55 protein-coding genes and 4 tRNA genes are annotated in these 57,171 nt (G+C 60.1%); 30 read left to right on the forward strand and 29 right to left on the reverse strand.

All coding sequences use genetic code 11. The features are described from left to right. Positions 1–11: 11 nt before the first annotated feature. From BOP96_RS17275 to rluD, 6 genes are all read right to left on the reverse strand, one after another. Positions 12–88, reverse strand: a tRNA-Pro gene (locus BOP96_RS17275). Between the two features lie 189 nt (positions 89–277). After that, positions 278–353, reverse strand: a tRNA-Lys gene (locus BOP96_RS17280). Positions 354–373: 20 nt separating this feature from the next. Beyond that, positions 374–431: transfer RNA gene (locus BOP96_RS17285), tRNA-Asn, on the reverse strand. Between the two features lie 303 nt (positions 432–734). Continuing rightward, positions 735–3,299: an ATP-dependent chaperone ClpB gene (clpB, locus tag BOP96_RS17290; protein ID WP_014716867.1), complete on the reverse strand. Its 2,565-nt coding sequence runs from the start codon at positions 3,297–3,299 to the stop codon at positions 735–737. Between the two features lie 135 nt (positions 3,300–3,434). After that, positions 3,435–4,160 carry a peptidoglycan editing factor PgeF gene (gene pgeF, locus BOP96_RS17295; protein WP_019817499.1) on the reverse strand — a complete coding sequence of 242 codons (726 nt, stop codon included), beginning with the start codon at positions 4,158–4,160 and terminating at the stop codon, positions 3,435–3,437. Next, positions 4,157–5,119 carry a 23S rRNA pseudouridine(1911/1915/1917) synthase RluD gene (gene rluD / locus BOP96_RS17300; RefSeq protein WP_003188422.1) on the reverse strand — a complete coding sequence of 321 codons (963 nt, stop codon included), beginning with the start codon at positions 5,117–5,119 and terminating at the stop codon, positions 4,157–4,159. Before rluD ends, pgeF begins: the two co-directional genes overlap by 4 nt. 149 nt (positions 5,120–5,268) lie before the next feature. On the opposite strand from rluD, the gene BOP96_RS17305 reads away from it, so the two are divergent. Next, positions 5,269–6,294: an outer membrane protein assembly factor BamD gene (locus BOP96_RS17305; protein WP_003188421.1), complete on the forward strand. Its 1,026-nt coding sequence runs from the start codon at positions 5,269–5,271 to the stop codon at positions 6,292–6,294. A 127-nt stretch (positions 6,295–6,421) separates the two neighbouring features. Beyond that, positions 6,422–6,655 (forward strand): PP0621 family protein, encoded by a 234-nt coding sequence (locus BOP96_RS17310; protein WP_073453448.1) that lies wholly within the window; start codon positions 6,422–6,424, stop codon positions 6,653–6,655. Here the strand turns inward: BOP96_RS17310 and thiO are convergent. From thiO to pilV, 5 genes are read right to left on the reverse strand one after another with little or no spacing between them, the layout of a single operon-like run. Next, positions 6,642–7,751, reverse strand: a complete 1,110-nt coding sequence (gene thiO, locus BOP96_RS17315) for a glycine oxidase ThiO (RefSeq protein WP_073453450.1) — start codon at positions 7,749–7,751, stop codon at positions 6,642–6,644. The two genes, BOP96_RS17310 and thiO, sit on opposite strands and share 14 nt — an antisense overlap. A gap of 59 nt (positions 7,752–7,810) precedes the next feature. After that, positions 7,811–8,215: a type IV pilin protein gene (locus tag BOP96_RS17320; protein ID WP_073453452.1), complete on the reverse strand. Its 405-nt coding sequence runs from the start codon at positions 8,213–8,215 to the stop codon at positions 7,811–7,813. A gap of 11 nt (positions 8,216–8,226) precedes the next feature. After that, positions 8,227–8,757, reverse strand: coding sequence for a pilus assembly PilX family protein (locus BOP96_RS17325; RefSeq protein ID WP_060766625.1), 531 nt, complete (start codon positions 8,755–8,757; stop codon positions 8,227–8,229). 5 nt (positions 8,758–8,762) lie between these two features. Then, the gene (locus BOP96_RS17330) at positions 8,763–9,470 is read right to left on the reverse strand and encodes a PilW family protein (RefSeq protein ID WP_014716862.1); all 708 of its coding nucleotides are present in this window, start codon (positions 9,468–9,470) and stop codon (positions 8,763–8,765) included. Beyond that, positions 9,467–9,949 (reverse strand): type IV pilus modification protein PilV, encoded by a 483-nt coding sequence (pilV, locus tag BOP96_RS17335; RefSeq protein WP_058410765.1) that lies wholly within the window; start codon positions 9,947–9,949, stop codon positions 9,467–9,469. Before pilV ends, BOP96_RS17330 begins: the two co-directional genes overlap by 4 nt. A 196-nt stretch (positions 9,950–10,145) precedes the next feature. On the opposite strand from pilV, the gene BOP96_RS17340 reads away from it, so the two are divergent. Next, entirely contained in the window at positions 10,146–10,727 is a 582-nt protein-coding gene (locus tag BOP96_RS17340; protein ID WP_019817501.1) for a GspH/FimT family pseudopilin, read from the forward strand. On the opposite strand, the gene ispH is transcribed toward BOP96_RS17340, so the two are convergent. The 6 genes from ispH to murJ all read right to left on the reverse strand — a co-directional run bounded on the left by ispH (position 10,681) and on the right by murJ (position 18,202). Beyond that, positions 10,681–11,628 carry a 4-hydroxy-3-methylbut-2-enyl diphosphate reductase gene (ispH, locus tag BOP96_RS17345; protein ID WP_003188409.1) on the reverse strand — a complete coding sequence of 316 codons (948 nt, stop codon included), beginning with the start codon at positions 11,626–11,628 and terminating at the stop codon, positions 10,681–10,683. The two genes, BOP96_RS17340 and ispH, sit on opposite strands and share 47 nt — an antisense overlap. Positions 11,629–11,809: 181 nt before the next feature. Next, a complete protein-coding gene (locus tag BOP96_RS17350) occupies positions 11,810–12,247 on the reverse strand; it encodes an FKBP-type peptidyl-prolyl cis-trans isomerase (RefSeq protein WP_169855857.1) in 438 nt (145 codons plus the stop codon). 7 nt (positions 12,248–12,254) lie between these two features. Next, complete coding sequence (gene lspA / locus BOP96_RS17355; protein ID WP_014716859.1) at positions 12,255–12,767, reverse strand: signal peptidase II; 513 nt, start codon at positions 12,765–12,767, stop codon at positions 12,255–12,257. Next, positions 12,760–15,591 carry an isoleucine--tRNA ligase gene (gene ileS / locus BOP96_RS17360; protein WP_073453454.1) on the reverse strand — a complete coding sequence of 944 codons (2,832 nt, stop codon included), beginning with the start codon at positions 15,589–15,591 and terminating at the stop codon, positions 12,760–12,762. Before ileS ends, lspA begins: the two co-directional genes overlap by 8 nt. A 14-nt stretch (positions 15,592–15,605) precedes the next feature. Further along, positions 15,606–16,544: a bifunctional riboflavin kinase/FAD synthetase gene (gene ribF / locus BOP96_RS17365; protein WP_003188404.1), complete on the reverse strand. Its 939-nt coding sequence runs from the start codon at positions 16,542–16,544 to the stop codon at positions 15,606–15,608. Positions 16,545–16,663: 119 nt separating this feature from the next. Continuing rightward, the gene (murJ, locus tag BOP96_RS17370; RefSeq protein WP_014716857.1) at positions 16,664–18,202 is read right to left on the reverse strand and encodes a murein biosynthesis integral membrane protein MurJ; all 1,539 of its coding nucleotides are present in this window, start codon (positions 18,200–18,202) and stop codon (positions 16,664–16,666) included. Between the two features lie 253 nt (positions 18,203–18,455). On the opposite strand from murJ, the gene rpsT reads away from it, so the two are divergent. Beyond that, positions 18,456–18,734, forward strand: coding sequence for a 30S ribosomal protein S20 (gene rpsT, locus BOP96_RS17380; protein WP_003188401.1), 279 nt, complete (start codon positions 18,456–18,458; stop codon positions 18,732–18,734). Between the two features lie 276 nt (positions 18,735–19,010). Here the strand turns inward: rpsT and BOP96_RS17385 are convergent, their stop codons facing one another. Continuing rightward, positions 19,011–19,496, reverse strand: a complete 486-nt coding sequence (locus BOP96_RS17385; protein ID WP_003188398.1) for an FKBP-type peptidyl-prolyl cis-trans isomerase — start codon at positions 19,494–19,496, stop codon at positions 19,011–19,013. Here BOP96_RS17385 and BOP96_RS17390 point away from each other — a divergent pair. The 3 genes from BOP96_RS17390 to BOP96_RS17400 all read left to right on the forward strand — a co-directional run bounded on the left by BOP96_RS17390 (position 19,495) and on the right by BOP96_RS17400 (position 22,860). Then, entirely contained in the window at positions 19,495–19,782 is a 288-nt protein-coding gene (locus tag BOP96_RS17390; protein ID WP_102666761.1) for a DUF3565 domain-containing protein, read from the forward strand. The genes BOP96_RS17385 and BOP96_RS17390 overlap by 2 nt on opposite strands. A 78-nt stretch (positions 19,783–19,860) precedes the next feature. After that, positions 19,861–21,960: a phosphate acetyltransferase gene (gene pta / locus BOP96_RS17395; protein ID WP_003188396.1), complete on the forward strand. Its 2,100-nt coding sequence runs from the start codon at positions 19,861–19,863 to the stop codon at positions 21,958–21,960. Beyond that, complete coding sequence (locus BOP96_RS17400) at positions 21,961–22,860, forward strand: acyltransferase (protein WP_073453456.1); 900 nt, start codon at positions 21,961–21,963, stop codon at positions 22,858–22,860. Positions 22,861–23,053: 193 nt separating this feature from the next. Here BOP96_RS17400 and cysN read toward each other — a convergent pair whose 3' ends face one another. From cysN to BOP96_RS17415, 3 genes are all read right to left on the reverse strand, one after another. Next, positions 23,054–24,952 carry a sulfate adenylyltransferase subunit CysN gene (cysN, locus tag BOP96_RS17405; RefSeq protein WP_003188392.1) on the reverse strand — a complete coding sequence of 633 codons (1,899 nt, stop codon included), beginning with the start codon at positions 24,950–24,952 and terminating at the stop codon, positions 23,054–23,056. A 9-nt stretch (positions 24,953–24,961) separates the two neighbouring features. Further along, the gene (cysD, locus tag BOP96_RS17410; protein WP_016971196.1) at positions 24,962–25,879 is read right to left on the reverse strand and encodes a sulfate adenylyltransferase subunit CysD; all 918 of its coding nucleotides are present in this window, start codon (positions 25,877–25,879) and stop codon (positions 24,962–24,964) included. Between the two features lie 253 nt (positions 25,880–26,132). After that, on the reverse strand, positions 26,133–26,891 hold the full coding sequence (locus BOP96_RS17415) for a Nif3-like dinuclear metal center hexameric protein (protein ID WP_020302961.1): 759 nt from the start codon (positions 26,889–26,891) through the stop codon (positions 26,133–26,135). A 101-nt stretch (positions 26,892–26,992) separates the two neighbouring features. On the opposite strand from BOP96_RS17415, the gene algW reads away from it, so the two are divergent. Together algW and BOP96_RS17425 are read left to right on the forward strand one after the other, a co-directional pair. Beyond that, positions 26,993–28,153, forward strand: a complete 1,161-nt coding sequence (algW, locus tag BOP96_RS17420; RefSeq protein ID WP_003188388.1) for a Do family serine endopeptidase AlgW — start codon at positions 26,993–26,995, stop codon at positions 28,151–28,153. A gap of 112 nt (positions 28,154–28,265) precedes the next feature. Then, positions 28,266–30,359, forward strand: coding sequence for a TonB-dependent siderophore receptor (locus BOP96_RS17425; protein WP_020302960.1), 2,094 nt, complete (start codon positions 28,266–28,268; stop codon positions 30,357–30,359). A gap of 523 nt (positions 30,360–30,882) precedes the next feature. Here the strand turns inward: BOP96_RS17425 and hemH are convergent. Beyond that, positions 30,883–31,908 carry a ferrochelatase gene (gene hemH / locus BOP96_RS17435; RefSeq protein ID WP_014716851.1) on the reverse strand — a complete coding sequence of 342 codons (1,026 nt, stop codon included), beginning with the start codon at positions 31,906–31,908 and terminating at the stop codon, positions 30,883–30,885. A 14-nt stretch (positions 31,909–31,922) separates the two neighbouring features. Continuing rightward, complete coding sequence (locus BOP96_RS17440) at positions 31,923–32,822, reverse strand: TIGR01777 family oxidoreductase (protein WP_020302487.1); 900 nt, start codon at positions 32,820–32,822, stop codon at positions 31,923–31,925. Positions 32,823–33,034: 212 nt separating this feature from the next. Here BOP96_RS17440 and BOP96_RS17445 point away from each other — a divergent pair, with 212 nt between their 5' ends. The 12 genes from BOP96_RS17445 (at position 33,035) to BOP96_RS17500 (ending at position 43,024) form a co-directional block, all read left to right on the forward strand. Continuing rightward, entirely contained in the window at positions 33,035–34,021 is a 987-nt protein-coding gene (locus BOP96_RS17445) for an NAD(P)/FAD-dependent oxidoreductase (RefSeq protein ID WP_072434153.1), read from the forward strand. Next, complete coding sequence (locus BOP96_RS17450) at positions 34,018–34,233, forward strand: TIGR02450 family Trp-rich protein (RefSeq protein WP_014716848.1); 216 nt, start codon at positions 34,018–34,020, stop codon at positions 34,231–34,233. The genes BOP96_RS17445 and BOP96_RS17450 overlap by 4 nt, the downstream gene beginning before the upstream one ends. 112 nt (positions 34,234–34,345) lie before the next feature. Then, positions 34,346–35,305 carry a YbgA family protein gene (locus tag BOP96_RS17455; RefSeq protein WP_014716847.1) on the forward strand — a complete coding sequence of 320 codons (960 nt, stop codon included), beginning with the start codon at positions 34,346–34,348 and terminating at the stop codon, positions 35,303–35,305. A 3-nt stretch (positions 35,306–35,308) separates the two neighbouring features. Further along, positions 35,309–36,238 (forward strand): MerR family transcriptional regulator, encoded by a 930-nt coding sequence (locus BOP96_RS17460; RefSeq protein ID WP_032903986.1) that lies wholly within the window; start codon positions 35,309–35,311, stop codon positions 36,236–36,238. Beyond that, entirely contained in the window at positions 36,239–37,681 is a 1,443-nt protein-coding gene (gene phrB / locus BOP96_RS17465; RefSeq protein WP_073453458.1) for a deoxyribodipyrimidine photo-lyase, read from the forward strand. Further along, positions 37,674–38,096: a nuclear transport factor 2 family protein gene (locus BOP96_RS17470; RefSeq protein WP_073453460.1), complete on the forward strand. Its 423-nt coding sequence runs from the start codon at positions 37,674–37,676 to the stop codon at positions 38,094–38,096. Before phrB ends, BOP96_RS17470 begins: the two co-directional genes overlap by 8 nt. Continuing rightward, on the forward strand, positions 38,093–38,875 hold the full coding sequence (locus BOP96_RS17475) for an SDR family NAD(P)-dependent oxidoreductase (RefSeq protein ID WP_014716843.1): 783 nt from the start codon (positions 38,093–38,095) through the stop codon (positions 38,873–38,875). The genes BOP96_RS17470 and BOP96_RS17475 overlap by 4 nt, the downstream gene beginning before the upstream one ends. Next, a complete protein-coding gene (locus BOP96_RS17480; RefSeq protein WP_073453462.1) occupies positions 38,872–40,119 on the forward strand; it encodes an NAD(P)/FAD-dependent oxidoreductase in 1,248 nt (415 codons plus the stop codon). Before BOP96_RS17475 ends, BOP96_RS17480 begins: the two co-directional genes overlap by 4 nt. Continuing rightward, positions 40,116–40,925 carry a DUF1365 domain-containing protein gene (locus tag BOP96_RS17485; RefSeq protein WP_014716841.1) on the forward strand — a complete coding sequence of 270 codons (810 nt, stop codon included), beginning with the start codon at positions 40,116–40,118 and terminating at the stop codon, positions 40,923–40,925. Before BOP96_RS17480 ends, BOP96_RS17485 begins: the two co-directional genes overlap by 4 nt. After that, a complete protein-coding gene (locus BOP96_RS17490; protein WP_060766634.1) occupies positions 40,912–42,183 on the forward strand; it encodes an SAM-dependent methyltransferase in 1,272 nt (423 codons plus the stop codon). The genes BOP96_RS17485 and BOP96_RS17490 overlap by 14 nt, the downstream gene beginning before the upstream one ends. Further along, positions 42,176–42,667 carry a DUF2878 domain-containing protein gene (locus BOP96_RS17495; protein WP_073453464.1) on the forward strand — a complete coding sequence of 164 codons (492 nt, stop codon included), beginning with the start codon at positions 42,176–42,178 and terminating at the stop codon, positions 42,665–42,667. The genes BOP96_RS17490 and BOP96_RS17495 overlap by 8 nt, the downstream gene beginning before the upstream one ends. 54 nt (positions 42,668–42,721) lie before the next feature. Beyond that, positions 42,722–43,024 (forward strand): YkgJ family cysteine cluster protein, encoded by a 303-nt coding sequence (locus BOP96_RS17500; protein ID WP_003188364.1) that lies wholly within the window; start codon positions 42,722–42,724, stop codon positions 43,022–43,024. A 141-nt stretch (positions 43,025–43,165) separates the two neighbouring features. Here the strand turns inward: BOP96_RS17500 and BOP96_RS17505 are convergent, their stop codons facing one another. From BOP96_RS17505 to hemA, 6 genes are all read right to left on the reverse strand, one after another. Further along, positions 43,166–43,684 carry an acyloxyacyl hydrolase gene (locus BOP96_RS17505; protein ID WP_073453465.1) on the reverse strand — a complete coding sequence of 173 codons (519 nt, stop codon included), beginning with the start codon at positions 43,682–43,684 and terminating at the stop codon, positions 43,166–43,168. Positions 43,685–43,795: 111 nt separating this feature from the next. Next, a complete protein-coding gene (murI, locus tag BOP96_RS17510) occupies positions 43,796–44,590 on the reverse strand; it encodes a glutamate racemase (RefSeq protein ID WP_014716837.1) in 795 nt (264 codons plus the stop codon). After that, the gene (locus tag BOP96_RS17515) at positions 44,583–45,338 is read right to left on the reverse strand and encodes a molybdopterin-synthase adenylyltransferase MoeB (RefSeq protein ID WP_069868930.1); all 756 of its coding nucleotides are present in this window, start codon (positions 45,336–45,338) and stop codon (positions 44,583–44,585) included. The genes murI and BOP96_RS17515 overlap by 8 nt, the downstream gene beginning before the upstream one ends. Beyond that, positions 45,332–46,162, reverse strand: coding sequence for a peptide chain release factor N(5)-glutamine methyltransferase (gene prmC / locus BOP96_RS17520; protein WP_073453467.1), 831 nt, complete (start codon positions 46,160–46,162; stop codon positions 45,332–45,334). The genes BOP96_RS17515 and prmC overlap by 7 nt, the downstream gene beginning before the upstream one ends. Continuing rightward, entirely contained in the window at positions 46,163–47,245 is a 1,083-nt protein-coding gene (gene prfA, locus BOP96_RS17525; protein ID WP_014716834.1) for a peptide chain release factor 1, read from the reverse strand. After that, positions 47,242–48,531 carry a glutamyl-tRNA reductase gene (gene hemA, locus BOP96_RS17530; protein ID WP_003188356.1) on the reverse strand — a complete coding sequence of 430 codons (1,290 nt, stop codon included), beginning with the start codon at positions 48,529–48,531 and terminating at the stop codon, positions 47,242–47,244. The genes prfA and hemA overlap by 4 nt, the downstream gene beginning before the upstream one ends. A gap of 244 nt (positions 48,532–48,775) precedes the next feature. Between hemA and BOP96_RS17535 the strand changes: the two genes are divergently transcribed. The 9 genes from BOP96_RS17535 (at position 48,776) to BOP96_RS17575 (ending at position 56,932) form a co-directional block, all read left to right on the forward strand. Beyond that, positions 48,776–50,500 (forward strand): tetratricopeptide repeat protein, encoded by a 1,725-nt coding sequence (locus BOP96_RS17535; RefSeq protein ID WP_014716833.1) that lies wholly within the window; start codon positions 48,776–48,778, stop codon positions 50,498–50,500. A 4-nt stretch (positions 50,501–50,504) separates the two neighbouring features. Then, a complete protein-coding gene (gene lolB, locus BOP96_RS17540; protein WP_073453469.1) occupies positions 50,505–51,122 on the forward strand; it encodes a lipoprotein insertase outer membrane protein LolB in 618 nt (205 codons plus the stop codon). A 49-nt stretch (positions 51,123–51,171) separates the two neighbouring features. Beyond that, complete coding sequence (gene ispE, locus BOP96_RS17545) at positions 51,172–51,975, forward strand: 4-(cytidine 5'-diphospho)-2-C-methyl-D-erythritol kinase (protein WP_178114207.1); 804 nt, start codon at positions 51,172–51,174, stop codon at positions 51,973–51,975. A 37-nt stretch (positions 51,976–52,012) separates the two neighbouring features. After that, positions 52,013–52,087: transfer RNA gene (locus tag BOP96_RS17550), tRNA-Gln, on the forward strand. Positions 52,088–52,133: 46 nt separating this feature from the next. Beyond that, positions 52,134–53,075, forward strand: a complete 942-nt coding sequence (locus BOP96_RS17555) for a ribose-phosphate pyrophosphokinase (RefSeq protein WP_003171603.1) — start codon at positions 52,134–52,136, stop codon at positions 53,073–53,075. A 137-nt stretch (positions 53,076–53,212) separates the two neighbouring features. Beyond that, the gene (locus tag BOP96_RS17560) at positions 53,213–53,812 is read left to right on the forward strand and encodes a 50S ribosomal protein L25/general stress protein Ctc (protein WP_003188351.1); all 600 of its coding nucleotides are present in this window, start codon (positions 53,213–53,215) and stop codon (positions 53,810–53,812) included. A 167-nt stretch (positions 53,813–53,979) separates the two neighbouring features. Further along, positions 53,980–54,564, forward strand: coding sequence for an aminoacyl-tRNA hydrolase (pth, locus tag BOP96_RS17565; protein ID WP_073453471.1), 585 nt, complete (start codon positions 53,980–53,982; stop codon positions 54,562–54,564). 22 nt (positions 54,565–54,586) lie between these two features. Then, positions 54,587–55,687 (forward strand): redox-regulated ATPase YchF, encoded by a 1,101-nt coding sequence (ychF, locus tag BOP96_RS17570; protein ID WP_014716830.1) that lies wholly within the window; start codon positions 54,587–54,589, stop codon positions 55,685–55,687. Between the two features lie 321 nt (positions 55,688–56,008). Next, entirely contained in the window at positions 56,009–56,932 is a 924-nt protein-coding gene (locus BOP96_RS17575; protein ID WP_014716829.1) for a sigma 54-interacting transcriptional regulator, read from the forward strand. The last annotated feature ends 239 nt before the right edge of the window (positions 56,933–57,171 follow it).

Here is a 57,171-nt window from a genome sequence, read left to right on the forward strand (position 1 = left end):
TTCATTAAATATGGTCGGGGTAGGGGGATTCGAACTCCCGACATCCTGCTCCCAAAGCAGGCGCGCTACCGGACTGCGCTATACCCCGGAATGCGCATCGCAAAACCGATGCACATTGACATCATGACGAACCGAAACTACTGTTCGCCTCAGACGGCTGCATGTCTACGGCAATTTCTAAGTGCGCCAACACTTTCCAAAACCGTAAAACCGCCTCTAATCAGAGCTAGAACCTCTGATTCTAAGATTTGATTCCAGCGTCAACTGGTCTCAAAAATGGTGGGTCGTGTGGGATTCGAACCTACGACCAATTGGTTAAAAGCCAACTGCTCTACCAACTGAGCTAACGACCCAAATATGGTCGGGGTAGGGGGCCAGGACTCGAACCTGGGACCCAATGATTAACAGTCATTTGCTCTACCGACTGAGCTATCACGGAACTACATATTTCAAAGTTACTGCTGTGTTGCTTCCTCTTCGACCCTGTCCGTATCGCTACGTTAGCGTCTCTGAGGCGCGCTATTCTACAATCTTAAAAACCCCTGTCAACCCTTTAAATTGCTTTTAAGACAATGATTTGCGCTTCTTTCTGATTTCTTCTTGGGGAGAAGAAACCCGTGGGCTGACGTTGCTGCGGGGCGCACTTTACAAGCCTTTGCCTTACAGTTCAACGCCCTATCGAAAAAAAAGGCCCCGCAATGCGGGGCCTTCTCTGGTTGCGCCAAGCGCAGGCCTTAATGGAAGACGATTTCGTCGTCTTTCACCGTCGCCGTGACGCGGGTGCCAGGCATAAAGCTGCCCGACAGGATCAGCTGCGCCAGTGGGTTCTCGATCCAGCGCTGGATCGCACGTTTGAGTGGCCGTGCGCCATACACTGGGTCGTAACCGACCGCGATCAGCTTGTCCAACGCTTCGCTGCTCAACTCCAGGTCCAACTCGCGCTCAGCCAGACGGCTACGCAGGCGGCCCAACTGAATTTCGGTAATGCCCGCGATCTGATCCCGCGCCAGAGGCTCGAAGATCACCACTTCGTCGACCCGGTTGATGAATTCCGGACGGAAGTGCGTGGTCAACGCATCCATCACCGCCGCACGCTGGGCTTCACGATCACCCACCAATTCCTGGATCTGAGCCGAGCCCAGGTTGGAGGTCATCACGATCACCGTATTGCGGAAGTCCACCGTGCGCCCGTGGCTGTCCGTCAAGCGACCATCTTCCAGCACCTGCAGCAAGATGTTGAACACATCCGGGTGCGCCTTCTCGACCTCATCCAGCAGGATCACCGAGTAAGGCTTGCGCCGTACGGCTTCGGTCAGATAACCGCCCTCTTCGTAACCCACATAGCCTGGTGGCGCACCGATCAGACGAGCCACCGAGTGTTTCTCCATGAATTCGGACATATCGATCCGCACCATGGCCTCTTCAGTATCAAAGAGGAACTCGGCCAGGGCCTTGCACAACTCGGTCTTACCCACACCGGTTGGGCCGAGGAACATGAACGAGCCGCTTGGACGGTTCGGGTCGGACAAACCTGCCCGGGAACGCCGTACCGCGTTGGACACCGCCACCACTGCCTCTTCCTGGCCGATGACGCGCTGATGCAACAGGCTTTCCATCTTCAGCAACTTGTCGCGCTCGCCTTCGAGCATCTTCGACACGGGAATACCGGTCCACTTGGAGACCACTTCGGCAATTTCTTCCTCGGTCACCTTGCTGCGCAGCAACTGGTTCTCAGGCTTGCCGTGCTGGTCAACCATCTGCAGGCTGCGCTCCAGGTCCGGGATCACCCCGTACTGCAACTCGGCCATGCGGTTCAGGTCGCCTTTACGGCGCGCCGCTTCCAGTTCCTGACGGGACTGCTCGATCTTTTGCTGGATCTGCGCCGAACCCTGTACTTCGGCTTTTTCCGAGGTCCAGATTTCTTCGAGGTCCGAATACTCGCGTTCCAGGCGAACAATTTCTTCCTGGAGTTTTTCCAGACGCTTCTTGGCCGCTTCGTCTTCTTCTTTCTTCAGCGCCTGGGATTCGACTTTCAGTTGAATCAGACGCCGATCCAGGCGATCAAGCACTTCCGGCTTGGAATCGATCTCCATACGGATGCGGCTTGCCGCTTCGTCGATCAGGTCGATAGCCTTGTCCGGCAACTGACGATCAGTGATATAGCGATGGCTCAACTTGGCCGCCGCGATGATCGCACCGTCGGTAATAGCCACCTTATGGTGGACCTCATAGCGCTCTTTCAGGCCCCGCAGGATCGCGATGGTGTCTTCTTCGCTGGGTTCTTCCACCAGAACTTTCTGGAAGCGACGCTCAAGGGCTGCGTCCTTTTCGATGTACTGACGGTATTCGTTAAGCGTAGTTGCACCGACGCAGTGCAACTCACCCCGCGCCAAGGCGGGCTTGAGCATATTGCCGGCGTCCATGGAGCCTTCGCCCTTACCGGCGCCGACCATGGTGTGCAATTCGTCGATAAACAGAATGATCTGCCCTTCCTGCTTCGACAATTCGTTAAGCAAGGATTTCAAGCGCTCTTCGAACTCACCCCGGAACTTGGCTCCGGCAATCAGCGAGCCCATATCCAGAGACAGCAGGCGCTTGCCTTTGAGGCCGTCCGGCACTTCACCATTAATGATGCGCTGAGCCAGGCCCTCGGCAATCGCGGTTTTACCCACGCCAGGTTCACCGATCAACACCGGGTTGTTCTTGGTGCGACGTTGCAATACCTGAATGGTGCGACGGATTTCGTCGTCACGGCCAATCACCGGGTCCAGCTTGCCTTCTTCGGCACGCTTGGTCAGGTCGACGGTGTATTTGTCCAGGGCCTGGCGCGACTCCTCGTGGTTGGGGTCGTTCACCGCTTCGCCGCCACGCAGGTTGTTGATGGCGTTTTCCAGGGCCTTTTTGCTCACGCCCTGGCCCAGCAACAACTTGCCGAGCTTGCTGTTGTCGTCCATGGCGGCGAGCAACACCAATTCACTGGAGATGAACTGGTCACCTTTCTGCTGGGCCAGGCGGTCGGCCTGGTTGAGCAGGCGCGCCAGATCCTGGGACATATTCACGTCCCCGGTGGGATTCTGGATTTTCGGCAGTTGGTCGAGCTCTTTGCTCAACTCCTTGCGCAGGCTGTTGACGTCAAAGCCCACCTGCATCAGCAAGGGTTTGATAGAACCACCCTGCTGTTCCAGGAGTGCCTGCATCAAGTGTGCAGGTTCGATGGCCGGGTGGTCGAGGCCCACTGCCAAAGATTGAGAGTCGGACAACGCCAACTGTAATTTGCTGGTTAAACGATCAATACGCATTAGTCACCTTCCTTTTGAGCAGGCCGGAGCTATGAACAAACACATCCTGAATGAAGAAACCTGCCAGATACCCTTATAGATGGGGTGGATTCTGGGCGTTTCAAGCGGCAGACGGTTGATACAGGTCAGGACAGTCTAGCGTTCAAGCCAGATAAGGGAGGCGAATCGGCCCGTACGTGGGCTTCGGCGATAAGAAAAGAAACGCGGGTCGGTCACAGTGCACAAACCGCCACCATACACAGCGCTAACACCGCGCGCGGCCAGACGCAGGCGCGCCAGCTGGTAAATGTCGGCCAGGTACTTGCCAGGGTTGTGGCTGGGAACAAAGGCCTCAGCGGTGGCACGCAGTTGCTGCATGAACACTTCACGCACTTCCGGGCCGACCTCAAAGGCTTGTGGGCCAATGGCAGGGCCGAGCCAGACCAGAACGTCTTCGGGTGCGCTATCCAGGCTTTCGAAAGCGGCCTCCAGCACGCCGGCCGCCAAACCACGCCAACCGGCATGGGCTGCGGCAACCCGGGTGCCCGCTCGATCACAGAACAGCGCAGGCAGGCAATCAGCGGTCATGGCTGTGCAGGCGATGCCAGCGGTGCTGGTCCAACTACCGTCAGCCTCGACAGTACGGCCCGGATCGGCCTCAACCACGCGAGTACCATGGACTTGACGCAACCAGGCAGGCTGGATATCGAAGGCCTCACTCAGGCGACGGCGATTCTCAAGGACGGCCTCGAGGCTGTCCTCGACATGATCACCCAGGTTGAGGCTGTCGAACGGCGCCAGGCTGACGCCGCCCGCACGGGTGGTGACGCAGGCTTTTACCCGAGCCGGCGCGGGCCAGTCAGGTATCAGCCAGTCACTCATCCGACAAACGCCTCGCGATCCTGCTTGAGCAGCGACAGCAGCCAGACCAGATCGTCTGGCAGTGGCGATTCCCAGCTCATGCGCTTACCGCTCGTCGGATGATCCAGTTCCAGGAAGCGTGCATGCAGTGCCTGGCGCGGGAACGTCTTGAGCGACTCAACCATGGTCTGGCTGGCCGCCGGCGGAATACGGAAGCGGCCACCGTAGGCCGGGTCGCCGACCAACGGGAAGTTGATGTGCGCCATGTGCACGCGAATCTGGTGGGTACGCCCGGTTTCCAGCTTGACCCGCACATGGGTGTGGGAACGGAAACGCTCCAGCACACGGTAGTGGCTGACGGCCTGCTTGCCACCTTCCATCACCGCCATACGCTGGCGCTGCTGGCCGTGACGACCAATGGGTGCGTTGATTTTGCCACCGGCCACAACGACGCCGATCACAATGCACTCATAGATGCGGCTGACGCTCCGGCTCTGCAATTGCGTAACCAGTTGCGTCTGCGCCTGAATGGTCTTGGCCACCACCATAAGGCCGGTGGTGTCCTTGTCCAGACGGTGAACAATGCCGCAGCGCGGCACATTGATGATGTCCGGCACGTGGTGCAACAGGGCATTGAGCAAGGTGCCATCAGCGTGCCCGGCGGCCGGGTGAACCACCAGGCCTGCGGGTTTGTTGATGACCAGGATGTCGTCGTCTTCATAGACGATATCCAGCTCGATGTCCTGAGCAACCCATTCTCCCTGGGCTTCCTGCTCGGCAGTCAGCTCAAGAATCGCACCGCCATGGACTATGTCTCGCGGGCGGATAACCGCTCCATCCACAGTCAGGCGGCCGTCTTTGATCCAGGCGGAAAGGCGCGAGCGCGAGTGCTCAGCGAATAATTGTGCGGCGACTTGATCGAGGCGTTGGCCGCCCAATTCGGACGGCACCTCTGCGCGAAGTTCAATTTTATCGGACATGCTCAGACTAGGCGTGGCGTAGCCTTTGGTTTCGGCTGCGCGCTTGTGGTTAAATACGGCGTCTTTTGCCCCGAGGCTTTCAACGGGGCGCTCATCATAACAGGACGGCCCCGCCCAAGACAGCGGCCGTCATAGGGACGCAAGCCGCCATGCAAGTGAAACACCTGCTGCTGATCGCCATCCTCGCCATGACTGCTGCTTGCTCGTCAACAAAGGACGTCGTCGACGAAAACCTGAGCGAAGTCGAGCTGTACCAGCAAGCTCAGACAGACTTGGACAATAATAGCTTCACCAGCGCCACAGCGAAGCTGAAGGCATTGGAGTCGCGTTACCCGTTCGGCCGCTATGCCGACCAGGCCCAGCTTGAGCTGATCTACGCCAACTACAAGAACGCCGAGCCGGAAGCTGCCAAGTCCGCTGCCGAGCGTTTCATCCGCCTGCACCCGCAGCACCCGAACGTGGATTACGCCTACTACATGAAGGGCCTGACCTCGTTCGACCAGGATGTTGGCCTGCTGGCGCGCTTCCTGCCGCTGGACATGACCAAGCGCGACCCGGGTGCTGCCCGTGACTCCTATAACGAGTTCGCCCAGCTGACCAGCCGCTACCCCAACAGCCGCTACGCGCCGGACGCCAAGCAGCGCATGATCTACTTGCGCAACCTGCTGGCTTCGTACGAGATCCACGTGGCCCACTACTACCTGACCCGTCAGGCTTATGTGGCCGCCGCCAACCGTGGCCGCTACGTGGTGGAAAACTTCCAGGAAACCCCGTCCGTGGGTGACGGCCTGGCCGTGATGACCGAGGCTTACCAGCGTCTGCACCTGGACACACTGGCGACGACCAGCCTGGAAACCCTGAAGCTCAACTACCCCGACCACCCTAGCCTGAAAGACGGCCAGTTCGTGCCTCAGGTTGCCGAAGCGGACAACCGTTCGTGGCTGAGCAAGTACACCCTGGGCCTGATCGAGTCCCGTCCACCACTGCCGCCGGGTGAAACTCGCGCCAACCAGGACGTGATCAAGATGTACCAGGACGCCAAGGACGCTATTCCTTCGGATCTCAAGCCGCACGACGAGAACGGTGACGTGATCGAAGAAGAAGAGCCGCAAGCCCTGGGCAACAACCAGGACCGCTCGTGGTTCAGCTACATGACCTTCGGTGTGTTCGACTGATTGTTCGACGCAACGCAAAAGGGAGCTCTGAAGGAGCTCCCTTTTTTATGAGCGAGTATTTATTGCCCTGTGCGCCCGTGACCACCTTGGCTAAACTGGCGCATTCCTTGTCGAGAAACTGCCCATCATGCTTCGTCTACTGTTCTGGATTGCCGTCATTGCTGCCGCGGTATGGTTCTGGCGCAAATTCAAAAAAAATGCCTCCCATCAGCAACGGCCTGCCGAACCGGATGCGGCCCTGATGGTGCGTTGCGCCCACTGTGGCGTGCACCTGCCGCAGGACCGCGCACTGAGTTCACGCCAGGAATGGTACTGCACCCAGGCGCATCTGGAAAAAGGGCCAAAGTCTATTCAGCGTTGAGGCGACCTGCGGGGGCGTAAGGCGCTGGATCGATGATCGGAGCCCGCGCCAGCAGCAAGTCGGTGAACAACTGGCAAGATGCCGGTGCGAGTACCAGACCATTGCGGTAATGCCCGCAATTGAGCCACAACCCCTTGAAGCCAGGGACCTCACCGATAAACGGTATACCTTCGGGGGAGCCAGGCCGTAAACCGGCCCAATGCCCGACCACCTCGGCGTCCGCCAAGGCGGGAATCAGTTCCAGCGCAGACGCCTTGAGGCTTTCCAGCGCGGTGTCGGTTGGCGTCTTGTCGAATCCTTCATGCTCCAACGTGCTGCCGATCAGGATGTGCCCATCCCGCCGGGGAATCGCATAACGCCCCTTGGCCAGGACCATGCTGGATAAAAAGTCGGACGCGCATTTGTACAGGATCATTTGGCCTTTGACCGGCTCCACGGGTAGCCCCAAGCCCAGCGTACCCAACAATTGTCCGCTCCAGGCGCCGGCCGCGAGCACCACCTGATCCCCCAAAACCTGGCCCGTAGCGGTATTCACACCCACCACCCTGCCGTCGCCGAGCACAAAACCCGACACATCGCATTGCTCGCAAATCGTCACGTTCGGCAACGCCAGCAGGGCCGCCTTCAGTGATTTGACCAGGCGCGGGTTGCGTACGTTGGCCACATCGGCCATGTAGATCGCCTGAGTATAGCCACCCCCCAACACCGGCACCGCGTCATGGGCCGCAGATACGTCCACCTTGCTCAACGGTCTCCCTTCACGGGCAGCCCAGGCCAGTGCTTGCGCTTCGTCATCCAGGTCGAGCCAATACAACCCCGTGGTATGTACCTCTGGATCGACGCCGGTCGCTGCAAACAGCCGTTGCGCCAGTTGCGGGTAAAAATCCTGGGACCAATGGGCCAAGGCAGTGACCGCCTGGCTATAGCGCCACGGGTACAACGGCGAGACAATCCCACCGCCCGCCCAGGAAGACTCTTGCCCAAGCCCACCGCGCTCCAGCAGCGTGACCGCCTGGCCCTCACTGGCGAGGTTGTACGCCGTCAACAGCCCGATTACTCCGCCGCCGACAATCACCACTTGCTGTTGCTTAGCCATCATTTGATCCAGCCGATAAACAGGGAAAGGCGCGCCCGGCGCCCACGCTTCAAGTACGCTCATCCTTGCCCCCAGCAGACCTTGGGCGACATTTCAGGCCCTGCTCCCGGGTTGCCGCGCATACCGGTGCTGGTCAAGCTGAATGCTGCGCATGCGTCGTTCGCCATGACCGAGTCCGCAGCGGGAGTGGCGAGCAGGTCAAAATCCTGAGGGTTGAGGACGGCACTGATTCTATAATGATCATTGCCCGCGCTGACGTCGCCTGCATCAATAAAAGTGCCATTCCTCGTATAAGAACGCTCCAGGTGCTGGGCCTGTTCGCTCAACAACGCGACGATCTGCGCCCGATACACCTTCTTCACCTGGCAGAGGTACCCGGGATACGCAATCCCGGCCAGCAACGCGATGATCGCCACGACGATCAGTAACTCAATCAGGGTAAAACCCTGGCTCTCCTTGCCCATCCGATTGCTCCTTATTGAAGTTGCCGCCATAAGACCCGTCGAAACTTGACGCGGCCGCCCTCCTCCACCCGTGCATAGACCGTCTCCAGCACTGTGCGCGTTTGCCCCGCAAGCCCGACCGAGGTGACACGAAAAAGTGTGCCTAAGGTTTGGGGGGGTAAATGAGCAAGCCCTGCACCTTTCCCAAGAGATTGAATGCCATAAAACCCATCCTTCAAGGCGAGCCAGGTGACCGCCGAGACCGGGTTCGTCCCGGCCGCCGTCAAGGAAGACGCTTCAGCAGGCGGCGCACAACGGATGATCGAGTGGCAGACAGGCATCGCCTGGCCAACCTTTTGCACGGTCGACTCCCCCAATCTCAGGCCGCTTTCGGCAGATTGAAACGATTGATTGCGATGCCACAGGCTGCTCGCGACTTTTTGCTGGGAGACCGCAGCCTGTATTGATGACAGTCCCACTTGCGACAGCACCAACAGGAACACCAGACTGATCAGCAGCACCATCCCGGTCTGCCGTACATGAATGCCGCCATGCATGATCATTGCCCCTACCCCAGCCGATTTCGCAGTGCCGCCACGACACTATAGGTCTGGTCCTTCACCCGCCCAGCGGGGTCTTGAAGGGTCATGAGGATGCGCACGCTACGTATCAGCGACTCATCGGCGGGATGGCTGTCATAGCGCTCCACAACTGTTGATGCCGAGGTGGCTGCCATGCCGAAGCTGACGTCGAATGCCCTTACGTTATCCATCAATACCGCCCTGGCCGGCGCCGCCGGGGTACTGATCTTCAACTGGCCCGATTCGTAGGTGTAGGTAAGTTGGCGTATGCCAAAGCGAAGTTGGCCGGGCTCGGCGCCGGGTGGCGTGCCTGCATAAGCCCTGGCCGCCTCCTTGCAGTCGGACAACACTGTCCAGTCAGGCCTGCCGACGCCATCGCCGACATTCGCGGTCACCAGCGTCAGTGACTTCGCACTCCCTGCCGCTTCCCAGCTTATCGGCCGATCAAAGGCAACCGGAGCATTGTCGATAGCCGCCACGGCCAAACACCCCAGCATGCCCGCCTGGCGAATATCCTGGGTGATCTTGCTCAGCACAAAGCGCGCATCATCCTGCAGCACCATGGCGGCCTGCTGGCTGGCATGGGTCAATCGCGAGCTGATCAGTATCTGGCTTGCCCCCAGTATCATGACCAACCCGATGGCGAGCGCCAGCAACACTTCCACCAGGCTGAAACCTCGCCCAAGACGCTTCATTGCGACACTCCCTGTTCATTGCTGATGCGACTGGTCAGGGTGAAGGTTTCCCGCGCCCCAGGGCGATTTGCTGCCCGAGCATCCGCCCAACTGATGCTGATGGTGACCTCGTGCCCGTTCACCACCACTGATCCTTTGGCATCCTCGCCGGCAAAACCCATGATATTGGCTTCGAAATCGTGCAGGTCCAGGTCACGTACGCTGGCGGTGGCAATGCTGGGTGGCGCCAGCTCCGCCCGGCCCCATGTGTAATCGGCGCCAGCATTGCTGCGAATGCGGTCGAGCATGTCGTAGGCAATAAAACTGGCTTGGCTGGTCATCCTGGCGCTGTTGGTGTACTTGAGCGCGTTGAGTTGCAGCACCGCAGCGCCCATCAGGCCGATCGCCAAAATCAACAGCGCGACCAGCACCTCGACCAGTGTCATGCCGGATTGGCGCAAGTGCGCAACGCGCAGGAATCGGTTCTGGCAGGCAGGCATTTCCGTCGTCATCCATGTCGAAGGCCGGAGAAAAAAGCAGGCAAGGCCTGCTGTGCGACCCAAGACTAGCGTCGGTTTTCGAGCGGCGCTGCTCCCGGAACAAAGGGAAATACTTTGGACATAATGGCCATCATCCAGCGCCAAGGACCAAGCGCTATACCTAGAAAACCCACTCGTGCCCATGGAGGGAACGCACATGAAACAAAAAGGATTCACCCTGATTGAAATGCTGCTGGGGCTGATCGTCACCAGTTTTCTCGCGCAACTGGCCGTACCCGGTTTCAAGGGCTTGCTTGAATCGCAACAACGACAAAACGCGGCCCAAGCACTCGCCTCCGGGCTGCGCTACGCACGCACCGAGGCCATCGCGCGCAACCGGGCGGTGGTCATTCATGCAAAGGACGAGGACTGGAGCCTGGGATGGCGCGTGATACTGGATGTGAGTGGGCGCGGCCACCTGGATGACGACAATCCAGTATTGCTGGAGCGCGAGGGCAATGGGCGCGTGTCGGTGGCCGGGAATGGCCCGGTTACGAGCCAGGTGCGCTTCAGCGGCCTGGGGGAGCCGGTGTTTGCCGGCGGGGGATTTCGTGCCGGCACCGTACATGTGTGTGACAAGGACCAGGCACAGAGCCTGTATCAGATCGTGCTGGCCCCCAGCGGGCGCATCAGCCTGCGCAGTGACAAGACCGAACAGGCATTATGCCGAGGCTATTCCAGCACCCTGGCCGTCAGAGCAGCGAGCGGACCCGCAGTTCCTTGGGCATGGAGAACGTGATGTTTTCTTCACGGCCCGCCAGCTCGTCGGCGCCGGTGGCACCCCAGGCTTGCAACTGTTGGATCACACCGCGCACCAGTACTTCCGGAGCGGAGGCGCCCGCCGTGATGCCGATACGCTCGACACCGTCGAACCAGCTGCGCTGCATATCTTCGGCGCCGTCGATCAGGTACGCCGGTGTGGCCATGCGCTCGGCCAGCTCGCGCAGGCGGTTGGAGTTGGAACTGTTAGGGCTGCCGACCACCAGCACTACATCGCATTCGTCCGCCAGTTGCTTGACCGCATCCTGGCGGTTTTGCGTGGCGTAGCAGATGTCATCCTTGCGGGGGCCGCCAATAGCAGGAAACCGCGTGCGCAGGGCGTCGATGACGCGGCTGGTATCGTCCATGGACAAGGTGGTCTGGGTGACGAAAGCCAGACGATCAGGGTTGTGTACCTGCAAGTTGGCAACGTCTTTTTCGTCTTCCACCAGGTAGATGGCGCCGCCGTTGCTGGCGTCGTACTGGCCCATGGTGCCTTCGACCTCCGGGTGACCGGCATGGCCGATCAGGATGCATTCGCGACCGTCGCGGCTATAACGGGCCACCTCGATGTGCACCTTGGTCACCAGCGGGCAGGTGGCATCGAACACTTTAAGGCCACGGCCAGCCGCTTCGGTACGCACGGCCTGGGACACGCCATGGGCACTGAAGATGACGATAACGTCGTCGGGTACCTGATCGAGTTCTTCGACAAAGATCGCACCGCGTGCGCGCAGGTCTTCGACCACGAACTTGTTATGCACGACTTCGTGGCGCACATAAATCGGCGGCCCGAAGACCTCCAGGGCGCGGTTGACGATTTCGATCGCCCGGTCCACGCCAGCGCAGAAGCCACGGGGGTTGGCGAGTTTGATTTGCATGCTGTGCCTCGTGCCTTGCAGGCCAAGAAATTGGATCAACTCAGCTCTATAGAATAAGCATCTGTGGGAGCGGGCTTGCCCGCGATGCAAACGACTCGATGTATCAGATACACCTAGGTGATGCTATCGCAGGCAAGCCAGCTCCCACACAAGCCAGCCCCACAGGAACCGGTTTCGTCAGTTAGAGCGCTTTAACGTCGATGATTTCAACATCAAACGTCAAGGTTTTACCGGCCAACGGATGGTTGAAATCGATGGTCACTTGCGCATCATCGAAGGCTTTAACCACACCGGGCAATTCGGTATTGGCCGCATCATTGAAGATCACCAGCAAACCTTCCGACAGGTCCATACCTTCGAACTGCGAACGCGGGATGATCTGCACGTTTTGCGGGTTGGGTTGGCCGAAAGCGTTTTCCGGCAGGATCTGCAGGTTGCGCTTGTCGCCCGCCTTGAACCCGAACAATGCCGCTTCAAAACCAGGCAGCAGGTTACCGTCGCCAACCTTGAAGGTCGCCGGGGCTTTGTCGAAGGTGCTGTCGACCGTGTCGCCATTTTCCAGGCGCAATGCGAAATGCAAAGTGACTTCCGTGTTCTGGCCGATGCGTTGCTCAGCCAATACCTGATCAGTCATTGACGGTTTCTCCGGTTTTCTTGCTCTTGAACATATCCAGCGCCAGCATGATTGCACCAACGGTGATGGCGCTGTCGGCAAAGTTGAACGCCGGGAAGTAGTGGCGGTTCTGCCAATGCACCAGGATGAAGTCGATCACATGGCCCAGGGCGATGCGGTCATACAGGTTACCCAGCGCGCCGCCCAACACCAGGGCCAGCGCGATAGCCAGCCAGGTGTCGTCGCGGCCCAGGCGCTTGAGCCACACCACCAGCACGGCACTGACCACCACGGCGATCAGCGCGAACAGCCAGCGCTGCCAGCCACCGCCATCAGCGAGGAAGCTGAAGGCGGCACCCGTGTTATAGGCCAGGGTCCAGCTGAAGTAATCCGGGATCACCACGATTTGCTGGAACATTTCCAGGGAGCCCTCGAAGTGAGCCTTGCTGACCTGGTCAATGACCAGTACCAGCAGGCTCAGTACGAGCCAGCCCAGACGTCCGAAACGACTGGCTGTATTAGGCATAGTGACGAACCTCGCCTTCACCGCTGATGTTGTCGACACAACGACCACAGATTTCCGGGTGCTCAGGGTTCACGCCGACATCTTCACGGCAGTGCCAGCAACGGGCGCATTTAGGGAAGGCCGACTTCACCACCTTGAGCTTCAGGCCCGGCACCTCGGTGACCACGGCATCTGCCGGGGCCTGGGCGAAAGGTGCCAGGCTCGCGGTGGAGGTGATCAGTACGAAGCGCAGTTCGTTGCTCAGCTTGGCCAGGTCGGCAGTCAGGCCGTCCTCGGCAAACAAGGTGACTTCGGCTTGCAGGTTGCCGCCCACGGCCTTGGCCGCACGCTGAACTTCCAGCTCCTTGTTCACCGCAACCTTGACAGCCATGACGCCTTCCCAGTACTCGCGGCCCAGTTCGAAGTCGGCCGGCAGTTCGGTCAGGCCTTCGTACCAGGTGTTGAGCATGACCGACTCGTTACGCTCGCCCGGCAGGTATTCCCACAGCTCGTCGGCGGTGAACGCCAGGATCGGCGCGATCCAGCGCACCAGCGCTTCGATGATGTGGTACAGCGCGGTCTGCGCCGAACGGCGAGCCTTGCTGTTGGCGCCGGTGGTGTACTGGCGGTCCTTGATGATATCGAGGTAGAAACCGCCCAACTCCTGCACGCAGAAGTTGTGGATCTTGGAGTAGACGTTCCAGAAGCGGTATTCGCCGTAGTGTTCCTGCAACTCGCGCTGCAACAACAGGGTACGGTCCACGGCCCAACGGTCCAGCGCGAGCATGTCTTCGGCCGGCAGCAGGTCGGTGGCCGGGTTGAAACCGGTCAGGTTCGACAGCATGAAGCGCGCGGTATTGCGGATACGACGGTAGGCGTCGGCGCTGCGGGCCAGGATCTGGTCCGACACGGCGATTTCACCCGAATAATCGGTGGAAGCCACCCACAGACGCATGATGTCGGCGCCCAACGTATCGTTGATCTTTTTCGGCTCGATCACGTTCTTCAGCGATTTGGACATCTTGCGGCCCGTCTCGTCGACGGTGAAGCCGTGGGTCAGCAGCTCGCGGTACGGCGCGTGGTTGTCGATGGCGCAACCGGTCAGCAGCGACGAGTGGAACCAGCCACGGTGCTGGTCCGAACCTTCCAGGTACAGGTCGGCACGCGGGCCGGTCTCGTGGCCCATAGGGTGCGAACCGCGCAGCACGTGCCAGTGAGTGGTGCCCGAATCGAACCACACGTCGAGGGTGTCGCTGATCTTGTCGTACAGCGGCGCTTCATCGCCCAACAGCTCGGCGGCGTCCAGCTTGAACCAGGCTTCGATGCCTTCCTGTTCAACGCGCTGGGCCACGACTTCCATCAGCTCGACGGTGCGCGGGTGCAGCTCACCGCTTTCCTTGTTCAGGAAAAACGGGATCGGCACGCCCCAGTTACGCTGGCGGGAGATGCACCAGTCAGGACGGTTGGCGATCATCGAGTGCAGGCGCGCCTGGCCCCAGGCCGGGACGAACTTGGTGTCTTCGATGGCTTTGAGCGAGCGTACACGCAGGGTGTCGCCGCTGGTCGGCTCTTTGTCCATGCCGATAAACCACTGCGCCGTAGCGCGGTAGATCAGCGGGGTCTTGTGACGCCAGCAATGCATGTAGCTGTGCTGGATGGTGGCGGTTTGCATCAACGCACCGACTTCACGCAGCTTTTCGATGATCGGCTGGTCAGCCTTGAAGATGAACTGGCCACCGAAGAACTCGAGCGAAGGCACGTAGACGCCATTGCTCTGCACCGGGTTGATGATGTCATCGTTGACCATGCCGTACTTCTTGCAGATCACGAAGTCGTCCACCCCATAGGCAGGCGAGCAGTGGACAATGCCGGTACCCGAACCCAACTCGACGTAGTCAGCCAGGTACACCGGCGACAGACGGTCATAGAACGGGTGACGGAAGTTGATCAGCTCCAGCGCAGAACCAGTGGTGGTGGCGATCACCGAACCTTTTAGTTCGTAACGCGCCAGGCACGACTCGACCATTTCTTCGGCCAGCACCAGCAGGCGATCACCGACGTCCACCAGGGCGTAGGTGAATTCCGGGTGCACGTTCAGCGCCTGGTTGGCCGGGATGGTCCACGGGGTAGTGGTCCAGATCACGATGGCCGCTGGCTTGCTCAGGCTTGCCAGGCCAAAGGCCTCGGCCAGCTTGGCGTCGTCGGCGATCGGGAAGGCCACGTCGATGGTCGAGGACTTCTTGTCTTCGTACTCCACTTCCGCTTCGGCCAGGGCCGAACCGCAGTCGAAGCACCAGTTCACGGGCTTGAGGCCCTTGAACACGAAACCGCCCTTGACGATTTCAGCCAAGGCGCGGATTTCACCGGCCTCGTTCTTGAAGTTCATGGTCTTGTAGGGGTTGTCCCACTCGCCCAGCACGCCCAGGCGGATGAATTCGGACTTCTGGCCTTCGATCTGCTCAGTGGCGTAGGCACGGCACAGTTCGCGGGTCTTGTCCGCGCCCAGGTTCTTGCCGTAGGTCACTTCAACTTTATGCTCGATCGGCAGGCCATGGCAGTCCCAGCCCGGAACGTACGGCGCGTCAAAGCCCGACAGGGTTTTGGAGCGCAGGATCATGTCCTTGAGAATCTTGTTCAGCGCATGACCGATATGAATCGTGCCGTTGGCATAAGGAGGGCCGTCGTGCAGGACGAATTTCGGACGATCCTTGCCAATTTCGCGCAACTTTCCGTACAGGCCAATACTGTCCCAGCGCTGCAGGATCTGCGGTTCGCGCTGTGGCAGGCCGGCCTTCATTGGGAAGGCGGTGTCCGGAAGGTTTAGCGTGGCTTTATAGTCGGTCATTTAAGGCTCTTCGGTTAGCGATGGGCGCTAGGTGCGGCTAGTGCACGGGCGGCGGCGACATCCGCATTGATCGCCGTTTTCAACGCCTCCAGGGAGGCGAAACGCTGCTCTTCACGCAGCTTCTGGTGGAAAACCACCGTCAAACGCCGGTCGTATAAATCACCGGCAAAATCCAAAAGGTGAACTTCCAGGTGGGCCTTGCCATCACCTGCAACCGTGGGCCTGACGCCTATATTGGCGACTCCTGGCCACGATTGGCCGTCGATGTCGACGCTTACCAGGTAAACCCCGGTCAGCGGCACACGACGGCGCTTGAGTTGCACGTTGGCGGTTGGCGTGCCCAATTGGCGCGCCAGCTTCTGGCCGTGCAGTACCCGTCCGGCAATGCGGAACGGGCGACCGAGCAAACGCTCGGCCAGGTCGAAGTCGGCGGCGGCCAGGGCGTTACGCACCTGGGTGCTGCTCACGCGCAGGCCGTCCAGTTCGACGGTTTGCGCGGCTTCGACAGTGAAACCCTGATTGACGCCGGCATGTTGCAGGAAATCGAAATCCCCGACCCGGTCACAACCGAAATGGAAGTCGTCGCCGACCTCCAGGTGCTGTACACCCAAGCCGTCCACCAGGATGCGGTCGACGAACTCGGCGGCGCTGAGGCTGCGCAAACGCTGGTTGAATGCCAGGCAGAGGACACGGTCCACGCCCTCCTCCGCCAACAGTTGCAGCTTGTCCCGCAAGCGCGCCAAGCGGGCCGGCGCGGTTTCGGGGGTAAAGAACTCCCGCGGTTGTGGCTCAAAAATCACCACGCAGCTGGGCACGCCCAACTCGACCGCACGCTCGCGCAGCCGAGCCAGGATAGCCTGGTGGCCACGGTGAACACCGTCAAAATTGCCAATAGTGGCGACGCAGCCCCGATGCTCGGGGCGCAGGTTGTGGAGACCTCGAACCAGCTGCATAACGCGCTTCTTGCTCATAAAGTGGTCGATTATAACCACACCCAGCCCCGGACGACAGGCAACTGCGCAGGCCAAATGGGTCGAATCGATAAAACAACCGTTTTATCGCGGCAAAGTCTCTATCCCAACGACTTGCGATTGAAATCACGCAGGCGGAAACCCTGCAACAGCAACATCCCGAAGTACACCGCCACGCCCGCGACCACCAATACACCCAGGCGCATGAAGCGCTCCAGCATATTACCTTGGTCCCAGGCCGGCATGAGGTGCATCAGGGCAAAGAGCACAACCGACATCGCGGCGACCGCCACCAGCAGCTTGAGCGCAAACACGCCCCAGCCGGGCTGTGGTTGGTACATCTGCTGTTTACGCAATTGGTAAAACAGCAGGCCTGCGTTTATACATGCCCCCGCGCTGATCGCCAAAGCCAGGCCGGCGTGGGCCAGCGGGCCGATAAACACCAGGTTGAGCAGTTGAGTAACCACCAGGGTGAAAATCGCGATTTTCACCGGGGTACGGATGTTTTGCTGAGCGTAGAAGCCGGGCGCCAGCACTTTGATCACGATAATGCCGAGCAGACCGACGGAGTAGGCGACCAGCGCATGCTGGGTCATCAAGGCGTCATGGGCGTCGAACTGCCCGTATTGAAACAGCGAGACCGTCAACGGTTCGGCGAGGATGCCCAGGGCCAGGGCGCACGGCAACACCAGCAGAAAGCATAGGCGCAGGCCCCAATCGAGTATGCGTGAGTATTCCTGGCGATCCTTGCTGGCGTAGGTACGCGCCAGGGTCGGCAGCAGGATGGTGCCCAACGCCACGCCCAGCACACCGGATGGCAATTCCATCAGGCGGTCGGCGTAGTACATCCACGACACCGAGCCGGATACCAGCAACGAGGCGAACGCGGTGTTGATGATCAGGGAAATCTGACTGACCGACACCCCGAGGATCGCCGGCAGCATGTTGCGCATCACGCGCCAGACGCCGGAATCCTTGAGGTTCAAGCGCGGCAGTACAAGCATGCCGATTTTTTTCAGGTGCGGCAGCTGGTACAGCAACTGTGCCAGGCCGCCGGCCAGGACCGCCCAGCCCAGGGCCATGACGGGCGGATCGAAATACGGCGTAAGGAACAACGCAAAAATAATCATGCTGACGTTCAGCAAGGTCGGCACAAAGGCCGGTACCGAGAAACGATTCCAGGTATTGAGGATCGCCCCGGCGAGCGAAGACAGGGAAATCAGCAATATATAAGGAAAGGTCACCCGCAGCAGATCAGTGGTCAGCGCGAACTTTTCCGGCGTATTGGCAAAACCGGGCGCCGTGGCCCAGATCACCCAGGGCGCGGCGAGCATCCCGACGATGGTTACCAGCATCAGCACCAGCGTCAGCAAACCTGAGACGTAGGCGATGAACGTACGGGTCGCCTCCTCGCCATGCTGGGTCTTGTACTCGGCCAGAATCGGCACGAACGCCTGGGAAAACGCGCCTTCGGCAAAGATCCGCCGCAACAGGTTGGGCAGTTTAAAGGCAATAAAGAACGCATCCGTGGCCATGCTGGCGCCAAAGATGCGGGCCAGCAGGGTGTCACGCACGAACCCCAACACCCTGGAAATCATCGTGATAGAGCTGACGGCAGCCAACGATTTGAGCAGATTCATTGAAAGAGTTTGCGCCTATAGATAAAGAGCAGGCGAACTACGCGCCCACTTATGCGATACTGCGCGCCTGCAACAGCACAGAGCCAAAGCTCGCGAGTTTACAGGTCAAGCGCCGGAAATAAATCACCCGCCTCTTCAGATCGACCACTCAGCAGTTCGCATCAGCCGCCCTTGACAACCCGTCAAGTCATCGGCATGATTCGCGGCCTATTTTGTTTGCTATTTCCTAAAAAGTCTTTCGAGGAGCTCGACGGTGGCCAACACACCTTCCGCCAAAAAACGTGCAAAACAGGCTGAGAAGCGTCGCAGCCACAACGCCAGCCTGCGTTCCATGGTTCGCACCTACATCAAGAATGTAGTCAAAGCCATCGACACCAAAGACGCTGAAAAAGCTCAAGCAGCTTACGTTCTGGCTGTGCCTGTTATCGACCGTATGGCCGATAAAGGCATCATCCACAAGAACAAGGCCGCTCGCCATAAGAGCCGCCTGAATGGCCACATCAAGGCTCTGAGCGTTCCTGCTGCAGCCTAATTGGTAACAACTGCCACGTAGCCCAGGTTGCGTAACAGTTAAGAAATGCCCCGTACCGAAAGGTCCGGGGCATTTTTGTTTGCCCCCTGAAAACTGTAGGAGCGAGCTTGCTCGCGAAGATCGTTAACGATGACGCGGGAAGCCTGGCGCCCGAGGGGTTCTCAGGTTTTTCGCGAGCACGCTCGCGCCTACAGAAAGTTGACCGGGATATTCTCAAGGCAAAAAAACGCCCCGAACCAGTCGGGGCGTTTTTGATACCGATTGATCAAACCACAATCAATGGTGATGACCGCCTTCACCGTGGACGTGGCCGTGAGCCACTTCTTCCTGGGAAGCGTCGCGGATGGCCACGATCTTCACTTGGAAGTTCAGGCGCTGGCCAGCCAGAGGGTGGTTGCCGTCAACGGTAACGTCGTCGCCGTCCAGGTCGCGGATGGTGACGATCTGCATTTGGCCGTCCGGCGCGGAAGCGTGGAACTGCATGCCCACTTCCAGCTCATCAACACCTTCGAACATGCTGCGGCTCAAGGTGCTGACCAGTTCGGCGGAGTATTCGCCGTAGGCATCTTCAGGTTCTACGGCGACGGTCAGTTCGTCACCGACGTTCTTGCCTTCCAGAGCCTTTTCCAGGCCCGGGATGATGTTACCTGCGCCTTGCAGGTAAACCAGCGGCGCGCCGCCGGCGGAGCTGTCGATGACCTCACCAGCGTCGTTGGTCAGGGTATAGTCGATGGAGACAGCCTTGTTAGCGGCGATCGTCATGGGGCGAGACCTTTTGCATAAGAATGAAGAACGGACAAGTCTAAACAAGGATTTGCCCGAAAGCGAACGGAACCCGGACGGACGGGGCCGATCAACGGTCACGATCACAGGTTTTCATCAGGACGACGATGGCCACTGGGTGGCCGAGCTGTCCTGCGGCCACACCCAGCACCTGCGCCACCAGCCGCCCTGGCAGTCGCGCGCCTGGGTGCTCGACCCCGCGCAACGCCTTGAAAAAATAGGCCAGGCCTTTGCGTGCGGCTGGTGTGCGCAAGGGCACGAATAACGATAACCTTGGCGCCTGATTCGCGGTAGGCACTCACCCATAGAGCGCCACCAAGCCATGCACCTCCAGAGAATTCGCATGCAGACTTTTTTTATCGCGCCCACCGATTTTGGTGTGGGTCTGACCTCCATCAGCCTTGGGCTGGTGCGCACCCTGGAACGGGCCGGCCTGAAAGTCGGTTTTTTCAAACCCATCGCCCAGCCACACCCTGGCGATACCGGGCCGGAACGCTCCACCGAGCTGGTGGCGCGCACCCACGGCCTGAAACCGCCGCAGCCCCTGGGCCTGGCTCACGTGGAGCGCATGCTCGGCGACGGCCAGCTCGATGAGCTGCTCGAAGAGATCATCACCCTTTACCAACAGGCAGCCGTAGGCAAAGACGTGCTGATCGTCGAAGGCATGGTGCCGACCCGCAGCGCCAGCTACGCGGCACGGGTCAACCTGCACTTGGCCAAGAGCCTGGACGCCGAAGTGATCCTGGTCTCGGCGCCGGAAAATGAAGTGCTCACCGAGCTTTCCGGCCGTGTGGAATTGCAGGCCCAACTGTTTGGCGGTCCCAAAGACCCGAAAGTGCTGGGCGTAATCCTCAACAAGGTACGCACCGACGAAAGCATGGAAGCCTTCTCGGCGCGCCTCAAAGAGCATTCGCCGCTGTTGCGCAGCGGCGATTTCCGGCTGCTCGGCTGCATCCCCTACCAACCCGAGCTGAATGCCCCGCGCACCCGCGACGTGGCCGACCTGATGGGCGCGCAGATCCTCAATGCCGGCGACTACGAAAGCCGGCGCATGACCAAGATCATCATTTGCGCACGCACCATGCGTAACACCGTCGAGCTGCTCAAACCCGGCGTGTTGGTGGTGACCCCGGGAGATCGCGATGACATCATCCTCGCCGTCAGCCTGGCCGCCATCAATGGCGTGCCGCTGGCCGGGCTGCTGCTGACCAGCGACACCCTGCCCGACCCACGCATCATGGATCTGTGCCGGGGCGCCTTCCAGGCCGGGTTGCCGGTGTTGTCGGTGAGCACCGGCTCCTATGACACCGCCAACCAGCTCAATAGCCTCAACAAGGAAATCCCTATCGATGACCGCGAGCGTGCGGAAATCATCACCGACTTCGTCGCCAGCCACCTCGATGCGCGCTGGCTGCACCAGCGTTGCGGCACGCCGCGGGAGATGCGCCTGTCGCCGGCGGTGTTCCGTTACCAGTTGATCCAACGCGCCCAGGCCGCCAACAAACGCATCGTGTTGCCCGAAGGCAGCGAGCCGCTGACCGTACAGGCCGCCGCAATCTGCCAGGCCCGCGGCATTGCCCGTTGCGTGCTGCTGGCCAAGCCTGCGGATGTGGAGGCAGTCGCCCGCGCCCAGGGTATCGACCTGCCCGAAGGCCTGGAGATTCTCGACCCCGACCTGATTCGCCAACGCTACGTGGAGCCAATGGTCGCCTTGCGCAAAAGCAAAAGCCTCAACGCGCCCATGGCCGAGCAACAACTGGAAGACACCGTGGTGATCGCCACCATGATGCTCGCTCTCGACGAAGTGGATGGCCTGGTCTCCGGCGTTATTCACTCCACCGCCAATACCATTCGCCCTGCCCTGCAACTGATCAAGACCGCGCCGGGCTGCACCTTGGTGTCGTCGGTGTTCTTTATGCTGTTCCCCGAGCAGGTACTGGTGTACGGCGACTGCGTGATGAACCCGCACCCAAGCGCTGCGGAACTGGCGGAAATCGCCCTGCAAAGCGCCGACTCGGCGGCCGCGTTCGGCATCACGCCACGGGTGGCGATGATCAGCTATTCCAGCGGTGACTCGGCCAGCGGCGAGGAGGTGGAAAAAGTCCGCGAAGCCACCCTGCTCGCCCACGAACAACAAAGCTCGCTGCTGATCGACGGCCCGTTGCAATACGACGCTGCCGCCAACGAAAACGTCGCCCGACAACTGGCGCCCAACAGCCAGGTGGCAGGCAAGGCCACCGTCTTTGTATTCCCGGACCTGAACACCGGCAACACTACCCACAAAGCCGTACAACGCAGCGCCGATTGCGTGAGCCTGGGGCCGATGCTCCAGGGCCTGCGCAAACCGGTCAATGACCTGCCACGAGGCGCCCAGGTGGACGACATCGTGTACACCATCGCCCTGACGGCGATCCAAGCCGCCAACCGACCCATGGATATCTAAATGCTGGATTTTCTACCTGCCGCCGTGCGCGGGGTGATCGCTTCGCTGTTGCTGGCGCTGAACACGATCCTGCTGTGTTCGTTCCTGTTTATCGTGGCGCTGTTCAAGGCGCTGCCGTTCGCCAAGCGCCTGAGCGAATGGCTGATGAACCACACCCATGAAGCCTGGGTCACCAACAACAAGGGTTGGATGAACCTGGTGCGCCGTACGCGCTGGCACCTGACTGGCCTTGAGGGCCTGGACTACCAGCACTCGTACCTGGTGACCAGCAACCATCAGAGCTGGGTCGACATCATGGTGTTGCAGTACGTGCTCAATCGGCGCATTCGCCCCCTGAAGTTCTTCCTCAAGCAAGAGCTGATCTGGGTACCGGTGATTGGTCTGGCGTGGTGGGCGCTGGGCTTTCCCTTCATGAAGCGCTACAGCAAGGCTTATTTGGAGAAGCACCCGGAGAAGAAAGGCAAAGACCTGGAAACCACGCGCAAGACCTGTGCGAAGTTTCGCGACAACCCCGTGGGGATTTTCAACTTTGCCGAAGGCACACGCTTTACGCCGGGCAAGCATGCGCAGCAGCAGTCACCGTTTCGCTACCTGCTTAAACCCAAGGCGGGCGGCATTGCGTTTGTGTTGGATGCCATGGGCGAGCAGCTCAAGTCACTGATCAATGTGACCATCCACTACCCCGCCGGGCGCCCAGGTTATTGGGATTTGCTGTGCGGTAACGTGAAGGACGTGGTGGTGCACTTTGAAGAGGTGCAGATACCGGCCGAATTCATCGGCAAGAATTATGAGCAGGATGGGGAATATCGACTGGCGTTCCAGGACTGGATCAACCAGTTGTGGCAAGACAAGGATGCATTGTTGGAACAGCTGCACAAAGACTTTCCGGCCAGCCGCTGATCAACATGTGGATGCAATTTAATGTGGGGGCTGGCTTGCCTGCGATAGCGGTGGATCAGCTAAGGATCAATAAACTGACAGTCCGCCATCGCAGGCAAGCCAGCTCCCACATTGACCGAGTCCACATTTGAGAATATGTAAAAAGCCCGCCACCGGGTAACCGGTGGCGGGCTTTTTTGTGCGGCAATAAAGCTTAGATCGCGCCGCGCTGACGCAACAGTTCCAGCACTTGCTTGACGCTGTCTTCCAGCGACAACGCCTGGGTGTCGATCACAAGGTCGGCATTCAGCGGCACGTCATACGGGAAGGATTCGCCAGGGATGTTATCCCCACCGGCCGCGTACAAACCTTGCGGGTCACGCTCGGCGCACACCAACGGCGATGCCTGCACGTAGACGGTCAGCAGTCGGTCCGCACCAATCAGCGCCTTGGCCTGTTCACGGCCTTCGGCATCCGGCGCAACGAAGGCTGCCAGGGTCAACAGGCCGGCTTCATTGAACTGACGCGCCACATGAGCGGCACGACGCCAGTTCTCGGTACGCCCGGCACGGTCCTGCGGCAACCCTTTGTTCAGGTCGTGACGCAGGTTCTGGCCGTCCAGTACGAACACCGCACGGCCCATGTCGAACAGCTTGCGCTCGACCGCATAGGCCAGAGTGCTCTTGCCTGCGCCCGACAAGCCGCTGAACAACACCGTGGCCGGCTGCTGGCCGAAACGCAGGGCGCGCTCTTCGGTGGCGACATGCGCCAGGCTGCCGTGCTGCGCAGCGCCGCCATGACCCACCGGTGGCGCGATGATCATGCCCGCGGCGACCGTGCCGTTGGTCAAACGATCGATCACGATGAACGCGCCGGTGGTGCGGTTGCTGTCGTAACCGTCCAGGGCGATGGCGGCGTCCAGGCTGACCTTGACCCGACCAATTTCGTTGAGCTGCAGCGAACTCGCCGGGCCTTCGGCCAGGGTGTTTACGTCCACGCGGTGCACGATGCTGGTGATGGAACCCGGCACGTAGCTGGTGGCGCGTTTGATGTCGTATTTCTTGCCCGGCAGCATCGGTTCTTCAGCCATCCACACCAGCATGGCGTCGAAGGCGTCGGTCACTTGCGGCACGTTGTCGGCATGCACCAACAGGTCGCCACGGGAGATGTCGATCTCATCTTCCATGGTCAAGGTCACGGCCTGGCCTGGGCCTGCGTGTTCCAGCTCACCTTCAAAGGTGACGATGGATTTGACGCGGCTGCTCTTGCCCGACGGCAATACCACCACTTCGTCACCCTTGTGCACGATGCCGCTCGCCAGGGTGCCGGCAAACCCACGGAAGTTCAGGTTCGGGCGGTTGACGTATTGCACCGGGAAACGCAGGTCGGTGTAGTTGCGGTCGTTGGCGATCTCGACAGTCTCCAAGATCTCCATCAGCGACTGGCCGGTGTACCAGGGCGAACGCTCGCTCTTGTTCACCACGTTGTCGCCCTTGAGCGCCGACATCGGCACGAAGGCCAGGGTGCTCGGCTTGAATGCGATACCTTCGGCGAACTTCAGGTAATCGGCCTTGATCGACTCGAATACGCTTTGGTCAAAGCCGTTGATGTCCATCTTGTTGATGGCCACCACGATGTGTTTGATGCCCAGCAACGAGGCGATGTAGCTGTGACGACGGGTCTGGGTCTGCACGCCGTAGCGGGCGTCGATCAGGATGATCGCCAGGTCACAGGTAGACGCACCGGTGGCCATGTTGCGGGTGTACTGCTCATGGCCGGGGGTATCGGCGATGATGAATTTGCGCTTGGCGGTGGAGAAATAGCGGTAGGCAACATCGATGGTGATGCCCTGCTCACGCTCGGCCTGCAGGCCATCGACCAGCAACGCCAGGTCTATATCGTCACCGGTGGTGCCGGACTTCTTCGAGTCGCGGGTAATGGCTTCCAGGTGATCTTCGTAGATCATCTTGGAGTCGTGCAGCAGGCGCCCGATCAGGGTGCTCTTGCCGTCATCGACGTTGCCGCAGGTCAGGAAGCGCAACATCTCTTTGCGCTCGTGCTGGCCCAGGTAGGCGAGGATGTCCTCGCTGATCAAATCAGATTGATGCGACATGACAGCCCCTTAGAAATAGCCTTGACGTTTTTTATCTTCCATCGAGCCTGCACCATCGTGGTCGATGACACGGCCCTGGCGCTCGGAAGTTCGCGTCAGGAGCATTTCCTGAATGATGTCCGTCAGCGTCTCGGCTTCGGACTCCACCGCACCCGTCAACGGGTAGCAGCCAAGGGTGCGGAAACGTACTTTCTTTTTGACGATACGGGCTTTGTCTTCGTCGGACAGGTGCTCGAGGATGCGGTCGTCGTCGATCATGATCAACGTGCCGTTCTTCTCGATCACCTCGCGCTCGGCGGCGAAGTACAGCGGCACGATCGGAATGCCTTCCAGGTAGATGTACTGCCAGATGTCAAGCTCGGTCCAGTTGGACAGCGGGAACACGCGGATCGACTCGCCCTTGTTGACGTTGCCGTTGTAGACGTTCCACAGCTCCGGGCGTTGGTTCTTCGGGTCCCAACGGTGCTTGCTGTCGCGGAACGAATACACGCGCTCTTTGGCACGGGATTTCTCTTCATCGCGACGGGCACCGCCGAATGCTGCGTCGAAACCATGCTTGTCCAGCGCCTGCTTGAGGCCCTCGGTCTTCATGATATCGGTGTGCTTGGCACTGCCGTGGGTGAACGGGTTGATGTTCTGCGCCACGCCATCGGGGTTGATGTGGGTGATGAGGTCCAGCCCCAATTCCTCGACCATCTTGTCGCGGAACTTGTACATCTCCTGGAATTTCCAGCGAGTGTCGACGTGCATCACCGGAAATGGCAGTTTGCCCGGGAAGAAGGCCTTGCGTGCCAGGTGCAGCATCACGGCGGAGTCTTTACCGATCGAGTAGAGCATCACCGGGTTATCGAACTCGGCGGCGACCTCGCGGATGATGTGGATGCTTTCCGCCTCCAGCTGTTTCAGATGCGTCAGTTTGTCGACCATGGTTACTCACGGAAAAACGATCTTATGGACGGCCAGCGGGCCGTGTTCGAGCGAGGCATGCTAGCACAGCAACTTCTTCTATTTAGGGAGCCAGCTAGACCGAAACGGTATATGAATATGCCGCCGAGTTTGGCGCCCAACTCGCTCAATGTGGGATCTGGCTTGCCTGCGATACAGGCGCCCCGCTCATTCAGGCTGACCGAGGTGATGCCATCGCAGGCAAGCCAGCTCCCACAGTGTTCAATGCAGTGCTTTAGATCGGATTGGGGCAGTCGATGAACAGATGCTCCAGGGCAAAGCGCCGCGCCAGGTAGTCGCCCAAGGCCTGCACGCCGTAGCGTTCGGTGGCGTGATGGCCGGCGGCGATGAAGCTGATGTCGTTTTCCCGGGCGCTGTGGAAGGTCTGTTCGGACGCTTCACCGCTCAGGTACAAATCGACACCCGCGGCAATCGCCTGGTCGATGTAGCCCTGGCCGCCACCGGTACACCAGCCGACGCGGCGAATCATCTCGCTGCCTTCGATCAGCAGCGGTTCGCGGCCCATCACGTCCTGCACGCGACGGGCGAAGTCGCGGGGTGACAAGGGCTCGGCCAGGGAGCCGACCAGGCCGACGATTTTTGGGTTGCCGGGGTCCAGCGGGCCTTCGACGGTGATGTCCAGGTGGCGAGCCAGTTGCACGTTGTTGCCGACATCGGCGTGCAGGTCCAGGGGCAAGTGGTAGGCCAGCAGGCTGATGTCATGCTTGAGCAGGGTTTTGAGGCGGCGCTGCTTCATGCCGGTGATGCATGGGTTTTCGCCCTTCCAGAAGTAACCGTGGTGCACCAGCACCAGGTCGGCCTTGGCTTCGACAGCGGCGTCCAGCAGGGCTTGGCTGGCGGTCACGCCGCTGACGATGCGCATCACTTGGGGCCGGCCCTCGACCTGCAGGCCATTGGGGCAGTAATCGGCAATTTTGGCGCTGCCGAGGTAGCGGTCGGCTTCCTCGACGAGGGTAGTAAGGGGCACGGCCATAAAAGACTCCTAAATATCCCGTTCGCAGGCGTCACAGCCTCGTATAATGCGCGACATTATGGGCGCTCTCCCGCCCCCTGCAACCTGTCAGGACTTACTTGATGCTCAAGGCACTGCGTTTTTTTGGATGGCCATTGTTGGCTGGCGTGCTGATCGCGATGCTGATTATCCAGCGTTATCCCCAGTGGGTGGGCCTGCCCACACTGGATGTGAACCTGCAACAGGCGCCGCAGACCAACACAGTGGTGCAGGGTCCAGTGACCTATGCCGATGCCGTGGTCATCGCCGCTCCGGCGGTGGTCAACCTGTACACCACCAAGGTCATCAACAAGCCCGCGCATCCGTTGTTTGAAGACCCGCAATTTCGCCGCTACTTCGGTGACAACGGCCCCAAGCAGCGCCGCATGGAATCCAGCCTCGGCTCCGGCGTGATCATGAGCCCCGAAGGCTACATCCTCACCAACAACCACGTGACCACGGGCGCCGACCAGATCGTGGTGGCCCTGCGTGACGGCCGCGAAACCCTGGCCCGTGTGGTGGGCAGCGACCCGGAAACGGATCTGGCGGTACTCAAGATTGATCTGAAGAACCTGCCGGCCATCACCCTCGGCCGCTCCGACGGTTTGCGCGTGGGCGATGTGGCGCTGGCCATCGGCAACCCGTTCGGAGTGGGGCAAACGGTGACCATGGGCATCATCAGCGCCACCGGGCGTAACCAGTTGGGCCTTAACAGCTACGAAGATTTCATCCAGACCGACGCGGCGATCAACCCCGGCAACTCGGGCGGTGCGCTGGTGGACGCCAATGGCAACCTGACTGGCATCAACACCGCGATTTTTTCCAAGTCTGGCGGTTCACAGGGCATTGGTTTCGCCATCCCGGTAAAGCTGGCGATGGAAGTGATGAAGTCGATCATCGAGCACGGCCAGGTGATTCGCGGCTGGCTGGGCATTGAAGTACAGCCCTTGACCAAGGAACTGGCCGAGTCATTTGGCCTGACCGGGCGTCCAGGCATCGTGGTAGCGGGGATCTTCCGCGACGGCCCGGCGCAGAAAGCCGGCCTGCAACTGGGCGATGTGATCCTCAGCATCGACGGCGCGCCGGCGGGTGATGGCCGCAAGTCGATGAACCAGGTGGCGCGGATCAAGCCGACCGACAAGGTGGCGATCCTGGTGATGCGCAACGGCAAGGAGATCAAACTGTCGGCGGAAATCGGCCTGCGCCCACCACCGGCGACCGCACCAGTCAAAGAAGAGCAATAACCGTCGCGACCCACGCGCCCGTTCGCGGGCGCTTGTAAGGCTATATTTCTTAGCGATTCATTCTCATTAGGCATGTTATATTGTTTCAATATCGCTATTGGAACGCTCTATCATGTCGTCTCGAAAGTTTGTGCCCTTGGCCGGCCTGGCCCTGGGTTTGCTGCTCGACCCTGCCTACGCCGAAGAAAACACCCTGGAACTGGACACCATCAGCGTCACTTCCGACGCCTATGAATCCGCTACCGGTCCGGTCGACGGCTACCGTGCCACCCGCTCTGCCAGTGCGACCAAGACCGACACGGCCTTGCGCGACATCCCGCAGTCGATCAGCGTGATTCCGGCCACGGTACTCAAAGACCTGGGCAGTACCAGCGTTGAACGCGCCCTGGAATTCGCCGGCGGTGTGTCCAAGCAAAACAACTTCGGCGGCCTGACCCTCTACGAATACAGCGTGCGCGGCTTCACCACATCCGAGTTCTACCAGGATGGTTTCAGCGCCAACCGTGGTTACCCCAGCACCCCGGACGCGGCGAATATCGAGCGCATTGAAGTGCTCAAAGGCCCCGCCGCCAGCCTTTATGGGCGTGGCGATCCCGGCGGCACGGTGAATATCGTCACCAAGAAACCCCAGCCCGAGGCCTTCACCACGCTGCAAACCAGCGCCGGCAGTTGGGACCGTTACCGCACCGCGCTGGATGTGAATACGCCGCTGGACAGCGAGGGGCGCGTGCTGACGCGAGTGAACCTGGCCGTTGAAGACAACCACAGCTTTCGCGATCACGTCGACGCCAAGCGTGTGTTTGTTGCGCCCTCCTTCAGCTGGCAACTGGACCCGGACACCACCCTGCTGGTGGAAAGTGAGTTCGTGCGCCACAGCTCCACCTTCGACCGGGGCATCGTCGCCAACACCGGCATGTCCCATTCCACCTTCCTCGGCGAGCCCAACGACGGCAATATCCGCAACCACAACAACCGCATTCAGGCGGCGTTGGAACACCACCTCAACGACGCCTGGAAACTGCGCCTGGCCAGCCATTACAAGCAAGGCAGCCTGTGGGGCGATGCTTCGGAAAGCCGAGCGTTGAACGCAGACGGCCACAGCGTCAATCGCCGCTACCGTGAACGCTCCACCGGTTGGCATGACAGCATCACCCAGCTGGAACTACGCGGGGTGTTCGATATCGGCAGTTGGCAACATGAGCTGTTGATCGGCACCGAATACGAGGATTACCGCAAGAAAGAGCGTGTGACGACGATCGCTGGCGACTATCCCATCGACATCTACAAACCGGTGTACGGCCAGCCCAAACCCAACGGCATACGCTCCGGCACTGACTTCTTCGAACAAACCAAAAGCCACGCACTGAACCTGCAAGACCAGATCATCTTCACCGACCGCCTGCGCGGCATGATCGGTGCGCGCTTCGAACACTTCGAACAAAGCACCGACGACTTCACCCGCAACCACGCCAAGAGCCGCCAAACCCACGACGCCTTCACTCAACGCGCCGGCCTGCTCTACCAGCTCACGCCAGAAGTCGGCGTGTTTGCCAACGCCTCCACCTCGTTCAAGCCCAATGGCGGTCTGGATGCCGGTGGCAAGTCCTTCAAGCCCGAAGAAGGCGTGGGTTATGAGGTGGGAATCAAGAGCGAGCTGTTTGACGACCGCCTCAGCGCCACTCTGGCGGCCTTTCATATCGAAAAGGAAAACGTGCTGACCCTGGACCCGGCGACCAACCTCAACCGCGCCATGGGCAAGGCCCGCAGCCAGGGCTTCGACCTGCAAGTAACCGGGCAAGTGACCGACGCAGTCCGCGTGATCGGCGCCTTGGCCTACATCGACGCTGAAGTGACCAAGGGCGACAAAATCATCCCCACGGGCAGCCGCATTCTCGGCGTGGCCAAGCGCAGCGGCAGTGTGTTGGGTGTGTATGAATTCCAGGACGGCGCATTGCGTGGCTCAGACCTGGGCGCAGCGTTCACCTATGTAGGTGACCGCTCAGGCGAAGCCGGCACAGGCTTCGAACTGCCCGCCTACCACACCGTGGATTTGCTGGCCCATTACAAGGCCACGCAGAACGTGACGGTGGGGCTGAACCTCAACAACCTGTTCAATGAAAAGTACTACGAGCGGTCCTACAGCAACTATTGGGTCAACCCCGGCGAGCCGCGCAACTTCACGGTTAGCCTGACCCTTAATCTGTAGATACAGTCAAAATGTGTGGCTTGCCTGCGATGACCATAGGTAATCACGATGCGAAGCGAGCCGCTCTTGATCTTGATCTGCTTGTGATCTTGATCTCAGGCGCCCCGTTAAACCACGCTGGCCGAACGCAGGCTTGAATTCGTGGGTAACCCGGCAGGCCGCCGGGTTAGCCGCCCCGCGCCATGGATGGCGCGTGGCGGCGGCCCACGGATTCAAGCCTGTGTTCGGGCACACCGAGCCTAGGCGAGGTGCCGAGTGGTGGGGCAAGAGCCCTTTGGTTACTTTGGGCTGGGCCGGCATTCCGGCTCTTTTCCAAAGTGACCCGCTGTAAAAGCGGAACCCTAAGCAGCCGTTACCGCAGGAATGGATATGTACACAATCCAACTGTGTTGACTGCCATGCCGCCTTCGCGAGCAAGCCCGCTCCCACAATTGGTCCGCGGGGGGTCAAGTAGGGAAGCGTCGCGGTTAGGCCGCCATCGCAGGCAAGCCAGCTCCCACAATTGGATCACCGCAGGGCTCGATTACAAGGCAACCGGCGCCCGTTCGCACAGGGTATTAAGCGCCGCCGCCCACTGCGGCTCGTCATTCAGGCAAGGCACCAACACCAACTCCTCGCCCCCCGCTTCACGAAATTGCTCGCGACCGCGATCGCCAATTTCCTCCAACGTCTCAATACAGTCGGCGACGAACGCCGGGCACATCACCAGCAGCTTCTTCACCCCTTGCTGGGCCAATGCCTCAAGGCGCGCCTCGGTGTAGGGTTCGATCCACTTGGCCCGGCCCAGGCGGGACTGGAACGCCACCGACCATTTGCCCTCCGGCAAACCCAGCCGCTCGGCCACATCCCGCGCCACGCTGAAGCACTGCGCGCGGTAACAGGTGGCAAGCACTTCAGGGGATGCGTTCTTGCAGCAGTCGGCGTCCTTGAAGCAGTGCTGGCCGGTAGGGTCGAGCTTGGTCAGGTGACGCTCAGGCAAACCATGGAAACTGAGCAGCAAGTGATCGTAATCCTGCTCCACATAAGCGCGCACACTCGCCGCCAGCGCATCGAGGTACTCAGGCTGATCGTAGAACGGTTGCAGGATCGAAAACTGCACATTCAGTTGCTTGTCGCGCACCACTCGCTTGGCTTCCTCTATCACCGTGGTGACGGTGCTGTCGGCAAATTGAGGGTACAACGGCGCCAGTGTGATTTTTTGAATACCCTGGGCGGCCAGGCGCGTCAGGACCGTTTCCAGGGACGGTTCGCCGTAACGCATCGCCAGTTCCACCGGGCCCTGGGTCCACTGCGCGGTCATCTGCTGTTGCAGGCGGCGGCTCAGCACCACCAGCGGCGAACCTTCGTCCCACCAGATCGACGCATAGGCATGGGCCGATTGCTCGGGGCGCTTGATCAGGATCAGCGACACCAGCAAGCGCCGCACCGGCCACGGCAAGTCGATCACATAAGGGTCCATCAGGAACTGATTGAGGTAGCTGCGCACATCGGCCACTGAAGTGGACTTTGGCGAACCCAGGTTGACCAGTAACAACGCGTGATCGGTCATGCAACATCCTATCTTTAGAGGCGGCTGGACAAGTCGTCCAGAGCCGCACGCAACTCAGTGAACTGGAAAGTGAAACCTTCGGCCTGCAGCCGTTCAGGCAAAGCCTTTTGCCCGCCCAGCAACAAGCCGGACAACTCACCCAGGCCAACCTTCAACGCAAATGCCGGCATCGGCATGAACGCCGGGCGGTGCAGCACCTGGCCCAAGGTCTTGGCAAATTCGCGGTTGCGCACCGGGTGTGGCGCGCAGGCATTATAAGGACCGTTGGCGTCTTGCTTGTGCAGAAGAAAATCAATCAGGGCGATTTGATCCTTGATATGCACCCAGGGCATCCACTGCCGTCCATTGCCAATCGGCCCGCCCAGCGCCAGTTTGAACGGCAGCAGCAGGCGCGACAAAAAGCCGCCCTCGGCAGACAGCACCAACCCCGTACGCACCAGCACCACGCGAATGCCCAAGGCTTCGGCACGCTGGGCGGTTTCCTCCCAGGCGATACACAACTGGCTGGGAAAATCGTCCAGCACCGGGCCGCTGGCTTCGGTCAGTTCGCGCTCGCCGCCGTCGCCGTACCAACCCACCGCAGAACCGGAGATCAGCACCGCCGGTTTTTGCTCCAGGCTTTCCATCCAGGCCAGCAAGGTTTCGGTGAGGTGAATGCGACTGTTCCACAGCAATGCCTTGCGCTTGTGGGTCCAAGGCCGGTCGGCGATAGGCGCGCCTGCCAGGTTGACCACCGCGTCCACCGCGCCAATCACCTCTTGTAGACGAGCCACCCCGAGCACCTGCGCACCACACACCTGGGCGACCGTTTCCGGTTGCCGGCTCCACACCGTCAGGCGATGGCCTTGCGCGAGCCAGTGCTTGCAGAGTTGGCGACCGATCAAGCCGGTACCGCCGGTCAGCAAAATATGCATGGGACTCTCCTCATGTAACGTTCGCCGCCGCTCACTGGTCTATTTTATAAGCAGGGATCAATTTGATAATTGAGCGTGACGGGGGTTCAAGCCTTAGCTTAACCATAGGTCACGCCACACAATCAGGCACGCCAAAACTTATACCAAAAAACAATATTGTACAGCTATTGGTGTCGGCGTAGTCTGTACCCAACGGTAAAACGAGGCCTCCCATGACTGTTCCCATCGCGATCATTGGTACCGGCATCGCCGGTCTCTCCGCCGCCCGAGCGTTACAAGACGCCGGGCACGCAGTACAACTCTTCGATAAAAGCCGCGGCAGCGGTGGCCGCATGTCCAGTAAGCGCAGCGACGCCGGCGCGCTGGACATGGGCGCGCAATATTTCACCGCCCGCGACCGGCGCTTCGTCAACGAAGTGCAGCGCTGGCAAACCAACGGCTGGGCCGAGCAGTGGAAGCCCCAGCTGTATAACTTCAAGTCCGGGCAATTGACGCCCTCCCCCGATGAGCAGATCCGCTGGGTGGGCACACCGCGCATGAGCGCCATCACCCGCGCCCTGCTCGACGACTTGCCGGTGGAGTTCGGTTGCCGCATCACCGAAGTCTTCCAGGGCACGCAGCACTGGAACCTGCTCGACGCGGACGGCGGCAATCACGGCCCTTTCAGTCACGTGATCATTGCCACGCCGGCGCCCCAAGCCACCGCCCTGCTGGCCGCCGCGCCCAAGCTGGCGAGCGCCGCCGCCGGGGTGAAAATGGACCCGACCTGGGCCATCGCCCTGGCGTTCGACAAGCCCCTGGATACGCCGATGGAGGGCTGCTTCGTGCAAGACAGCCCCCTCGACTGGCTGGCGCGCAACCGCAGCAAGCCTGGGCGCGACACCACCCTCGACACCTGGGTGCTGCACGCCACCAGCGCCTGGAGCAAGGCCCACCTGGACCTGCCCAAGGAAGCGGTGATCGAACACCTGCACGGCGCCTTTGCCGAATTGCTGCACAGCGCCATGCCCGCGCCGTCGTTCAGCCTGGCGCATCGCTGGCTCTACGCACGCCCCTCCAGCAGCCATGAGTTCGGTGTGCTGGCCGACGCCGACCTGGGCTTGTTCGTTTGCGGCGACTGGTGCCTGTCCGGTCGGGTGGAAGGTGCCTGGTTGAGTGGCCAGGAAGCGGCGCGACGCTTGATCGAGCACCTGCAATGAACCGCATCAACCCCGCCAAACTGCTGCTGTCAAAATGGACGGCAGCTCATCCTCGCCACAAGGAAAAACACTTCCTGGTCACCGAGTTGTTCCGTGACGACGAGGGCACGGTGCTGGACATCGAACTGCAGGCCATCCTTACTCGGCGCGCCGAACGCCTGCCCTGGCAGACCCTGAAAAACGCTGAAGACTGGAAAATCGGCTGGAAATAAAGCGGCGGCACAAACCTGTACAAATTATTTGACTTGTACAACATCGAGCCTATGATGAGATTTAGTTGTACAAGATTTTTAGCTTGTACAGGATTCTTGCAGAGGTTTGCTTATGTCCAGCCATGTGAAACCGAAGATCGCCATCAGCGCCTGCCTTCTGGGTGAGAACGTGCGCTTCAATGGCGGTCATAAACAGTCCCTGCTATGCAGCCAGACCCTGAGTGACTACTTCGATTTTGTCCCGTTGTGCCCTGAAGTTGCCATCGGCCTGGGCATTCCTCGGCAAGCGATCCGCCTGGTCGGCGATCCCAACCAACCGCAGGCTGTGGGCAGCGTAAACCCTGCGCTCAATGTCACTCAGCCACTGGACGATTACGGCCAGCAAATGGCCCGGGAACATACCGACCTGTGCGGCTACATTTTCATGCAAAAGTCACCGTCTTGCGGGCTGGAGCGGGTCAAGGTGTACCGCGACAACGGCACGCCCGTCGACGGTGGCGGGCGCGGTATTTACGCCCAGGCGTTTTGTGCCCGCCACCCCAACCTGCCGGTGGAGGAAGACGGTCGCCTGAACGACCCGGTGCTGCGGGAAAACTTCCTCACCCGCGTATTCGTGTACGCCAGTTGGCAGCAACTGTTGGCCGACGGTCTTACCCGTCACCGCTTGCTGACGTTTCACTCGCGCTATAAGTACCTGCTGATGGCCCACAGCCCGGCGCATTACAAAAGCCTGGGCCACTTGCTCGGCAGCATGGGCAAGGGCATTGACCTGCAAGCTTTGGCCGACGGCTATTTCAGCGAACTGATGGCGGGCCTGAAAAAATGCGCGACTCGCGGTACCCATACCAATGTGCTGCAACACATCAGTGGCTACCTCAAGCAGGCCATCAGCGCCGATGACAAACAGGAAATGCAGACCGTCATCGGCCAATACCGCCACGGCATCGTGCCACTGGTGGTGCCGCTGACCCTGCTCAAGCACCACTTTCGCCAACATCCGGACCGCTACATCGCGCAGCAGGCCTACCTGCAACCGCACCCGGAAAACCTCAGCCTGCGTAATGCGATCTAACCCATGAAACCTGCCCTGCTCGACGAACCCGGCGAAGACATCGCCCTGGCCCTGGAAAACGGCTGGCTGCCGATCCGCGAGGTGGCGCGCCAGACCGGCGTGAATGCGGTGACGCTGCGCGCGTGGGAGCGCCGCTACGGCCTCATCGTGCCCCAGCGCACGCCCAAAGGGCATCGGTTGTTCAGCGCCGAACACGTACAACGCATCCAGGCCATCCTCACCTGGCTCAATCGCGGCGTGCCGGTCAGCCAGGTCAAAGGGCTGATCGACTCCGCCCAAGGTAGCCCGGAGCCGATGGAAAACGAGTGGCAGAGCCTGCGCCAGCATTTGGTGAGTGCCATCAGTGAACTGGCCGAGCGCCGGGTCGATGACGCCTTCAACCAGGCCATGGCGCTCTACCCGCCACGTACCTTGTGCGAGCAACTGATGCTGCCGCTGCTCAACGAGCTGGAACAACGCTGGCAGGGCCAGTTCGGCGCGCAGATGGAGCGGGTGTTCTTCTTGTCCTGGTTGCGCAGCAAGTTCGGCGCACGGATCTATCACAACAATCGTCAACTCCACGGCGCGCCCCTGTTGCTGGTCAATCATTCCGACCTGCCCCTGGAACCGCACCTGTGGCTCAGCGCCTGGCTGGCCAGCAGTGCCGATTGCCCGGTGGAAGTGTTCGATTGGCCGCTGCCGGTGGGCGAACTCGCCCTGGCGGTGGAACACCTGCAACCGCGTGCGGTGCTGCTGTATTCGAGCAAGGCGTTGCAGGTGCCGGCCCTCAGCAAACTGCTGGGCGGCATCCGTTGCCCAACCGTGATTGCCGGACCAACGGTGTGCATCCACCACGCCGAGTTGGGCGTATTAACCCAGGACATCCCTGAGTTGTCCGTGGCCGAGGACCTGTTGTCGGCCCATCAATTATTGATCCAGCGTGGAATTGTCTGAATGCATCTGATCTGGTTGCGCACCGACTTGCGCCTGCACGACAACACTGCCCTGGCGGCCGCGAGCCAGCGCGGCCCCGTCGCGGCTGTTTACCTGATCACACCCGAGCAATGGCAGGCGCATGATGACGCGCCGTGCAAAGTCGATTTCTGGCTGCGCAACTTGCAGCATCTGAGCCAGGCACTGGACAACCTCAACATCCCCCTGTTAATCCGCCACGCCGCGACCTGGGACCAGGCGCCGACGGTACTGAGCCAACTGTGCCGCGAGCTGTCGGTGGAGTCGGTACACGTCAACGAGGAATACGGCATTCACGAGAGCCGCCGCGACAGCGCCGTGGCCCAGGCCCTGGAAGCTGACGGCGTGACCTTCCACAGCTACCTGGACCAACTGTTTTTCCAGCCGGGTAGTGTGCTGACCAAGACCGGCACCTACTTCCAGGTGTTCAGCCAGTTCCGCAAGGTCTGCTACAGCCGCCTGCACAGCGCCCTGCCCCGCAGGGTGCCGACGCCAAAGGCCCAGGCCGAGCCTGGCGTGAAGAGCGACCCTGTGCCAACGGCAGTCGAAGGGTTCCCGACACCCAGCGAAACCTTGCGTGCCCTCTGGCCCGCTGGCGAAGACGAGGCGCGCCGTCGCCTCGATGCCTTCGCTGATCAGCAGATCAGCTATTACAAGGACGAACGCGACTTCCCGGCCAAGCCCGGCACCAGTCAGCTTTCTGCCTACCTGGCCGCCGGAGTGGTTTCGCCGCGCCAGTGCTTGCACGCCGCGCTGCAAACCAACCAGGGCGAGTTCGAAAGCGGCGACATCGGCGCCATCACCTGGATCAACGAGCTGCTGTGGCGCGAGTTCTACAAGCACATCCTGGTCGGCTACCCACGGGTTTCCCGCCACCGCGCGTTTCGCCCGGAAACCGAAGCGCTGGTCTGGCGCAAGGCGCCCGAAGACCTGGCCGCCTGGCAACAGGCGCGCACCGGCTTGCCGATCATCGACGCGGCCATGCGCCAACTGCTGGAAACCGGCTGGATGCACAACCGCCTGCGCATGGTGGTGGCGATGTTCCTGACCAAAAACCTGCTGATAGACTGGCGCGAAGGCGAGCGCTTCTTCATGCGCCACCTGATCGACGGTGATCTGGCGGCCAACAACGGCGGCTGGCAGTGGAGTTCGTCCACCGGCACCGACTCGGCGCCGTATTTCCGGATATTCAGCCCGCTGAGCCAATCGGAAAAATTCGACGGCGACGGCGTATTCATCAAACGCTGGCTCCCGGAACTGGCCGCGCTGAATAAAAAACAAGTGCACAACCCCGAAGCGGCTGGCGGCCTGTTCGGCGTGGCGGATTACCCGCGTGCCATCGTCGATTTGAAACAGTCTCGCGAGCGCGCCTTGGCCGCATTTCGCCGGCTGCCTTCGCGTCAGGAGATGGCCGAACATGAGTGACTTCCTGCGCCAGTTCGCCCCCACCTTCGCCACGCTGGACAAGCACAACCTGCACCTGCTCGGCCGCCTGTACAGCGAGGACGTCGCCTTCGCCGACCCCCTGCATGAAGTTCAGGGCCTGCCAGCGTTGCAGCGTTACTTTGCCGACTTGTACAGCAACGTCAGCGAGCTGAATTTTGACTTCCACGGCTTCGATACCGTGGCCGAAGGCGAGGGCGACCTGCGCTGGACTATGCGTTTTCGTCACCCACGCCTGGCCGGCGGCCAGGTGATCGAGGTGCCAGGCTGTTCCCATTTGATGTGGCACGACAAGGTTTACCGCCATCGCGACTACTTCGATGCCGGCGCCCTGCTCTATGAACATGTCCCCCTACTGGGTCGCGTTATTCGTTGGCTGAAAAGGAGAATGGGATGAGCCTTACACCGCCCCGTCGTTATTGGCTGACCGGCGCCAGCAGTGGTATCGGTGCGGCGCTGGCCGTGGAGTTGCTCGAGAGCGGCGCCCAAGTGGCCCTGAGTTCCCGCACCCAAGGCCCGCTGGATGCCCTCGCCGTTCGATATCCAGGCCAGGTGCTGGTGGTGGCCGGCGACCTGACCAACAGCCAGACCGTGCGCGAGATCGGTGAGCGTATCAGCGAGGTCTGGGGTTCGCTGGACACGGTGATCCTCAACGCCGGCACTTGTGAATACGTCGACGCCCGGCAATTTGACGCCTCGATCATCGAGCACGTGGTGCGTACCAACCTGCTGGCGAGCAGTTATTGCATCGAGGCCGCGCTGCCGCTGTTGCGCGCCGGGCGTACCCCGCATCTGGTGGGCGTGGCCAGTGCCGTGACCTACCTGCCCATGCCTCGCGCCGAAGCCTACGGCGCGTCCAAGGCCGGCCTGCGTTACTTGTTCGAATCCCTGCGTATCGGCCTGTCGCCAGAAAACATCGATGTCACGGTGATCAGCCCAGGCTTCGTCGACACGCCGCTGACCGAGCGCAATGATTTCCCGATGCCCCTGAGCTGGCCGGCCGACAAAGCCGCGAAACACATCTTCGCCAAGCTGGAAAAACGCCCGCTGGAAATCGCCTTTCCGGCCCTGTTCATTGCCACCTTGTGGCCGCTGTCGAAGCTGCCCAACCGCGCGCAACTGATCATCGGCAAACGCATGCTGCGCAGCCCTCCACCGAAGAAGGACGACCTGTGAAGATCGCCATTATCGGCAGCGGCATCGCCGGGCTGACCGGCGCCTACCTGCTCAGCCGTCGCCACGACATTACGCTGTTCGAGGCCAGTGACTGCATTGGCGGGCATACCCACACGGCCAAGGTGACGGTCGACGGCAAAAGCTATGCGGTGGACACGGGCTTCATTGTGTTCAACGACTGGACCTACCCCAACTTCATCCGTCTGCTGGAGCAGATCGGGGTCAGGTTCAAACCCACCGAGATGAGCTTTTCGGTGTGTGACCAAAGCACTGGCTTTGAGTACAACGGCAACAACCTCAACAGCCTGTTTGCCCAGCGCCGCAACATCCTGTCGCCGGGGTTCTGGGGCATGTTGCGCGATATCCTGCGCTTCAATCGCCAGGCGCCCCTGGACTTGCAAGAGCAGCGCATCAGCGCCGACATGACCCTGGGCGATTACCTCACCGCTGGCGGCTATGGCCCCAGGTTTATCCGGCATTACATCGTGCCGATGGGCGCGGCCATCTGGTCGATGTCCTTGGCCGATATGCTCAAGTTTCCGCTGCAGTTTTTTGTGCGCTTCTTCAAGAATCACGGCTTGCTTTCGGTGAGCAACCGCCCGCAATGGTGCGTGATCGAAGGCGGCTCCAGCTGTTATATCGAGCCGCTGACCCGCAGCTTTCGCGAACAGATACGGCTCAACTGCCCTGTGCATAAGGTGCAACGCAGCGACGAGGGTGTGGTTATCCACAGCCCGGCCGGCAGCGAAACCTTCGACCGCGTGGTGTTCGCCTGCCACAGCGATCAGGCCCTGGCCTTGCTCGATGACCCCAGCCAGGCCGAACAGCAGATCCTCGGTGCCCTGCCCTACGCCGACAACGACGTGGTGCTGCACACCGACACACGCCTGCTGCCCGACCGCAAACTGGCCTGGGCCAGCTGGAACTATCGGCTGACGGGCAACGTGCAACAACAGGCCGCCGTCACCTATGACATGAACATCCTGCAAGGCATCGACAGCGCCACTACCTTTTGCGTCAGCCTCAACCAGACGCCGATGATCAACCCGCTGAAGATCCTGGCGCGCTACACCTACGCCCATCCGCAATACAGCCTGGCCGCAGTCGCCGCACAGGCACGCTGGGAAGAATTGAACGGCGTGCGCAATACCTTCTACTGCGGGGCCTACTGGGCCAACGGCTTTCACGAAGACGGCGTGGTCAGCGCTCTGCGCGTGGCCCAGGCGTTTGGGGAAACCCTGTGAACAGCGCCCTGTACAGCGGCTGGATCGCCCATCGGCGGTTTACGCCCAAGGCCCACGCCTTTCGCTACCGCATCGGCCTGCTGTACCTGGACCTCAGCGAAGAGGACGAAGTACTGGGGCTCTCGCCGCTGGCTGGCACGAGTCGCCTGGCGCCTTTCGGTTTCCGCCAGCAGGATTACCTGCGTGAATTCACGCGCCACGGCATGAGCTTGAGCGATGCTGTGCGCGACGAAGTCGGCAAGGCCCTGGGGCATACGCCCCAGGGCGCTATCTGCCTGCTGACCCAGGCCCGCAGTTGGGGCCTGGCTTTTAACCCGGTGAGTTTCTTCTACTGCTTCGAGGCTGACGGGCGACTGGCCGCGATCCTGTGTGAAGTGACCAACACCCCATGGCGCGAGCGCTATCACTACGTGCTGCCTGCCCAGGCACTGGGCGCCGATGAGCACCAGCATTTCGCCGTGGCCAAGGCCTTCCATGTGTCGCCGTTTTTGCCTCGCGAGCTGGAATACCGCATGAGTTTCAGCCCGCCCGCAGCCAGGCTCGGCGTGCATATGGCCGATTGGCAGGGCACGCAAAAAGTCTTCGACGCCACCTTGAGCCTGGAAAAACAGGCACTGAGCCGCGCCAGCCTGCATCGCTATCTGTGGCGCTTCCCCTGGATGACCGCCAAGACCGGCCTTGCGATCTACTGGCAAGCCTTGCGCCTGCTGCTCAAACGCACACCGATTTTTTCCCACCAGGCCGCCGATGGCGCCTCTCGCACCGCAGTCGGGTATACCAAGGATCGCCACCATGAAATCCCCTAGCTTATCGGTCAAGGCTAACCGCCTGAACGTCAACGGCATGACCGCTGCGCTGTTGCGCAAAGGCGTGTTGCGCCAGCTCAGCCAATTGCGCCACGGCCAGTTGGTGATCATCGAGGATGGCGAGCGGCAAGTCTTCGGCGCACGGGAAGCGCACCTGCTGGGCGAGATCCAGATTCTCGACGCGGCGGTATGGGGGCTGGTAGCGGCCAATGGATCGATCGGCGCTGGCGAAGCGTTTATCCATGGTTACTGGACCAGCCCCGACCTCACCGCCGTCGTGCGGGTGATGGTCAGCAATCTGGAGGTGCTCGACGCCATGGAAGGCGGGCTGGCACGCCTGGCCCGGCCGTTCACTCAGGGCCTGCACTGGCTCAACCGCAACACACGCAAAGGCTCGCAAAAAAACATCGCCGCCCATTACGACCTGGGCAACGACCTGTTCGAAGAATTTCTCGACCCCACCATGATGTACTCGGCGGCGCAGTTCCTGACGCCTGATGACACCCTGGAGCAGGCACAGCTGAACAAGCTGGCGCGGATTTGCCAGAAACTGGCGCTCAAGCCCAGCGACCATCTGCTGGAAATCGGTACCGGCTGGGGCAGCATGGCGTTGTATGCGGCGCAGCATTATGGTTGCCGGGTCACCACCACGACCTTGTCCAAGGAGCAGTTCGCCTACACCGCCCAGCGTGTCGAGGCGCTGGGCCTGCAAGATCAAGTGACCGTGCTGCTGAGCGATTACCGCGACCTCACCGGTGAGTACGACAAGCTGGTGTCGATCGAAATGATTGAAGCGGTGGGCCATCGTTTCCTGCCCACCTATTTCAAACAATGTGCCCAGTTGCTCAAGCCCGACGGCCTGATGCTGCTGCAAGCCATCACCATACGTGAACAGCGCTTTGAACAGGCCAAGCGCAGCGTCGACTTTATCCAGCGCTACATCTTCCCCGGCGGCGCGCTGCCCTGTGTGCAAAACATGCTGCAGATCGTCAGCCGCGACACCGACATGAACCTGCTGCACATGGAAGACTTCGGCCTGCACTACGCTCGCACCCTGCGCCTGTGGCATGAAAACTTTCGCCGCGCCCATGGCCGTCTTGCGGAACTCGGTTATGACGAATACTTCCTGCGCCTGTGGGAGTTTTACCTGTGCTACTGCGAAGGCGGCTTTATGGAGCGCACCATCGGCACCGCGCAGTTGCTGCTGGCCAAACCGGCGGCCATCAATCCGCCGCTGCTCGGGCGTTTCAGTGCTTAAATCCCTGGCCAATGCCGTGCTGTTTCAGTGCGGCTGGTTTGCCTGCGTACTCGGCGGCGATAGCCGTTGGTTGCTGATCGGCGTCGCGGTACTGGGCGCACACTTGCTGTGGATAAGTGCTTGGGCAAGAGAGGGGCAAGTGATTCTGGCCGTGACGGTGCTGGGAACGCTGGTCGATACAGCACTGCGCGGGCTCGGCGTGTTTGAGTTCAATACGCCGGGACCACTGATTCCGCTGTGGCTGATACTGTTATGGGCCTTGCTGGCCACCACCTTGCGCCATTGCCTGGCCTGGAGCGCACGGCCCTGGTGGCTGGCCAGCCTGCTAGGCGCGGTGGGCGGGCCGTTGTCTTATTACGCCGGCGGCCAATTGGCAGGCGTGAGTTTTGCGTACGGCACCACCCCGACACTGATCGGCCTGGCGCTGTTATGGGCCATGCTCTTTCCGCTGTTGCACGGGGTTGCACAGAGGCTGGAATACTGACGCCCGTCCGAGCATTCATACGCGTCTAGCGCACTTGCCTTACACTGCGCGCCTATGACCAACATCCCTCACATTCAAATCACCGAACCCGTCACCTGCTCGACGTGCGCGGCCTGTTGCTGCCAGCTGGAAGTCATGCTGATCACCGACACCGGCGTGCCGCAACGCTTTATCGATACCGACGATTGGGGAGGTGAGGTGATGCTGCGCCTGGACGACGGCTGGTGCGCAGCGCTGGACCGCGACACGATGATGTGCACGATCTATGAGCTTCGGCCGTTGATTTGCCGGGAGTTCGAGATGGGGGCGCCGGAATGCCTTGAAGAGCGCGAAGGTATTACCACGGCCTATCGCTGACCCCGAACTTCGTGACGATCACGGGCTTGTGTGGGAGCGGGCTTGCTCGCGAATGCGTTGGGTCAGTCTAAGTATGTGCTAGCTGATACACCGCTTTCGCGAGCAAGCCCGCTCCCACAGGGGGGCCAAGTGTTCTTGAGATTAGAGCGGCATGGTGTAGTGCAGCGAGTAGCTCTCTACCCCATCGTTATTGCTGCTGATGCCGGCATTGGAATAATGCGTGGCACGAATGCCCACTTCATGCCCGCCGTTGAACCGCAGGCCGAAACCCAGACGGTCTTCGAACTGGAAGGACTGGCCGATGTTGTTGTCTTCCAGCCGAGTGCGGGAGAACAACGCCACGCCGATACCGGCTTCGATGTAGGGCTTGACCGACTCGCCGGCAAACTCATACACAAATACCGGCGAGAACGACAGGCTGCTGGCGCCTGCACGCTCGTCCCCTTCCCAATAGGTATAGGCGCCGCTCCAGTAGCCGGTCAGTCGGCCGACATTGCTCTGCATCCAGCTTTTGTCCCAATCGGAGGTCAGGCCCAGGCGGTAGGTCAGCGTCGAATCGCTGGTGCTCCCCAAGCCGAACTCCAGGCCGGCGGCCTGGGCTGAAACAGAGTGTCCCAACATAGCGGCCGCAATCGCAGCCAAACAGAACAAGCGCTTCATGTGAAACGTCCTTTGCAAACGGAATAATTGGGTTATGTACAGGCTAACGGGCTATAGAAGCCGACGCATAGCCAGAAGTTCAGCTTTTTTCAGTGTTATTTCACGAAATTTTCACGAGCCAAAGCTTCGCACAACTCCAGGATGTTTCCAAAGTGTCGGTAGGATATTTCTTAGGTGACACAGATCGCCGCTGGTCCAGAACTGTGTAGCTTCAGGTTCGCCAGCGGCCAGCAGGTCGCGCTCACCCAGCAAGCGCTTGAGCTGGCGCGCCACAGCGGCGCCGGTATCAATGAGGATGATGCTGGGGGGCAGCATCTGCGCCAGGAGTGGCTTGAGGAAGGGGTAATGAGTGCAACCCAGGATGATGGTGTCGCAACCGGCGCTGAGCAGCGGCTCGACATAGCCTTGCAGCAGGGCGCGCAAGGCCGGGCTGTTGAGGTCGCCGGCTTCAATCAGCTCCACCAGGCCTGGACACGGCTGGGTAATCACCCGTACATCGGTGGCGAAGCGGTCGAGCAAGGCGGCGAACTTGGCGCTTTGCAGGGTACCGGTGGTGGCGAGCACACCCACCACGCCACTGCGCGTGGCTGCGGCCGCAGGTTTGACCGCAGGCTCCATACCGACCAATGGCCAGTCAGGGTAATCCTGGCGTAAGTCGGCCACGGCGGCGACAGTCGCCGTATTACAGGCAATCACAAAGGCCTTGGCGCCCCGCTCGCGGAAAAACTCAGCGACCGAGCGAGAACGCTCAAGAATGAACGCCGGCGTTTTCTCGCCATAAGGAATGTGCCCGCAGTCAGCCACGTACAACAGTGACTCGTGGGGCAACAACTGCTGGATTTCTTCCAGCACCGTGAGGCCGCCGATGCCGGAATCGAACACACCAATAGGCGCGCCCTTAACCATGCTTTGCCCCGCAGACGCTGCAGCCTGGGTCACGCTTGACGCGCAACTCGCGAAAACGCGTGGTCAGCGCATCGATCAACAACAGGCGCCCCACCAACGGCTCACCAAAACCGGCCAGCAGCTTCAAGGCTTCCAGCGCTTGCAGGCTGCCAACCACCCCCACCAACGGCCCGACAACGCCGGCTTCGCTGCAGGTCAGTTCAGTGTCGCTGCCGTGCCCGTACAAACAGTGGTAACAGGGGCTGTCGGCGCGACGGGGGTCGAATACCGACAACTGCCCCTCAAGGCGAATGGCCGCGCCACTGACCAGCGGTTTGCCGGCGGCGACGCAGGCCGCGTTGACCGCCTCGCGAGTAGAGAAGTTGTCGCTGCAATCGAGCACCAGGTCCACTGCGTTGACCGCAGCGGCCAGCGAGTCGGCATCCAGCGCAGCACGATGGGCGACCAGGGTGACTTCAGGGTTGATCGCCCTCAGGCGCCCCATGGCCGAATCGACCTTGGTCTGCCCCACGCTGTCGGTGTCATGGATGATCTGGCGTTGCAGGTTGGTCAAATCGACTGTATCGAAATCCGCCAAGTGCAATTCGCCCACCCCGGCAGCGGCCAGGTAAAGCGCCACCGGAGCGCCCAGGCCACCCAGGCCGACGATCAACGCGCGACTCTGCTTCAGGCGCAATTGGCCGTCGATGTCGACAGGCTGCAACAGAATCTGCCGGCTATAGCGCAACAGCTCCTGGTCGGTCAGCACGGGCGGCGCCCCAAGGTGATGCGCTCGTGACCGCCGAGATCGATGCGGCTGTGTACGCCGTCAAAGCCCTGGTTCAGCAACAAATCGCGCACGGCCTGGGCCTGGTCGTAACCGTGCTCGAGCAACAGCCAGCCTCCGTCGTTCAGGTGGTCAGGAGACTCTTGGGTGATCAGGCGCAAGTCGTCCAGACCATCGTGCCCCGCCACCAGCGCACTGGCCGGTTCGAAGCGCACATCGCCGGCCGCCAGGTGCGGGTCATTGTCGGCAATGTAGGGCGGGTTGCTGATGATCAGGTCGAAGCGGTGGCCTTGCAGGGCGCTGAACCAATGGCTGTTGAGCACCGTAGCGTTATTGAGGTGCAGACGTTGACGATTGCGCTCGGCCAGGGCCACGGCCTCCAGCACGCGGTCGACCGCCGTGACCTGCCAGGCCGGACGTTCGCTGGCCAGGGCCAAGGCGATGGCGCCGCTACCGGTGCCCAGGTCCAGGACCTGGGCGGGCGTGGCGGGCAGCAATTCCAGGGCAGCTTCCACCAGCAACTCAGTTTCCGGGCGGGGGATCAAAGTGTGCGGTGCTACTTCCAGGTCGAGTTTCCAGAAGCCTTGCTGGCCGAGGATATAGGCCACCGGCTCACCGCTGCGGCGGCGCTGCAGGTAGCCGGCAAAGGTCAGGGCGTCTTCGCTGCTGACGATCTTTTCCGGCCAGGTATGCAGGTAGCTGCGCGATTTGCCCAGGGCAGCGGCCAGCAGCAACTCCACGTCCAGGCGCGCCGTCGGCGAGTCGGGCAGGTCAGCGGCGCGCAGCAGGCTGGCAATGATGGTCATTCAGTCACCTATCGCCGCCAGTTGGTCGGCCTGGTATTCGGCGAGCAACGGCTCGATCACCGCATCCACGCCACCGGCGAGAATTTCGTCGAGGGAGTAGAGGGTGAGGTTGACCCGATGGTCGGTAACCCGGCCCTGGGCAAAGTTGTAGGTGCGGATACGCTCGGAGCGGTCGCCGGAGCCCACCAGCAGCTTGCGTTCGCTGGCAATTGCGTTGGCCGCGGCGCTGGTCTGCTGGTCGTTCAACTTGGCCGACAACCAGGACATGGCCCGTGCACGGTTCTTGTGCTGGGAACGTTCTTCCTGGCACTCCACCACAATGCCCGACGGCAAGTGAGTGATACGGATCGCCGAGTCGGTCTTGTTAACGTGCTGGCCACCCGCGCCGGATGAGCGGTAGGTGTCGACGCGCAAGTCCGCCGGGTTGATCTCGATGGCTTCCTGTTCGTCCGGCTCAGGCAACACCGCGACGGTGCACGCCGAGGTGTGGATACGGCCCTGGGATTCGGTGGCTGGCACCCGCTGTACGCGGTGCGCACCGGACTCGAACTTCAGCTTGCCATAGACGTTGTCGCCTTCAACCCGGGCGATGACTTCTTTATAGCCGCCGTGCTCGCCCTCGTTCTCGGAGAGGATCTCCACCCGCCAGCCACGACGCTCGGCATAACGCGAATACATGCGGAACAGGTCGCCGGAGAAAATCGCCGCCTCGTCGCCACCGGTGCCGGCGCGGATTTCGAGGAACACGTTGCGTCCGTCGTTAGGGTCCTTGGGCAGCAACATGCGTTGCAAGTCACCCTCAAGCTCAGCGAGTTTGTCCTTGGCTTCGCGGACTTCTTCCACGGCCATTTCACGCATGTCCGGGTCGCTGTCCTTGAGCAGGGCCTGGGCACCTTCGAGGTCGGCCTGGACTTTCAGCAGGTTTTTATAGGTGGCCACAATGGGCTCAACTTCGGCGTATTCCTTGGAATAGGCACGGAATTTGGTCTGATCGGAAATGACCTCGCCATCGCCGAGCAAGGCGGTCAGTTCTTCGAAACGGTCCTGGAGCACGTCCAGTTTATTGAGCAGTGACGCTTTCATTGCGGTTTTTTATCCGAAGAGCTGTCTGACGCGCCCTCACCGAGGGCAAAGAGTTCCTGGGCCATGGCCAGCGCATCGAGGCGGCCTTCGGCGGTAAGCTTTTTCAACTGGACGCTAGGCGCGTGAAGCAGTTTGTTGGTCAGGCCACGGGCCAATTGCATCAGCACCTCTTCGGCGCCACTGCCATTGGCCAGCATGCGCTGGGCCTTGAGCAACTCTTCATCACGCAGGCGTTCACCCTGCTGACGATACGCCTTGAGCACATCCACTGCCGCCAGTTCACGCAGGCGCACCATGAAATCTTCGGCACCGGTGCTGACCATTTCCTCGGCGGCCTGGGCGGCACCCTGCCGGCTCTTGAGGTTTTCAGCGACCACTTCATGCAGATCATCAACGCTATAGAGGTAAACGTCGTCCAACTCGCCGACTTCGGGCTCGATATCCCGGGGAACGGCGATATCCACCATGAAGATCGGCTTGTGCTTGCGCAGCTTCAACGCGCTCTCGACCGCGCCCTTGCCCAGAATCGGCAATTGGCTGGCGGTGGAACTGATGACGATATCACTGCGTACCAGTTCAGCGGGAATGTCCGACAGCAGCACCGCATGCGCACCGAACTGCTCGGCCAGAATGCTGGCGCGCTCCAGGGTGCGGTTGGCGACCACGATGCGCTTCACGCCAAGATCGTGCAGGTGACGGGCCACCAGGGTGATGGTTTCACCAGCGCCGATCAGCAGGGCCTGGCTGCGCTGCAAGTCGCTGAAAATCTGCTTGGCCAGGCTCACAGCGGCAAAGGCCACGGACACCGGGTTTTCGCCGATGGCCGTATCGGTACGCACTTGCTTGGCGGAATTGAAGGTGGCCTGGAACAGGCGGCCCAGCAATGGGCCGACGGTGCCGGCCTCACGCGCCACGGCGTAGGCGGACTTCATCTGGCCGAGAATCTGCGGTTCACCCAACACCAGCGAGTCGAGACCGGCCGCCACGCGCATCATGTGACGAACTGCCGCATCCTCTTCATGCACATAAGCGCTGGCGCGCAGGTCATCGAGGCTCAAATGGTGATAATCGGCCAGCCAGCGCAGCACCACATCCGCCGAGAGATGTTCCTGCTCTATATAGAGCTCGCTGCGATTGCAGGTGGAAAGAATCGCAGCTTCGCGGCTGTCGGTAAGCCGGCAGAGCTGCTGCAGGGCCTCAACCAACTGCTCTGGCGTAAACGCCACGCGCTCGCGCACGTCTACGGAGGCAGTCTTGTGGTTAATACCGAGTGCGAGGAAGGCCATTCAATATCGCTGATGATGTCGGGAAGCCGACAATTGTCCTACTTCGAAAGATCCAGAACAACCACCGTCGTCTATTGTCCCTATATCTTATGCCTATCAATGCACTTTTGTAGGAGCGAGCAAGCTCGCGCCTACAAAGGAAAGGCAAAAGGCAGCAATAGTCGTATTCCGAGTGCCCCGGTTATGTTTGGCCGAAGGCTTGTGTCATGATGATCCGACCGCAGGTTAGTCGTCCTCTTCCTATATGAATAGATCTTCCGCGTTGCTCCTCGCTTTTGTCTTCCTCAGCGGCTGCCAGGCCATGGCACCCGTGTCGCCGGACGCTACGTCGCCGGTGGAAGACAGCACTCCCGCCCCTGAAAAACCCAAGGTTTATTCCTCGTTCAGTGAAGAAACGATCTACAGCCTGCTGACCGCTGAACTGGCCGGCCAGCGCAATCGCTTCGATATTGCGCTGGATAATTACGTGACCCAGGCCATCAACACCCAGGACCCGGGGATTTCCGAGCGAGCGTTTCGCATCGCCGAATACCTGGGCGCCGACCAGGCAGCGCTGGACACCTCGCTGATCTGGGCCAAAAACGCCCCGGATGATCTGGAAGCCCAACGCGCCGCAGCCGTGCAATTGGCGCGTGCCGGGCGCTATGACGACTCCATGGTCTATATGGAGAAGGTTCTGCAGGGCAAGGGCGACACACATTTTGACTTTCTTGCGCTATCGGCCGCCGACACCGACCAGGACACGCGCAACGGCCTGATGAAGAGTTTCGATCGCCTGCTGCAAAAGCATCCGAAGAACAGCCAGTTGATTTTCGGCAAGGCCCTGCTGCTGCAACAGGACGATGAAGCCGACGCCGCGCTCAACCTCTTGGAACAGAACCCGCCGGAAGAAGGCGAAATCGCGCCGATCCTGTTGCGTGCACGCCTGCTGCAAAGCCTTAACCGCGGCAAGGAAGCGATTCCGCTGCTGGAAAAAAGCATCAAGAAATACCCCGGCGACAAGCGCCTGCTCCTGACCTATGCACGCATGCTGGTTGAGCAGGACCGGATGGAAGACGCCAAAGTGCAGTTCGCCAACCTGGTCCAGCAATACCCGGACGACGACGAACTGCGTTATTCCCTGGCATTGGTGTGCCTGGAAGCCAAGGCCTGGGACGAGGCCAAGGGCTACCTGCAAGAGCTGATCGAACGTGACAGCCACGTGGATTCGGCGCACTTGAACCTGGGCCGCATCGCTGAAGAGCGCAACGACCCGCAGGCGGCCCTGCTTGAATACGCCCAAGTCGGCCCCGGCAATGATTATCTGCCAGCGCAGTTGCGCCAAGCCGACATCCTGATGAGCAATGGCCGCACCGACGAAGCGGAAAAACGCCTGGCCGCGGCCCGCGATGCCGAGCCGGACTATGCGATCCAGCTGTACCTGATCCAGGCCGAGACCTTATCGGCCAACAAGCAGGGCGAACGCGCCTGGAAGTTATTGCAACAGGCGTTGCTGCAATACCCCGACGATTTGAACCTGCTGTACACCCGCGCCATGCAGGCGGAAAAACGCAATGACCTGGCGCAGTTGGAGAAAGACCTGCGCCTGATCATCAAGCGTGACCCGGACAACGCCATGGCCCTTAACGCCCTGGGCTACACCTTGTCCGATCGCACCACGCGCTACGCCGAAGCCAAGGTGCTGATCGAACAAGCCCACGCGCTCAACCCGGAAGACCCGGCCGTACTCGACAGCCTGGGCTGGGTGAATTACCGCCTGGGCAACCTCGACGAGGCCGAGCGCTTACTGCGCCAGGCGCTGGAGCGTTTCCCGGACCAGGAAGTTGCCGCACACCTGGGCGAAGTGCTCTGGGCCAATGGCAAGCAGCGCGAAGCCCGACAAATCTGGGAAAAGTTCCTCAAGGAACAACCCGACAGCCCTATCCTGCGCAGCACCATCAAGCGCCTGACCGGATCCGAGACCCTTTAAGCTTATGTTCTTGCGCCACATTATCGTTTTCAGTTTCATCGCCCTGCTCGCCGGTTGCGCGGGCATCGGCAGCCGTGAATCCGTTGAAGGCCAGGGCAACCCGGCACAATGGAAACAACACAAGGACCAGCTCAGCAGCATCGATGGCTGGCAGATCGAGGGCAAGGTCGGGGTGCGTGCGCCGAAAGACTCCGGCAGCGGCACCCTGTTCTGGCTGCAACGCCAGGACTACTACGACATTCGCCTCTCGGGCCCCCTGGGTCGTGGCGCAGCCCGCCTGACTGGCAGGCCAGGGCAAGTAAGCCTGGAAGTGGCCAATCAGGGCCGCTACGAGGCAACCTCTCCGGAAGAACTGCTGGAGCAGCAGATTGGCTGGAAGCTGCCCGTCTCTCATCTGGTCTGGTGGGTCCGCGGCCTGCCGGCACCTGACAGCAAGAGCCGGCTGAGCCTCAATGGCGACAGCCGCCTCGCTACCCTGGAGCAGGATGGCTGGCAGGTCGAATATTTGAGCTACGTGGAGCAAAGCGGCTATTGGCTTCCCGAACGTATCAAGCTGCATGGCACCGAACTTGATGTCACGCTGGTGATCAAGGACTGGCAACCGCGCAAACTGGGGCAATAACGTGTCCGCACAAAAATTGACCCTGCCCTCCCCGGCCAAGCTCAACCTGATGCTGCACATCCTTGGCCGTCGTGAAGATGGCTACCACGAGTTGCAGACGCTGTTTCAGTTTCTCGACTACGGCGATGAGCTGACCTTTGCCGTGCGTGAGGATGGCGTAATCCAACTGCACACCGAATTCGACGGCGTGCCCCACGACAGCAATCTGATTGTGCGGGCAGCCAAAAAACTTCAGGCACAATCCGGCTGCCCACTTGGCATTGATATCTGGATCGACAAAATCCTGCCCATGGGCGGGGGTATCGGTGGCGGCAGCTCCAATGCCGCGACCACTTTGTTGGGCCTCAATCACTTATGGCAACTGGGCTGGGACCACGATCGCCTTGCTGCGCTGGGCCTCACGCTGGGCGCCGACGTCCCGGTTTTCGTGCGGGGGCACGCCGCATTTGCTGAAGGCGTTGGGGAGAAACTCACCCCTGTAGAACCCGAAGAACCTTGGTATGTCGTGCTGGTGCCGCAAGTATCTGTAAGTACAGCAGAAATTTTTTCAGATCCGTTGTTGACACGTAACTCTTCTCCCATTAAAGTGCGCCCCGTTCCCAAGGGAAACAGTCGAAATGACTGCTTACCGGTTGTAGCAAGGCGTTATCCAGAGGTACGTAACGCTTTGAATTTGTTAGGTAAATTTACCGAAGCAAAATTAACCGGCACTGGAAGTTGTGTGTTTGGGGGCTTCCCAAGCAAAGCTGAAGCTGATAAAGTCTCGGCCCTTCTTACAGAGACCCTTACAGGGTTTGTAGCAAAAGGAAGCAACGTTTCGATGTTGCATCGCAAGCTGCAAAGTCTGCTCTAAAAGGAACCGAGTGTTAGGCACTCGTTGCAACAGATACAGGGGCGTCGCCAAGCGGTAAGGCAGCAGGTTTTGATCCTGCCATGCGTTGGTTCGAATCCAGCCGCCCCTGCCATTTTCTAATACTCATCCAGGTTACCCTCAGCCTCTAGGTACTGCGCGTGTCCAAGATGATGGTCTTTACGGGGAATGCCAACCCCGATCTGGCTCGACGTGTCGTACGTCAGCTGCATATCCCTCTCGGTGACATCTCTGTCGGTAAATTCTCCGACGGCGAAATTACAGCCGAGATCAATGAAAATGTCCGCGGTAAAGACGTCTTCATTATTCAGCCGACCTGCGCTCCGACCAACGATAACCTGATGGAACTCGTCGTGATGGCTGATGCCTTCCGCCGCTCCTCAGCGACTCGAATCACAGCTGTAATCCCTTACTTTGGTTATGCCCGTCAGGATCGCCGTCCGCGCTCCGCACGTGTAGCTATCAGCGCGAAAGTCGTTGCTGACATGCTGACCGTGGTAGGTATCGACCGTGTGCTCACGGTTGACCTGCACGCTGACCAAATCCAGGGGTTCTTCGATATTCCGGTAGATAACATCTACGGCTCCCCCGTCCTGGTGGATGACATCGAAGACCAGCGCTTTGAAAACCTAATGATCGTGTCCCCGGACATTGGTGGCGTCGTGCGTGCACGGGCTGTTGCCAAATCCCTGGGCGTGGACCTCGGGATCATCGACAAACGCCGTGAGAAAGCCAATCACTCTGAAGTGATGCATATCATCGGTGATGTCGAAGGGCGCACCTGTATTCTGGTTGATGACATGGTCGACACCGCCGGCACGCTGTGCCACGCGGCGAAAGCCTTGAAAGAGCACGGTGCAGCAAAAGTCTTCGCCTACTGCACACACCCTGTGCTGTCGGGCCGAGCGATCGAAAACATCGAGAACTCCGTGCTGGACGAACTGGTGGTGACTAACACCATCCCGTTGTCCGCCGCAGCTCAAGCCTGTGCACGTATCCGCCAACTGGATATTGCACCGGTCGTTGCCGAAGCGGTTCGCCGCATCAGCAATGAAGAATCGATCAGCGCGATGTTCCGTTAAGGGTCAAACCAACGGATCACCTCACTGACGAAAAGCGCCCCGCCCCAGCATTCCGCTGGGGCGGGGCTTTTTTGCCCATATCGAGTTCGGCGCTGGTCGCAAACGCCCCTCGATGATGGCTATTTTGGAGATACAACATGAACGAATTTACTCTGAACGCCCAAGCGCGTACTGACCTGGGGAAAGGTGCGAGCCGCCGCCTGCGTCACGCCGCCAACATCCCAGCCGTTGTCTACGGTGGTAACAAGCCTGCTGAATCCGTGACCATCCTGGCCAAGGAAATCGCCAAGCTGTTCGAAAACGAAGCTGCCTACAGCCACGTTATCGAGCTGAACGTCGACGGCGCCAAGCAGAACGTCATCGTTAAAGCGATGCAGCGTCACCCTTCCAAGCAGTTCATCATGCACGCTGACTTCGTTCGCGTTGTAGCTGGCCAGAAACTGACCGCCATCGTGCCTGTGCACTTTGTGGGTGAAGAAGCTCCGGTCAAGAAAGGCGGCGAGATCTCTCACGTCCTGAACGAAATCGAAGTGACCTGCCTGCCGAAAGACCTGCCTGAGTTCATCGAAGTCGACCTGTCGGCTCTGGAAATCGGCGCCATCGTTCACCTGTCCGACCTCAAGGCCCCTAAAGGCGTTGAGTTTGTCGCACTGGCTCACGGTGATGACAAAGCTGTTGCCAACGTTCACGCTCCACGCGTTGCTCCAGAAGAAGCTGAAGAAGGCGCTGCAGAGTAATTCACTCTGTATTGCCGGAGCTTGAGGAAACATCGCGGACCGAAACGTAGCGAGAAAGCGGGCGATAACGCGGCGTTTACTCTTGAGTAAATGATGTAGTGTCGTCCACTTTCGCCGCACCTGGGTACGGCGATGTTATCCACAACTCCAAAGGAAGGGCTCCTGTCGTGACTGCCATTAAACTGATCGTTGGCCTGGGAAATCCAGGCGCCGAATACGAACAGACCCGGCATAACGCGGGGGCCCTTTTTGTTGAGCGCATCGCCCACGCCCAAGGCGCCAACCTGGTGGCCGATCGCAAATATTTTGGCCTGACCGGGCGCTTCTCGCACCAGGGTCAGGATGTTCGTCTACTGATTCCCACCACCTATATGAACCGCAGCGGCCAGGCTGTCGCGGCGCTTGCGGGCTTCTTCCGGATCAAACCCGAAGAAATCCTGGTGGCCCATGACGAACTGGACTTGCCACCCGGCGTAGCCAAGCTCAAGCTCGGCGGCGGGCATGGTGGGCACAATGGCCTGCGTGACATCATCGCGCAGTTGGGCAATCAGAATAATTTTTACCGTCTGCGGCTCGGCATTGGCCACCCAGGCGTTGCCAGTATGGTTTCAAATTTCGTCCTGGGTCGTGCGCCACGCGCCGAACAGGAAAAACTCGATGCCAGCATCGATTTTGCCCTCGGCGTGCTGCCGGATATCTTCGCCGGTGAATGGAACCGTGCGATGAAAAACCTGCACAGCCAGAAGGCCTGACTCTTATCCGAGGGGAAACACCATGGGATTCAATTGCGGCATCGTCGGCCTGCCCAACGTCGGCAAGTCCACCCTGTTCAACGCCCTGACCAAGTCCGGTATTGCGGCGGAGAACTTCCCCTTCTGCACCATCGAACCCAACAGCGGCATCGTGCCGATGCCGGACCCGCGTCTTGACGCACTGGCGGCCATCGTCAATCCCAAGCGCATCCTGCCGACCACTATGGAGTTCGTCGACATCGCGGGCCTCGTCGCCGGCGCCTCGAAAGGTGAAGGCCTGGGCAACAAGTTCCTGGCCAACATCCGCGAAACCGATGCTATCGCCCATGTGGTCCGCTGCTTTGAAGACGAGAACGTGATTCACGTCTCCAACAGCGTCGACCCCAAGCGCGACATCGAGATCATCGACCTGGAACTGATCTTCGCCGACCTCGACAGCTGCGAAAAGCAACTGCAGAAAGTCGCGCGTAACGCCAAGGGCGGCGACAAGGATGCAGTGGTCCAGAAGGGCCTGCTGGAGCAGCTGATCGCGCACTTCACCGAAGGCAAGCCTGCGCGCAGCCTGATGAAGAACATGGGGGCCGATGAGAAGGCCGTGATCAAGGGCTTCCACCTGCTGACCACCAAGCCTGTGATGTACATCGCCAACGTTGCCGAAGACGGCTTCGAGAACAACCCGCTGCTCGACGTGGTCAAGGCTATTGCCGACGAAGAAGGCGCCATCGTTGTTCCGGTGTGCAACAAGATCGAAGCGGAAATCGCCGAGCTCGATGACGGCGAAGAAAAGGACATGTTCCTCGAGGCCCTGGGCCTGGAAGAGCCTGGCTTGAACCGCGTGATCCGCGCAGGCTACGAAATGCTCAACCTGCAGACCTACTTCACCGCCGGTGTCGAAGAAGTCCGCGCCTGGACCGTCAAGGTCGGTGCTACCGCGCCACAGGCTGCTGGCGTGATCCACACCGACTTTGAGAAAGGCTTCATCCGCGCCGAAGTGATCGCCTACAACGACTTCATCCAGTTCAAGGGTGAAGCCGGTGCCAAGGAAGCCGGTAAATGGCGCCTGGAAGGCAAGGACTACATTGTTAAAGATGGCGATGTGATGCACTTCCGCTTTAACGTGTAAGCACCACCGCAGTATTGACTGCGAACAAAAAGCCGATGCATTGCATCGGCTTTTTTGTGGCCGGTATTTAAGCTTACAAATAAAAACACATATCCAAATACTCAACTATCTCAGAATCTTCCTACTTACCTTTTTCGACGCTTTAACCAAACTAAAGCCGAGCACATTAAAAACTTAAACTTACAGTCATTTTCCTACATTATTCCGGCACATAACTACCTCTTCGCCGGGTGAAAACTTTTATATTCTGCGTTCTACTGAGTTGGCGCTTGCACACCGCCCTTCTACAGTGAAGTACTAGCGAACAGGGAGTACACATCGATGTCGGCCTACGTCCAGAAGGATAATACAACAGACGTTTCACTCATCGATGGTCAGGAAATTGAAACCACACTTAACAACACCGCCGCGCTTAACGTTGACATCCTGCTGTTGGGAGAAACGGGTACCGGCAAAGATACGCTTGCACAACGGATTCATCGCTTATCGGGTCGACGAGGTAATTTTGTCGCCGTGAACTGTGCGGCCATCCCTGAAAGCCTGGCGGAAAGCCAGCTGTTCGGTGTCAACAGCGGCGCCTACACCGGGGCAGTGCAATCAAGGGCTGGATTTGTCGAAGCCGCCCACTTGGGTACTCTGTACCTTGATGAGATCGACAGCATGCCCTTGAGCCTGCAAGCCAAGCTACTGCGTGTGCTGGAGTGCCGCGGGGTGGAGCGCCTGGGTTCGACTCGGTTCATTTCCGTGGACATGCGCGTCATTGCATCGGCCCAGCAATCCCTGCAAATCATGGTCGACCAGGGCGCCTTCAGGCGTGATCTCTACTTTCGGCTGAATGTCGTGAACATCGAACTGCCCGCCCTGCGCGATCGGCGCGAGCGCATCATCCCGTTGTTTCTGCAGATGATTCAGGAAGAAGCAGACCAGTTCAATTGCACACCTCCATCGCCTTCTGACGGCCTGTTGCATGAACTGCTCTGCCACCCCTGGCTGGGTAATGTTCGCGAGCTACGCTCGGCGGCGAAACGGTTCGTCCTGGGCCTCCCGCCGCTCTCAGCCCCCGCCTGCCGTCAGCCGCCCCCTCAGACGGACCTGAAGGCACGCCTTCAACAAATTGAAAAAGCGTTGATTGAAGAGTCGATGTACCGTCACCAACACTGTGTGGATACCGTAGCCATTGAGCTGGGGGTTGCGAAGCGCACGCTGTATTACAGAATGAAACAATTGAACATATCATTGGCATAAGCTTGATGACGCCCGGTTCAAAAATCTTATAGTCAAAACCTCAATGATACGAGCCAGCACATGAAGAGCCGATAGTTTCTCAAATATTGAGGATCATATTTCGTTACACCTCCGCTCAAAACTTTTGGAACGCATCCGTTTTATAGGCCACACAATTATAGCTGCAAAATATGTCAACAGCGTCATATCTATGATGATGTTACGGGCAGCGAATACAATTCTTAATTCACAAAGGACCC

Origin of the sequence: Pseudomonas sp. FSL W5-0203 (genome assembly GCF_001896155.1) — a bacterium.
GTDB lineage: Bacteria > Pseudomonadota > Gammaproteobacteria > Pseudomonadales > Pseudomonadaceae > Aquipseudomonas > Aquipseudomonas paracarnis.

Coding starts and splice junctions, on each gene's coding strand:
- clpB (WP_014716867.1), bottom strand. CDS start 3,299: ATGCGTATTGATCGTTTAACCAGCAAATTACAGTTGGCGTTGTCCGAC.
- pgeF (WP_019817499.1), bottom strand. CDS start 4,160: ATGAGTGACTGGCTGATACCTGACTGGCCCGCGCCGGCTCGGGTAAAA.
- rluD (WP_003188422.1), bottom strand. CDS start 5,119: ATGTCCGATAAAATTGAACTTCGCGCAGAGGTGCCGTCCGAATTGGGC.
- BOP96_RS17305 (WP_003188421.1), top strand. CDS start 5,269: ATGCAAGTGAAACACCTGCTGCTGATCGCCATCCTCGCCATGACTGCT.
- BOP96_RS17310 (WP_073453448.1), top strand. CDS start 6,422: ATGCTTCGTCTACTGTTCTGGATTGCCGTCATTGCTGCCGCGGTATGG.
- thiO (WP_073453450.1), bottom strand. CDS start 7,751: ATGGCTAAGCAACAGCAAGTGGTGATTGTCGGCGGCGGAGTAATCGGG.
- BOP96_RS17320 (WP_073453452.1), bottom strand. CDS start 8,215: ATGGGCAAGGAGAGCCAGGGTTTTACCCTGATTGAGTTACTGATCGTC.
- BOP96_RS17325 (WP_060766625.1), bottom strand. CDS start 8,757: ATGATCATGCATGGCGGCATTCATGTACGGCAGACCGGGATGGTGCTG.
- BOP96_RS17330 (WP_014716862.1), bottom strand. CDS start 9,470: ATGAAGCGTCTTGGGCGAGGTTTCAGCCTGGTGGAAGTGTTGCTGGCG.
- pilV (WP_058410765.1), bottom strand. CDS start 9,949: ATGCCTGCCTGCCAGAACCGATTCCTGCGCGTTGCGCACTTGCGCCAA.
- BOP96_RS17340 (WP_019817501.1), top strand. CDS start 10,146: ATGAAACAAAAAGGATTCACCCTGATTGAAATGCTGCTGGGGCTGATC.
- ispH (WP_003188409.1), bottom strand. CDS start 11,628: ATGCAAATCAAACTCGCCAACCCCCGTGGCTTCTGCGCTGGCGTGGAC.
- lspA (WP_014716859.1), bottom strand. CDS start 12,767: ATGCCTAATACAGCCAGTCGTTTCGGACGTCTGGGCTGGCTCGTACTG.
- ileS (WP_073453454.1), bottom strand. CDS start 15,591: ATGACCGACTATAAAGCCACGCTAAACCTTCCGGACACCGCCTTCCCA.
- ribF (WP_003188404.1), bottom strand. CDS start 16,544: ATGCAGCTGGTTCGAGGTCTCCACAACCTGCGCCCCGAGCATCGGGGC.
- murJ (WP_014716857.1), bottom strand. CDS start 18,202: ATGAATCTGCTCAAATCGTTGGCTGCCGTCAGCTCTATCACGATGATT.
- BOP96_RS17390 (WP_102666761.1), top strand. CDS start 19,495: ATGGGGCGAGACCTTTTGCATAAGAATGAAGAACGGACAAGTCTAAAC.
- BOP96_RS17385 (WP_003188398.1), bottom strand. CDS start 19,496: ATGACGATCGCCGCTAACAAGGCTGTCTCCATCGACTATACCCTGACC.
- pta (WP_003188396.1), top strand. CDS start 19,861: ATGCAGACTTTTTTTATCGCGCCCACCGATTTTGGTGTGGGTCTGACC.
- BOP96_RS17400 (WP_073453456.1), top strand. CDS start 21,961: ATGCTGGATTTTCTACCTGCCGCCGTGCGCGGGGTGATCGCTTCGCTG.
- cysN (WP_003188392.1), bottom strand. CDS start 24,952: ATGTCGCATCAATCTGATTTGATCAGCGAGGACATCCTCGCCTACCTG.
- cysD (WP_016971196.1), bottom strand. CDS start 25,879: ATGGTCGACAAACTGACGCATCTGAAACAGCTGGAGGCGGAAAGCATC.
- BOP96_RS17415 (WP_020302961.1), bottom strand. CDS start 26,891: ATGGCCGTGCCCCTTACTACCCTCGTCGAGGAAGCCGACCGCTACCTC.
- algW (WP_003188388.1), top strand. CDS start 26,993: ATGCTCAAGGCACTGCGTTTTTTTGGATGGCCATTGTTGGCTGGCGTG.
- BOP96_RS17425 (WP_020302960.1), top strand. CDS start 28,266: ATGTCGTCTCGAAAGTTTGTGCCCTTGGCCGGCCTGGCCCTGGGTTTG.
- hemH (WP_014716851.1), bottom strand. CDS start 31,908: ATGACCGATCACGCGTTGTTACTGGTCAACCTGGGTTCGCCAAAGTCC.
- BOP96_RS17440 (WP_020302487.1), bottom strand. CDS start 32,822: ATGCATATTTTGCTGACCGGCGGTACCGGCTTGATCGGTCGCCAACTC.
- BOP96_RS17445 (WP_072434153.1), top strand. CDS start 33,035: ATGACTGTTCCCATCGCGATCATTGGTACCGGCATCGCCGGTCTCTCC.
- BOP96_RS17450 (WP_014716848.1), top strand. CDS start 34,018: ATGAACCGCATCAACCCCGCCAAACTGCTGCTGTCAAAATGGACGGCA.
- BOP96_RS17455 (WP_014716847.1), top strand. CDS start 34,346: ATGTCCAGCCATGTGAAACCGAAGATCGCCATCAGCGCCTGCCTTCTG.
- BOP96_RS17460 (WP_032903986.1), top strand. CDS start 35,309: ATGAAACCTGCCCTGCTCGACGAACCCGGCGAAGACATCGCCCTGGCC.
- phrB (WP_073453458.1), top strand. CDS start 36,239: ATGCATCTGATCTGGTTGCGCACCGACTTGCGCCTGCACGACAACACT.
- BOP96_RS17470 (WP_073453460.1), top strand. CDS start 37,674: ATGAGTGACTTCCTGCGCCAGTTCGCCCCCACCTTCGCCACGCTGGAC.
- BOP96_RS17475 (WP_014716843.1), top strand. CDS start 38,093: ATGAGCCTTACACCGCCCCGTCGTTATTGGCTGACCGGCGCCAGCAGT.
- BOP96_RS17490 (WP_060766634.1), top strand. CDS start 40,912: ATGAAATCCCCTAGCTTATCGGTCAAGGCTAACCGCCTGAACGTCAAC.
- BOP96_RS17500 (WP_003188364.1), top strand. CDS start 42,722: ATGACCAACATCCCTCACATTCAAATCACCGAACCCGTCACCTGCTCG.
- BOP96_RS17505 (WP_073453465.1), bottom strand. CDS start 43,684: ATGAAGCGCTTGTTCTGTTTGGCTGCGATTGCGGCCGCTATGTTGGGA.
- murI (WP_014716837.1), bottom strand. CDS start 44,590: ATGGTTAAGGGCGCGCCTATTGGTGTGTTCGATTCCGGCATCGGCGGC.
- prmC (WP_073453467.1), bottom strand. CDS start 46,162: ATGACCATCATTGCCAGCCTGCTGCGCGCCGCTGACCTGCCCGACTCG.
- prfA (WP_014716834.1), bottom strand. CDS start 47,245: ATGAAAGCGTCACTGCTCAATAAACTGGACGTGCTCCAGGACCGTTTC.
- hemA (WP_003188356.1), bottom strand. CDS start 48,531: ATGGCCTTCCTCGCACTCGGTATTAACCACAAGACTGCCTCCGTAGAC.
- BOP96_RS17535 (WP_014716833.1), top strand. CDS start 48,776: ATGAATAGATCTTCCGCGTTGCTCCTCGCTTTTGTCTTCCTCAGCGGC.
- lolB (WP_073453469.1), top strand. CDS start 50,505: ATGTTCTTGCGCCACATTATCGTTTTCAGTTTCATCGCCCTGCTCGCC.
- ispE (WP_178114207.1), top strand. CDS start 51,172: ATGCTGCACATCCTTGGCCGTCGTGAAGATGGCTACCACGAGTTGCAG.
- BOP96_RS17560 (WP_003188351.1), top strand. CDS start 53,213: ATGAACGAATTTACTCTGAACGCCCAAGCGCGTACTGACCTGGGGAAA.
- ychF (WP_014716830.1), top strand. CDS start 54,587: ATGGGATTCAATTGCGGCATCGTCGGCCTGCCCAACGTCGGCAAGTCC.
- BOP96_RS17575 (WP_014716829.1), top strand. CDS start 56,009: ATGTCGGCCTACGTCCAGAAGGATAATACAACAGACGTTTCACTCATC.